This is a genomic window from Methylobacterium sp. 190mf, assembly GCF_900107945.1.
Lineage (GTDB): Bacteria > Pseudomonadota > Alphaproteobacteria > Rhizobiales > Beijerinckiaceae > Methylobacterium.
Genome location: NZ_FNVI01000006.1, coordinates 55,772 through 110,942 on the forward strand (window position 1 = coordinate 55,772; position 55,171 = coordinate 110,942).

Annotated in this window: 55 protein-coding genes and 1 tRNA gene (2 of these 56 cut by a window edge); 23 read left to right on the top strand and 33 right to left on the bottom strand. The window is 71.8% G+C overall.

Features of this window, described 5'->3' with window-relative positions:
- The 5 genes from C4T42_RS08770 to C4T42_RS08790 form a co-directional block, all read right to left on the bottom strand.
- Window positions 1-318, bottom strand: the 5' portion of a protein-coding gene (locus tag C4T42_RS08770; RefSeq protein ID WP_020093214.1) for a DUF1330 domain-containing protein. 27 nt of this gene lie to the left of the window's left edge; 318 of the gene's 345 nt are visible here — the first part of the coding sequence; its start codon is at window positions 316-318; its stop codon lies off the left edge, out of view.
- A gap of 63 nt (window positions 319-381) precedes the next feature.
- Window positions 382-1,074, bottom strand: a complete 693-nt coding sequence (gene pyrF, locus C4T42_RS08775; RefSeq protein ID WP_020093215.1) for an orotidine-5'-phosphate decarboxylase — start codon at window positions 1,072-1,074, stop codon at window positions 382-384.
- Between the two features lie 280 nt (window positions 1,075-1,354).
- Window positions 1,355-1,972 (bottom strand): uracil-DNA glycosylase family protein, encoded by a 618-nt coding sequence (locus tag C4T42_RS08780; RefSeq protein ID WP_020093216.1) that lies wholly within the window; start codon window positions 1,970-1,972, stop codon window positions 1,355-1,357.
- A gap of 137 nt (window positions 1,973-2,109) precedes the next feature.
- On the bottom strand, window positions 2,110-4,305 hold the full coding sequence (locus C4T42_RS08785; RefSeq protein ID WP_103984993.1) for a xanthine dehydrogenase family protein molybdopterin-binding subunit: 2,196 nt from the start codon (window positions 4,303-4,305) through the stop codon (window positions 2,110-2,112).
- A gap of 69 nt (window positions 4,306-4,374) precedes the next feature.
- Window positions 4,375-4,830, bottom strand: a complete 456-nt coding sequence (locus C4T42_RS08790; RefSeq protein WP_103984994.1) for a (2Fe-2S)-binding protein — start codon at window positions 4,828-4,830, stop codon at window positions 4,375-4,377.
- A gap of 285 nt (window positions 4,831-5,115) precedes the next feature.
- On the opposite strand from C4T42_RS08790, the gene C4T42_RS08795 reads away from it, so the two are divergent.
- Window positions 5,116-6,651 (top strand): ATP-binding protein, encoded by a 1,536-nt coding sequence (locus tag C4T42_RS08795; protein WP_103984995.1) that lies wholly within the window; start codon window positions 5,116-5,118, stop codon window positions 6,649-6,651.
- 27 nt (window positions 6,652-6,678) lie between these two features.
- Here C4T42_RS08795 and C4T42_RS08800 read toward each other — a convergent pair whose 3' ends face one another.
- Window positions 6,679-7,095 (bottom strand): EVE domain-containing protein, encoded by a 417-nt coding sequence (locus C4T42_RS08800; RefSeq protein ID WP_103984996.1) that lies wholly within the window; start codon window positions 7,093-7,095, stop codon window positions 6,679-6,681.
- Between the two features lie 224 nt (window positions 7,096-7,319).
- Between C4T42_RS08800 and C4T42_RS08805 the strand changes: the two genes are divergently transcribed.
- On the top strand, window positions 7,320-9,707 hold the full coding sequence (locus C4T42_RS08805) for an EAL domain-containing protein (RefSeq protein WP_103984997.1): 2,388 nt from the start codon (window positions 7,320-7,322) through the stop codon (window positions 9,705-9,707).
- Between the two features lie 25 nt (window positions 9,708-9,732).
- On the opposite strand, the gene C4T42_RS08810 is transcribed toward C4T42_RS08805, so the two are convergent.
- From C4T42_RS08810 to C4T42_RS08830, 5 genes are all read right to left on the bottom strand, one after another.
- The gene (locus C4T42_RS08810) at window positions 9,733-10,731 is read right to left on the bottom strand and encodes an NAD(P)H-dependent glycerol-3-phosphate dehydrogenase (RefSeq protein ID WP_042670844.1); all 999 of its coding nucleotides are present in this window, start codon (window positions 10,729-10,731) and stop codon (window positions 9,733-9,735) included.
- Window positions 10,728-11,585 carry a GNAT family N-acetyltransferase gene (locus C4T42_RS08815; RefSeq protein WP_103984998.1) on the bottom strand — a complete coding sequence of 286 codons (858 nt, stop codon included), beginning with the start codon at window positions 11,583-11,585 and terminating at the stop codon, window positions 10,728-10,730. Before C4T42_RS08815 ends, C4T42_RS08810 begins: the two co-directional genes overlap by 4 nt.
- Window positions 11,582-12,646 carry a tRNA (adenosine(37)-N6)-threonylcarbamoyltransferase complex transferase subunit TsaD gene (gene tsaD, locus C4T42_RS08820; protein WP_091978264.1) on the bottom strand — a complete coding sequence of 355 codons (1,065 nt, stop codon included), beginning with the start codon at window positions 12,644-12,646 and terminating at the stop codon, window positions 11,582-11,584. Before tsaD ends, C4T42_RS08815 begins: the two co-directional genes overlap by 4 nt.
- A gap of 134 nt (window positions 12,647-12,780) precedes the next feature.
- Window positions 12,781-12,990, bottom strand: a complete 210-nt coding sequence (locus C4T42_RS08825) for a molybdopterin-binding protein (protein ID WP_020093225.1) — start codon at window positions 12,988-12,990, stop codon at window positions 12,781-12,783.
- Between the two features lie 95 nt (window positions 12,991-13,085).
- Window positions 13,086-13,424, bottom strand: coding sequence for a DUF2293 domain-containing protein (locus C4T42_RS08830; protein ID WP_042670839.1), 339 nt, complete (start codon window positions 13,422-13,424; stop codon window positions 13,086-13,088).
- A gap of 102 nt (window positions 13,425-13,526) precedes the next feature.
- Here C4T42_RS08830 and C4T42_RS08835 point away from each other — a divergent pair, with 102 nt between their 5' ends.
- Complete coding sequence (locus C4T42_RS08835) at window positions 13,527-13,829, top strand: hypothetical protein (RefSeq protein WP_103984999.1); 303 nt, start codon at window positions 13,527-13,529, stop codon at window positions 13,827-13,829.
- Window positions 13,830-13,940: 111 nt separating this feature from the next.
- On the opposite strand, the gene rpsD is transcribed toward C4T42_RS08835, so the two are convergent.
- On the bottom strand, window positions 13,941-14,558 hold the full coding sequence (gene rpsD / locus C4T42_RS08840) for a 30S ribosomal protein S4 (RefSeq protein ID WP_010686187.1): 618 nt from the start codon (window positions 14,556-14,558) through the stop codon (window positions 13,941-13,943).
- A gap of 193 nt (window positions 14,559-14,751) precedes the next feature.
- On the opposite strand from rpsD, the gene C4T42_RS08845 reads away from it, so the two are divergent.
- Window positions 14,752-15,231: a GNAT family N-acetyltransferase gene (locus C4T42_RS08845; protein ID WP_020093228.1), complete on the top strand. Its 480-nt coding sequence runs from the start codon at window positions 14,752-14,754 to the stop codon at window positions 15,229-15,231.
- Between the two features lie 130 nt (window positions 15,232-15,361).
- Here the strand turns inward: C4T42_RS08845 and C4T42_RS08850 are convergent, their stop codons facing one another.
- Window positions 15,362-16,996: an alpha-D-glucose phosphate-specific phosphoglucomutase gene (locus C4T42_RS08850; protein WP_103985000.1), complete on the bottom strand. Its 1,635-nt coding sequence runs from the start codon at window positions 16,994-16,996 to the stop codon at window positions 15,362-15,364.
- A gap of 217 nt (window positions 16,997-17,213) precedes the next feature.
- Here C4T42_RS08850 and C4T42_RS08855 point away from each other — a divergent pair, with 217 nt between their 5' ends.
- A complete protein-coding gene (locus tag C4T42_RS08855) occupies window positions 17,214-18,326 on the top strand; it encodes an alpha/beta hydrolase (protein WP_049961816.1) in 1,113 nt (370 codons plus the stop codon).
- A gap of 56 nt (window positions 18,327-18,382) precedes the next feature.
- Here C4T42_RS08855 and scpA read toward each other — a convergent pair whose 3' ends face one another.
- From scpA to C4T42_RS08900, 9 genes are all read right to left on the bottom strand, one after another.
- On the bottom strand, window positions 18,383-20,548 hold the full coding sequence (scpA, locus tag C4T42_RS08860) for a methylmalonyl-CoA mutase (protein ID WP_020093231.1): 2,166 nt from the start codon (window positions 20,546-20,548) through the stop codon (window positions 18,383-18,385).
- Window positions 20,549-20,665: 117 nt separating this feature from the next.
- Window positions 20,666-21,385 (bottom strand): SURF1 family protein, encoded by a 720-nt coding sequence (locus C4T42_RS08865; protein WP_020093232.1) that lies wholly within the window; start codon window positions 21,383-21,385, stop codon window positions 20,666-20,668.
- A gap of 74 nt (window positions 21,386-21,459) precedes the next feature.
- Entirely contained in the window at window positions 21,460-21,855 is a 396-nt protein-coding gene (cyoD, locus tag C4T42_RS08870) for a cytochrome o ubiquinol oxidase subunit IV (RefSeq protein WP_020093233.1), read from the bottom strand.
- Window positions 21,852-22,484 carry a cytochrome o ubiquinol oxidase subunit III gene (gene cyoC, locus C4T42_RS08875; RefSeq protein ID WP_020093234.1) on the bottom strand — a complete coding sequence of 211 codons (633 nt, stop codon included), beginning with the start codon at window positions 22,482-22,484 and terminating at the stop codon, window positions 21,852-21,854. The genes cyoD and cyoC overlap by 4 nt, the downstream gene beginning before the upstream one ends.
- Before the next feature lie 4 nt (window positions 22,485-22,488).
- Window positions 22,489-24,489, bottom strand: coding sequence for a cytochrome o ubiquinol oxidase subunit I (cyoB, locus tag C4T42_RS08880; RefSeq protein ID WP_020093235.1), 2,001 nt, complete (start codon window positions 24,487-24,489; stop codon window positions 22,489-22,491).
- A 75-nt stretch (window positions 24,490-24,564) separates the two neighbouring features.
- On the bottom strand, window positions 24,565-25,797 hold the full coding sequence (gene cyoA, locus C4T42_RS08885) for a ubiquinol oxidase subunit II (RefSeq protein WP_020093236.1): 1,233 nt from the start codon (window positions 25,795-25,797) through the stop codon (window positions 24,565-24,567).
- 139 nt (window positions 25,798-25,936) lie between these two features.
- Window positions 25,937-27,268, bottom strand: coding sequence for an MFS transporter (locus C4T42_RS08890; RefSeq protein ID WP_103985001.1), 1,332 nt, complete (start codon window positions 27,266-27,268; stop codon window positions 25,937-25,939).
- 168 nt (window positions 27,269-27,436) lie between these two features.
- Window positions 27,437-29,623: a glycosyltransferase family 2 protein gene (locus C4T42_RS08895; RefSeq protein WP_103985002.1), complete on the bottom strand. Its 2,187-nt coding sequence runs from the start codon at window positions 29,621-29,623 to the stop codon at window positions 27,437-27,439.
- Complete coding sequence (locus C4T42_RS08900; RefSeq protein WP_103985003.1) at window positions 29,623-30,666, bottom strand: hypothetical protein; 1,044 nt, start codon at window positions 30,664-30,666, stop codon at window positions 29,623-29,625. The genes C4T42_RS08895 and C4T42_RS08900 overlap by 1 nt, the downstream gene beginning before the upstream one ends.
- 476 nt (window positions 30,667-31,142) lie before the next feature.
- Between C4T42_RS08900 and C4T42_RS08905 the strand changes: the two genes are divergently transcribed.
- Window positions 31,143-31,217, top strand: a tRNA-Val gene (locus C4T42_RS08905).
- 217 nt (window positions 31,218-31,434) lie between these two features.
- Here the strand turns inward: C4T42_RS08905 and C4T42_RS08910 are convergent.
- Window positions 31,435-31,653 carry a hypothetical protein gene (locus tag C4T42_RS08910; RefSeq protein ID WP_020093240.1) on the bottom strand — a complete coding sequence of 73 codons (219 nt, stop codon included), beginning with the start codon at window positions 31,651-31,653 and terminating at the stop codon, window positions 31,435-31,437.
- A 39-nt stretch (window positions 31,654-31,692) separates the two neighbouring features.
- On the bottom strand, window positions 31,693-32,022 hold the full coding sequence (locus C4T42_RS08915) for a hypothetical protein (RefSeq protein WP_020093241.1): 330 nt from the start codon (window positions 32,020-32,022) through the stop codon (window positions 31,693-31,695).
- 297 nt (window positions 32,023-32,319) lie between these two features.
- Between C4T42_RS08915 and C4T42_RS08920 the strand changes: the two genes are divergently transcribed.
- The 5 genes from C4T42_RS08920 (at window position 32,320) to C4T42_RS08935 (ending at window position 35,978) form a co-directional block, all read left to right on the top strand.
- A complete protein-coding gene (locus C4T42_RS08920) occupies window positions 32,320-32,823 on the top strand; it encodes a hypothetical protein (protein ID WP_020093242.1) in 504 nt (167 codons plus the stop codon).
- Window positions 32,820-33,317, top strand: coding sequence for a hypothetical protein (locus C4T42_RS08925; protein ID WP_020093243.1), 498 nt, complete (start codon window positions 32,820-32,822; stop codon window positions 33,315-33,317). The genes C4T42_RS08920 and C4T42_RS08925 overlap by 4 nt, the downstream gene beginning before the upstream one ends.
- A gap of 225 nt (window positions 33,318-33,542) precedes the next feature.
- Entirely contained in the window at window positions 33,543-33,680 is a 138-nt protein-coding gene (locus C4T42_RS31910; protein WP_020093244.1) for a hypothetical protein, read from the top strand.
- Between the two features lie 173 nt (window positions 33,681-33,853).
- A complete protein-coding gene (locus C4T42_RS08930) occupies window positions 33,854-34,633 on the top strand; it encodes an SDR family oxidoreductase (RefSeq protein WP_020093245.1) in 780 nt (259 codons plus the stop codon).
- Between the two features lie 61 nt (window positions 34,634-34,694).
- Complete coding sequence (locus tag C4T42_RS08935) at window positions 34,695-35,978, top strand: amidase (protein WP_103985004.1); 1,284 nt, start codon at window positions 34,695-34,697, stop codon at window positions 35,976-35,978.
- Window positions 35,979-36,002: 24 nt separating this feature from the next.
- Here C4T42_RS08935 and C4T42_RS08940 read toward each other — a convergent pair whose 3' ends face one another.
- Complete coding sequence (locus C4T42_RS08940; protein WP_081636480.1) at window positions 36,003-37,208, bottom strand: serine hydrolase; 1,206 nt, start codon at window positions 37,206-37,208, stop codon at window positions 36,003-36,005.
- 251 nt (window positions 37,209-37,459) lie between these two features.
- Here C4T42_RS08940 and C4T42_RS08945 point away from each other — a divergent pair, with 251 nt between their 5' ends.
- From C4T42_RS08945 to C4T42_RS08960, 4 genes are all read left to right on the top strand, one after another.
- A complete protein-coding gene (locus C4T42_RS08945) occupies window positions 37,460-37,792 on the top strand; it encodes a hypothetical protein (RefSeq protein ID WP_181049155.1) in 333 nt (110 codons plus the stop codon).
- 124 nt (window positions 37,793-37,916) lie between these two features.
- The gene (locus C4T42_RS08950) at window positions 37,917-38,171 is read left to right on the top strand and encodes a hypothetical protein (protein ID WP_042670699.1); all 255 of its coding nucleotides are present in this window, start codon (window positions 37,917-37,919) and stop codon (window positions 38,169-38,171) included.
- A 78-nt stretch (window positions 38,172-38,249) separates the two neighbouring features.
- On the top strand, window positions 38,250-38,852 hold the full coding sequence (locus C4T42_RS08955) for a nucleoside deaminase (RefSeq protein WP_103985005.1): 603 nt from the start codon (window positions 38,250-38,252) through the stop codon (window positions 38,850-38,852).
- 246 nt (window positions 38,853-39,098) lie between these two features.
- Window positions 39,099-39,902 carry a class II aldolase/adducin family protein gene (locus tag C4T42_RS08960; protein ID WP_103985006.1) on the top strand — a complete coding sequence of 268 codons (804 nt, stop codon included), beginning with the start codon at window positions 39,099-39,101 and terminating at the stop codon, window positions 39,900-39,902.
- A gap of 219 nt (window positions 39,903-40,121) precedes the next feature.
- Here C4T42_RS08960 and C4T42_RS08965 read toward each other — a convergent pair whose 3' ends face one another.
- Window positions 40,122-41,021, bottom strand: coding sequence for a LysR family transcriptional regulator (locus C4T42_RS08965; protein WP_042670683.1), 900 nt, complete (start codon window positions 41,019-41,021; stop codon window positions 40,122-40,124).
- A 142-nt stretch (window positions 41,022-41,163) separates the two neighbouring features.
- Here C4T42_RS08965 and C4T42_RS08970 point away from each other — a divergent pair, with 142 nt between their 5' ends.
- Entirely contained in the window at window positions 41,164-43,326 is a 2,163-nt protein-coding gene (locus tag C4T42_RS08970; protein WP_103985007.1) for a malate synthase G, read from the top strand.
- Window positions 43,327-43,507: 181 nt separating this feature from the next.
- Here C4T42_RS08970 and flhB read toward each other — a convergent pair whose 3' ends face one another.
- Window positions 43,508-44,569, bottom strand: a complete 1,062-nt coding sequence (gene flhB / locus C4T42_RS08975; RefSeq protein WP_091978276.1) for a flagellar biosynthesis protein FlhB — start codon at window positions 44,567-44,569, stop codon at window positions 43,508-43,510.
- A gap of 144 nt (window positions 44,570-44,713) precedes the next feature.
- On the opposite strand from flhB, the gene C4T42_RS08980 reads away from it, so the two are divergent.
- Window positions 44,714-45,259: a transglycosylase SLT domain-containing protein gene (locus C4T42_RS08980; RefSeq protein WP_042670687.1), complete on the top strand. Its 546-nt coding sequence runs from the start codon at window positions 44,714-44,716 to the stop codon at window positions 45,257-45,259.
- A 236-nt stretch (window positions 45,260-45,495) separates the two neighbouring features.
- Here the strand turns inward: C4T42_RS08980 and C4T42_RS08985 are convergent, their stop codons facing one another.
- Window positions 45,496-45,903 (bottom strand): hypothetical protein, encoded by a 408-nt coding sequence (locus C4T42_RS08985; RefSeq protein ID WP_042670689.1) that lies wholly within the window; start codon window positions 45,901-45,903, stop codon window positions 45,496-45,498.
- A gap of 198 nt (window positions 45,904-46,101) precedes the next feature.
- A complete protein-coding gene (locus C4T42_RS08990) occupies window positions 46,102-46,293 on the bottom strand; it encodes a hypothetical protein (protein ID WP_091677546.1) in 192 nt (63 codons plus the stop codon).
- A gap of 87 nt (window positions 46,294-46,380) precedes the next feature.
- Between C4T42_RS08990 and C4T42_RS08995 the strand changes: the two genes are divergently transcribed.
- Entirely contained in the window at window positions 46,381-46,653 is a 273-nt protein-coding gene (locus C4T42_RS08995; protein ID WP_020093263.1) for a hypothetical protein, read from the top strand.
- A gap of 55 nt (window positions 46,654-46,708) precedes the next feature.
- Here C4T42_RS08995 and C4T42_RS09000 read toward each other — a convergent pair whose 3' ends face one another.
- The gene (locus tag C4T42_RS09000) at window positions 46,709-47,335 is read right to left on the bottom strand and encodes a cell wall hydrolase (RefSeq protein WP_103985008.1); all 627 of its coding nucleotides are present in this window, start codon (window positions 47,333-47,335) and stop codon (window positions 46,709-46,711) included.
- Window positions 47,336-47,471: 136 nt separating this feature from the next.
- Window positions 47,472-47,798 carry a multidrug efflux SMR transporter gene (locus C4T42_RS09005; protein WP_020093265.1) on the bottom strand — a complete coding sequence of 109 codons (327 nt, stop codon included), beginning with the start codon at window positions 47,796-47,798 and terminating at the stop codon, window positions 47,472-47,474.
- A gap of 336 nt (window positions 47,799-48,134) precedes the next feature.
- On the opposite strand from C4T42_RS09005, the gene C4T42_RS09010 reads away from it, so the two are divergent.
- Window positions 48,135-49,364 (top strand): serine hydrolase, encoded by a 1,230-nt coding sequence (locus tag C4T42_RS09010; protein ID WP_103985009.1) that lies wholly within the window; start codon window positions 48,135-48,137, stop codon window positions 49,362-49,364.
- 49 nt (window positions 49,365-49,413) lie between these two features.
- Here the strand turns inward: C4T42_RS09010 and C4T42_RS09015 are convergent, their stop codons facing one another.
- Complete coding sequence (locus C4T42_RS09015; protein ID WP_056523253.1) at window positions 49,414-50,826, bottom strand: DUF4105 domain-containing protein; 1,413 nt, start codon at window positions 50,824-50,826, stop codon at window positions 49,414-49,416.
- A 632-nt stretch (window positions 50,827-51,458) separates the two neighbouring features.
- Between C4T42_RS09015 and C4T42_RS09020 the strand changes: the two genes are divergently transcribed.
- Window positions 51,459-51,887 carry a MucR family transcriptional regulator gene (locus C4T42_RS09020; protein WP_020093268.1) on the top strand — a complete coding sequence of 143 codons (429 nt, stop codon included), beginning with the start codon at window positions 51,459-51,461 and terminating at the stop codon, window positions 51,885-51,887.
- 219 nt (window positions 51,888-52,106) lie between these two features.
- Here C4T42_RS09020 and C4T42_RS09025 read toward each other — a convergent pair whose 3' ends face one another.
- Window positions 52,107-53,060, bottom strand: a complete 954-nt coding sequence (locus tag C4T42_RS09025; protein WP_244603190.1) for a PAS domain-containing protein — start codon at window positions 53,058-53,060, stop codon at window positions 52,107-52,109.
- A 63-nt stretch (window positions 53,061-53,123) separates the two neighbouring features.
- Between C4T42_RS09025 and C4T42_RS31465 the strand changes: the two genes are divergently transcribed.
- The 3 genes from C4T42_RS31465 to C4T42_RS09035 form a co-directional block, all read left to right on the top strand.
- The gene (locus C4T42_RS31465) at window positions 53,124-53,342 is read left to right on the top strand and encodes a hypothetical protein (RefSeq protein ID WP_128083362.1); all 219 of its coding nucleotides are present in this window, start codon (window positions 53,124-53,126) and stop codon (window positions 53,340-53,342) included.
- A 496-nt stretch (window positions 53,343-53,838) separates the two neighbouring features.
- Window positions 53,839-54,774, top strand: a complete 936-nt coding sequence (locus C4T42_RS09030; RefSeq protein ID WP_042672778.1) for a sugar kinase — start codon at window positions 53,839-53,841, stop codon at window positions 54,772-54,774.
- A gap of 109 nt (window positions 54,775-54,883) precedes the next feature.
- Window positions 54,884-55,171, top strand: the beginning of a protein-coding gene (locus C4T42_RS09035) for a DUF502 domain-containing protein (protein WP_042672775.1). 507 nt of this gene lie beyond the right edge of the window; only the first 288 of its 795 coding nucleotides appear in the window; the start codon lies at window positions 54,884-54,886; its stop codon lies beyond the right edge, outside the window.

Here is a 55,171-nt window from a genome sequence, read left to right on the forward strand (position 1 = left end):
CGCCGGCTCGGAGGCGCTGGGCTGCGGCCCGTCATAGCCCTCGATCACCAGGATCTCGGCCTCGACGCCGCCGCGCTGCTTGGCCTTGGCGGCCTGGTAGAGGTCGGAGTTCCAGCAGGCGAGGGCGTCGGCGTAGCTCGGGAACTCGATCACCACGTTGCGGGACCGGGCCGGGCCCATCACCGCCTCGTGGGCGCCGCCGCGCACGAGGAACCGGCCGCCGAACTTGGCGAAGGCCGCGCCGTTGGCCGCCACGTAGTCCTTGTAGGCCTCCGCGTCGCGGACATCGACCCGCGCGATCCAGTAGCCCTTGGTCATGCTGCGTCTCCTGCCCTGCGGAGCGAAGTGGGACCGCTCCGCCCGAAGGCAATCCCGCTCGGATCAGGCGAGGTCCGCCACGATCGCCCGCGCCACCGCGCGGGGGTCGGCGGCGCCGGTGATCGGGCGGCCGACCACCACGTGGTCGATCCCGGCCCGGCGGGCATCGCCCGGCGTCATGACCCGCTTCTGGTCGCCGGCCGCGGCGCCCGCCGGGCGGATGCCCGGGGTGACGATCAGCCGGTCCGGACCGACGACGTGCCGGACCGCGCCCGCCTCGGCGGCCGAGCAGACGAGGCCGTCGATGCCGATCTCGGCCGCCTGGGCGGCGCGCTTGGCGACGAGCTCCGCCACCGGCAGGCCGTAGCCGGCCTCCGCGGCGTCGGCGTCGTCGTAGGAGGTGAGCACCGTCACGGCGAGGATCCTGAGTCCCGCGCCCCGGCCGCGGACCGCCGCCCGCATGGTCTGCGGGTAGGCGTGGACGGTGAGGAAGGTGGCGCCGGAGCCCGAGGCCGAGCGCACGCCCTCCTCGACGGTGTTGCCGATGTCGTGGAGCTTCAGGTCGAGGAAGACCTTGAGCCCGCGGGCCGCCAGCCGCTCGGCCAGGGCGAGGCCTCCCGCGTATCCGAGCTGGTAGCCGATCTTGTAGAAGGTCGCGGCGTCGCCGATCCGGTCGATCAGCGCCTCGGCGGCCTGCACGCTCGGCAGGTCGAGGGCCACGATCAGGCGGTCGCGGGGGTCGGCAATCTCGGTCATCGGCGCGTCCTTCGGGGGTCGCGGCACGGATCACGCGCCGGCGATGCCTGTCAATGCGGGCGGGTCCGGGCGACGCCGTCCCCGACCTCCCGTGCGCGCCCCGCCTCGCGCGCCGTCCTTGCGAGCGCAGCGAAGCAATCCAGGGCGGCGCGCCGGTCTCGGATTTGATGTGTCGCTGGATTGCTTCGCTGCGCTCGCAAAGACGGGCGCGACCCTTCAGTCCCGAGGGATATGGGATGCGCATGTCGTCGCTGCCTGGACGAGGCCCCTCATCCCGCCATCACCCCGCCATCACCCGCGCCACCTCGGCGCGCAGCACCGGCAGCAGCTCCGCCTCGAACCAGGGCTCGCGCTTCAGCCAGCCGTTGTTGCGCCAGGACGGGTGGGGCAGGGGGAGCACCCGGGGGCGGCGCGGCTCGGCCAGGATCTCCCGCCAGCGCCGCACCGTCCCGGTGAGGCCGCCCTCCATCCGCCCGAGGTGCCAGCCCTGCGCGTACTGGCCGATCACCAGGATCAGCTCCAGATCCGGCAGGCCGGAGAAGAGTTCCGCCCGCCAGCGCTCGGCGCATTCCCGGCGGGGCGGCCGGTCGCCGCCCTTGGCGTCGAGGCCGGGGAAGCACGACCCCATCGGCACGATGGCCACCCGGGCGGGATCGTAGAACCGCGCCGCGTCGAGGCCGAGCCAGGCGCGCAGCCGCACGCCCGACGGGTCGGTGAAGGGCTGCCCGGTGCGGTGGGCGCGGGTGCCGGGGGCCTGGCTGGCGATGCAGAGGCGGGCCGTGGCCGAGCCCTGGACGATCGGCCGGGGCTCCTGGGGCAGGTGCGGCCCGTAGCGCGGCGTGTCGCGGCAGAGGCGGCAGGCGCGCAGGCGCGCGGCGGTGTCGTCGAAGGCGGGCATGGCCCGGAGATGGCGTCGCGGCGCGCGAAAAAGAAACGGCGCGGTGTCGCGCCGCGCCGTCGTCAGTCGGGTCTCTTGCCTTGGGGGGAAGGCCCACCCTTCCTACGCCGATCCGGGCCGGCGGAACGTGCGTTTCCTCACGCGCCCTTCACGCCGGAGAGGTCGAGCGGCAGCGAGCGCAGGCGCCGGCCGGTCGCGGCGAAGACCGCGTTGGCGATCGACGGCCCGAGCACGGGCACGCCCGGCTCACCGATCCCGGTGGGCGCCGCCTGGCTCGGCACGATGTGCACCTCCACCTTCGGCATCTCGCTCATCCGGGTCGGCTCGTAGGCGTCGAAATTGTGCTCCTGCACCTGCCCGTCCTTGAGGGTGATGCGGTTGCGCAGCACCGCCGACAGGGCGAAGCCCACCGCGCCCTCGACCTGCGCGCGGATCACGTCCGGGTTGACCGGAACGCCGACATCCACCGCCGCCACGATCCGGTTGACGCGGATCGCGGCGTCGTGCGCCGTGACGTCGGCCACCATGGCGACGTAGGAGCCGAAGGATTCGTGGACCGCCACCCCGAGGCCGCGGCCCTGGTCCTGCGGCTTGGCGCTCCAGCCGGCCTTCTCGGCGGCGAGCTTGAGCACGCCGGACAGCCGCGGCGCCTGGGTCAGGAGGGAGAGCCGGTAGGCGACCGGATCGACGTTGGCGGCGTGGGCCAGCTCGTCGATCATCACCTCCATCACGTGGGCCGTGTGGGTGTGGCCGACCGAGCGCCACCACAGGACCGGCACGCCCTCGCGGCCGTTATGGACGCCGAACCGGTAGGCCGGCAGCGCGTAGGCGGTGTCGGAGGCGCCCTCCACGGTGGTGGCGTCGATGCCGTTCTTGACGATCATCGCCTCGAAGGGCGAGCCGATAATGATCGACTTGCCGACCATCACGTGGTCCCAGCCGACCACCGCGCCCTTGCCGTCGATGCCGGCCCGGACCCTGTGCAGCACGGTCGGGCGGTAATAGCCGCCGGCCATGTCGTCCTCGCGGGTCCAGACGAGGTGGAGCGGGGCCTTCTCGCCGGACGCCTTGAAGACGGTGGCGGCTTCCGCGAGGTAGTCGGCGGTGGGCGTCGCCCGGCGCCCGAACGAGCCGCCGGCCCAGTTGCTGTGCAGCCGGACCCGGTCGGCCGTCACGCCGAGGATCGCCGCCATCGTGGCCTGCTCGACGGTCTGGAACTGGAAGCCCGCGTAGACGTCGTAGCCGCCGTCGGCCCCCTTCTCGATCGTGGCGTTCAGGGGCTCCATCGCCGCGTGGGCGAGGTAGGGGAAGGTGAACTCGGCCTCGACGACCTTGGCGGCGCCCTTGAGCGCCGCCTGCGGGTCGCCGCGCTCGGAGGCCGTCAGGCCGGGACCCTTGGCGCGCTCGCGGTACTCGGCCAGGATCGCGTCGGACGAGCGGGTCTCGGCGGTGCTGTCGTCCCAGGCGACGGTCAGCGCCTCGCGGCCCTTCATGGCCGACCACGTGTCGCGGGCGATCACCGCCACGCCGGTCGGCACCTGCACCACGTCGAGGACGCCCGCGACCTTCCGGGCGGCCGCGGCGTCGAAGCTCTTCACGGTGGCGCCGAAGCGCGGGGCCCGGGCGACGAGGGCCGTGACCTGGTTCGGGCGGCGGATGTCGAGGGAGTAGACCGCCGTGCCATTGGTCTTGGCGACGGAATCGAGGCGCGGCACCTTCTGGCCGATCAGCGTCCACTCGCTCGGGTCCTTGAGCCGCGGCTCGGACGGCACCGGCAGCGAGGCGGCCGAGGCCGCGAGCTCCCCGAACCGGGCCTGCCGGCCGGACGGAGCGTGGCGCACGAGACTGTCGGCGACCGTGATCTCGGAGACCGGCACCTTCCAGCGGAAGGCGGCCTCGGCCATCAGCATCTCGCGGGCGGCCGCGCCCGCCTTGCGCAGCTGGAACCAGGAATTGGCCACCGCGGTCGAGCCGCCGGTGCCCTGGATCGGGCCCATCAGGCTGTTGTTGTAGAGCGCCGCGTCGGCGGGCGCGAACTCGGTGCGGACGTGTCGCCAGTCGGCGCCGAGCTCGTCGGCCAGGATCGTGGCGAGCCCGGTCGTGTTCCCCTGGCCCATGTCGAGGTGCTTGATCACCACCGTGACGGTGTCGTCCGCGCCGATCCGCACGAAGGCGTTGGGCTGCGCCTTCACGTCGGCGAGGTTCGGGCCGGCGGCGGCGCGGGCGGGTTTCGGGTCGAGCCGGAACGCGACCACGAGGGCGCCGGCGCCCGCGAGCAGGCCGCGGCGGCTGGGGCGGACGGGGAGGGGGCTCGGTCGACGGGCGTTCAGCATGGCGGCGAGGCTCCGGTCGGGACCGCGGGGGAGGGCGGGGAAGGGCGGGAAGGTGGGCGCCGGGACGGATCAGGCGAGGCTGCGCGCGGCTTCGTGAATCGCCGCGCGGATGCGCTGATAGGTGCCGCAGCGGCAGATGTTGCCGTCCATGGCGCCGTCGATGTCGGCGTCGGTGGGCTTGGCGTTGCCCGAGAGCAGGCCGATCGCCGACATGATCTGGCCGGACTGGCAGTAGCCGCACTGGACCACGTCGAGCTTGCGCCACGCCGCCTGGACGGCCTCGGCCACCCGGCCCGACACGCCCTCGATGGTCGTCACCTGCGCGGTGCCGACATCGCCCAGGCGCGTCTGGCAGGCCCGGACCGGCTGGCCGTCGAGGTGGACCGTGCAGGCGCCGCACTGCGCGATGCCGCAGCCGTACTTGGTGCCGGTGGCGTCGAGCCGGTCGCGCAGCACCCAGAGCAGGGGCATGTCGGGATCGGCGTCGATCGCGTGCGCGACGCCGTTGACGGTGAGATTCGGCATGGTCGGCGACCCTCTACTCGACGCGCGTGTCCGGGCGCCCCGGATCGCGGCGTGCGACCGCGCTCGGGCCGGCGGGCCTCCACCCGAGACTAGCGGGCGCGGGCCCCGACACGATGTGCGGCACCGCACGTCGATCCGGCGGCACGACAGTCTCGATACAGCCCGCGATGCTTAAGATTGCAGGGATGTCGGCAGCCGCTTCTTAACATATCCGCCCCATCCTCACGGAGTGCTTCCCCGCCACCGCCGCCCGTCCGCGCATTCGAGCCGAGTTTGAAGACGCGCATGTCCGATCTCACCGTCGAGATGGTCCAGCGCGGTCGCGGCCCCTCGACGGAGGAGGCGGCGCGCCGCCGCGGGGTCGCCCGGGAAATCCGCTCGGCCCGGGAGAAGCTGACCTCGCGGACCGGCCTCGAACGGGCCTTCGACTACGAGCTGCTGCGCCACTACGCCCAGTACCGGGTCGGCGCGGGCATCCCGCTGGTGGGGTTCGCGGCGGCGCTGGCCGCGGCGTCGACCTTCTGGATCGCGCCGCCGGTGGCGGCGATCTGGGCGCTCGGCGTGGTCCTGATGATCTCGCTCAACACGACGTTGAGCCGGCGCTTCCTCCGCGCCGACCCGGCGACGATCCCGCTCGCCCGCTGGCGCCGCCGCTTCCTGATCGGCGAGGTGCTGCAGAGCCTGTCGTGGGCCGCCATGATCGGGCTGGGAACCACCGGCGGCTGGACCTTCGCGCTGTTCGGCCTCGTCATCGCCTCCGCGGTCACCACCATGCTGGCCGCGACGGTGCCGCTCGCCGCCGTCGCCGCCCTGGTGCCGCTGGCCCTCGCCACCGCCTCGCTCGCGGCCTTCTCCCGCGGAATGGACCTGCTGATGCTGGTGGTCATGGCCAGCGGCGCGCAGGTCTTCTTCCTCGGCCTGTCCCGCCGCCTCTACACCTCGACGGTGGGCGCCCTGCGCTCCCGCGCCGAGAAGGACGCGGTGTTCGGCGAGCTGGAGCAGGCCAAGGCCAATTCGGACGAGGCCCGCCGCCGGGCCGAGGAGGCCAACCTCGCCAAGTCGCGCTTCCTCGCCACGATGAGCCACGAGCTGCGCACACCGCTCAACGCCATCCTGGGCTTCTCGGAGGTGATGAAGAACGAGGTGTTCGGCACCCATACGGCGCCGTCCTACCGCGAGTACTCGCACGACATCCACGACAGCGGGATGCACCTCCTGAACCTGATCAACGAGATCCTCGACCTGTCGCGGATCGAGGCGGGGCGCTACGAGCTCAACGAGGAGCCGGTGCAGCTCGCCCACGTGGTCGAGGAGTGCCGCCACATGATGGGCCTGCGGGCCAAGGCGAAGAACCAAACCTTCCACGACCTCGTCGACGGCTCGCTGCCGCGGCTCTGGGCCGACGAGCGGGCTCTGCGCCAGATCGTCCTGAACCTCCTGTCGAACGCCGTGAAGTTCACGCCCCCGGGCGGCGAGATCTGGCTGAAGGTCGGCTGGACCGCCTCGGGCGGGCAGTACGTCTCGGTGAAGGACAGCGGCCCGGGCATCCCCGAGGACGAGCTCGGCACGGTCCTGTCCTCGTTCGGGCGCGGCTCGCTCGCGATCAAGACCGCCGAGCAGGGCTCCGGCCTCGGCCTTCCGATCGTGAAGGGCCTCGTGGAGCTGCACGGCGGGCAGTTCCAGCTGTCCTCCAAGCCCCGCGAGGGCACCGAGGTGGTGGTGACCCTGCCGGCCGCCCGGGTCATGGACACGCTGCCGCCGGTCGAGGTCGAGCCGGACTTCGTGGGCCCCGTGCGCGGCCCCCTCAACCGCGCCGCCTGAGCGGCCCGTCGGGCCGCGCGGCCCGGCTCAGCCGAGACCGCCGAGGGCGCAGACCCGCGCCCACTCGGCCTCGGTCACCGGCTGCACCGACAGCCGGGAATTGTTGACCAGCACCATGTCGGCGAGCGCCGCGTCGGCCTTGATCGCCTCGAGCGTGACCGGGCTCGGCAGCGCCCGCACGGCCCTGACGTCGACCATGCCGAAGCGGCCGGTCTCGTCGGTGTGGTCGGGATAGTAGGCGCGGATCACCGCCACGATGCCCACCACCGCCTTGCCCTCGTTCGAGTGGTAGAAGAAGCCCTCCTCGCCGACCTGCATGGCCATCAGCTGCTTCTTGGCGAGGTGGTTGCGCACGCCGTTCCAGTGCGTGCCGGCCTCCCCGGCCGCGACCTGCTGATTCCACGACCAGGTCGCGGGCTCGGATTTGAACAGCCAGTACGCCATCGCTGAAGTCCCAGTAGACCGCCCGGCCGGGCGGCGCGCCCCGCCATAGCCCAGCTTCGCCTCCCGGGAACAGGCCGGCCCGGCCCCGGCCGCGCGCGGGACCTGCGGTCAAGCAGAACCCGCGTAGAACGCCGCAGCTCTGCTATCGCAAGCCTGGGGCAAATATTAAATTTTGCATGCAAATAGCCGTATAGCGCGTCACGCACCAATTCCCGGTTGCATACATGATCTCAGTCATCGGTTGCTTTATCGGTGAACACAACCTGTGGCTGGCAGGCCTCGCGGCCCTGGTCTGCGCGCTGGCGAGCGGCACCGCGATCGAGCTTCTCACCCATGCCGGCCGGACCGGCGGCCGCGGCCGCTACGTCTGGGTCGCGGTGGCCGCCGCCGCCGGGGGATCGGGGATCTGGGCGACGCATTTCCTGGCGATGCTCGCCTTCGAGCCCGGGCTGCCGTCGGGCTACGGCGTCGGGCTGACGCTCCTCTCCTACGTGGACGCCGTCGCGATCACCGGGCTCGGCTTCGCCCTGGCCGCGTCCGGCCGGGCGGTCCAGGCGGGCCTCGGCGGCGCCGTGGTCGGCGGCGGCATCGCGACGATGCACTATACCGGCATGGCCGCCTATCAGGTGGCGGGGCACCTCGCCTGGACTCCCGCGCTGGTCGTGGTCTCGGTCGGCCTCGGGGCGGGGCTCGGCGCCGCCGCCCTGGTGGTCGGCCTGTCGGCCACCACCGTCCGGGGTCGGTACGGCGGCGCCGCGCTGCTGATCCTGGCGATCTGCGGCCACCACTTCGCCGGCATGGGCGCGGTGACCCTCCATCCCGACCCCACCGTGGCGATCCCCTCGGGCGCGCTCCGGAGCGGGTGGCTCGCCGCGGCCGTGGCGGTGGCGAGCTTCCTGATCCTGCTGCTCGCCGGCGCCGCCCTCGTGGTCGACTTGCGGGAGCGCCGCCGGGCCGATCTCGAGCGCGAGCGCCTGCGCAGCCTCGCCAACGCGGCCGTGGAGGGCCTCGTCGTCTGCCGCGGCGGCGAGATCGTCAGCGCCAACGAGGCCTTCGCCCGGCTCGCGGGCCTGGAGGCGGCCCTCCTGACGGGCCGAAACCTCAGCGCCTACCTGCCGGACCTCGTGCCCGGCTTGGGGACGGCCGACCAGCCCCTGGAGACCGAACTCGTCCCGGCGGCGGGCGCCCCCATTCCCGTCGAGGTGATCATGCGCCCGGTCGCCGAGTACGGGCGCCTGCCGCACCACGCCGTGGCGGTGCGCGACCTGCGTGCCCGGCGCCGGGCCGAGAGCGAGATCCACTACCTCGCCCACCACGACGCGCTCACCGGCCTCGCCAACCGCACGAGCTTCCACGCCCGGCTCGAGCGCGCGATGCGCGCCGCGGACGCCCAGGGCGGCCGGCTCGCGGTGCTGTGCCTGGACCTCGATCGCTTCAAGGAGGTCAACGACCTGTTCGGGCACGCCGCCGGCGACGCGATGCTGCGCGACCTCGCGCTGCGGGTCGGCGGTCTCCTCGATCCCGAGCAGCTGATGGCGCGGCTCGGCGGCGACGAGTTCGCCATCCTGACGCCGCAGGCGGAGGGACAGGCGGAGCGGCTGGCCGAGCGGATCCTCGCCACCCTGGCGGCGGTTCCGGCCGCCTCCGGCCCGGTGATCGCCACCAGCATCGGCATCGCGGTCTATCCCGACGACGCCGCGGACCTGCGCGCGCTCCTGAGCCACGCCGACGCCGCCCTCTACCGGGCCAAGAGCGAGGGACGCGGCACCTGCCGGCGCTACGACGCCAGCATGGGCGCCGAGATCCGCGACAGGCGCCAGCTCGAGCACGACCTCCGCCACGCGGTGGCGCGGGGCGAGCTGGAGCTCGTCTACCAGCCGCAGAGCCAGATCGAGTCCGGCACGGTCACGGGCTTCGAGGCGCTGCTGCGCTGGCACCATCCGGCCAGGGGCGGCATCTCGCCGGCCGTGTTCATCCCGATCGCCGAGGAAACCGGGGCGATCCTCGAGATCGGCGCCTGGGTGCTGCGGGAGGCCTGCCGGGCGGCGGCCGGCTGGCCGAACCCGCTGGCGATCGCCGTCAACGTCTCGGCGGTGCAGCTCCACAACCCGCACTTCGTCCCGTTCGTCCACGGGACCCTGTACGAATCCGGATTGCGGGCGCAGCGCCTGGAGATCGAGATCACCGAGACCGCGCTGATCCGGGATCCGGCCCGGGCGCTCCTCACCCTGCGCCAGCTCAAGGCCCTCGGCGTGCGGATCGCCATGGACGATTTCGGCACCGGCTACTCGTCGCTGTCGAACCTGCGCGCCTTCCCGTTCGACCGGATCAAGATCGACGGCTCGTTCATCAGGGCGGTCCACAGCAACCCGCAGGGGGCCGCGATCGTGCGCTCCGTCCTGGGGCTGGGGCGCGGCCTCGGGCTCGCCGTGGTGGCGGAGGGCGTGGAGACCGCCGAGGAGCTGTCCTTCCTGGCCGGCGAGCAGTGCCACCTCGCCCAGGGCTACCTGCTGGGTCGGCCGGCGCCGATCGCGCTCTTCGCGGCCCACACCCACGGCCAAGGACAAGGACAAGGACAAGGCCACGCTGTGCCGGCGGCCTCGGTGGCGTGACAGGGGTTGCGGGGCGGGGCCGGCGTCAGTCGGTCTCCCCGCGCAGCGGACGGGCCAGCAGGCCGGCGATCACGTCGTCGACGCTGGCGGTGCCCGCCACGATGGCGGCGACGGCCGCCGCCACCGGCATCTCGATGCCCCTGGCGGCGGCCAGCCCGGCCAGCGCCGCGGCCGTGAACGCCCCCTCGGCGAGCTTGCCGCCCGCGGCCTCGGCCGGGCTCGCCCCGGCGCCGAGGCGCTGGCCGAAGGCGAAGTTGCGCGATTGCGGCGAGGAGGCGGTGAGCACGAGGTCGCCGAGGCCGGAGAGCCCCATCAGCGTCTCGGGCCGGCCCCCGAAGGTGCGGGCGAAGCGCATCAGCTCGGCGAAGGCCCGGGCGATCAGCGCCGCCCGGGCGCTCTCGCCGAGCCCGCGCCCGGCCACGATCCCGCAGGCGATGGCGAGCACGTTCTTGCCGGCGCCGCCGATCTCGACGCCGCGCACGTCGTCGGTGTGGTAGAGGCGGAAGCTCGGTCCCGACAGCAGCGCGCTCAGGGCGGCGGCGCGGCCGGCATCGGCCGCCGCCAGGGTCACGGCCGTGGGCAGGCCGCGGGCGACGTCGATCGCGAAGCTCGGGCCGGACAGGACCGCCACGGGCGTTCCCGGCGGCAGGACCTGCTCGGCCACCGCGCTGAGGAAGCTGTCGCTGCCGCGCTCGATCCCCTTGGCGCAGAGGATGACCGGCCCGGCCGTCGCCAGGGGTCCGCGCAGGGATTCCAGCACGCCGCGCACGGTCTGGGCGGGCACGACCAGGAGCGTCGCCCGGGCACGGGCGAGGTCGGCGGCCTCGCCCGTCGCCCGGATCGCCGGGTGGAGCGGCACGCCCGGCAGGTAGCGCGGATTCTCCCGCTGGGCCTGCAGGGCGGCGGCGGCCCCCGCGTCGCGCAGCCAGAGGGTGACGGGATGGCCGGCCCCGGCGGCGGCGTTGGCCAGCGCCGTGCCCCAGGCCCCGCCGCCGACGACGTTGATCGGGGTCTCGGCGCTCATGCCGCTTCCTCCCTGTCGGCGCAGTCCAGCCGGTAGAGCACGTGGTCGCGCAGCGGCCCCTCCGGCACCGCCGGATGCGGGAATGTCCCGGCCGCGCGCATGCCGAGGCGCTCCATCACGGCGCGGGAGCGGCCGTTGCCGGCCGCCGTGAAGGCCACGACGCTGCGGATCCCGCAGCGCTCCGCGAGGTCGGCGCGGGCGAGCCGCGCGGCGCGCGTGGCGAGGCCGCGGCCCCAGGAGTCGCGCGCGAGGCGCCAGGCCAGCTCGACCGTCGAACCGGGCCGGTCGCCGCCCGGGAAGGGCAGGGGCCGCAGGATCCGCATCGCGCCGGCGAAGCCGACGAACCGGCCCGCGTGTTCCAGGGCCCAGGGGCCGAACCCGTCCGCCACGAAGCGGCGGTCGAGGAGGCCGGCCTCGGCCTCGCTCTCCGGCGCGGTCCGGGTCCGGGGACAGTGGGCCATCACCGCCGGATCGGCGTTGAGCGCCGCGAACGGCGCCGCGTCCTCCGGGCGCCAGCGGCGCAGGGTCAGGTCGCCGTCGCGGAGAGCCGCTGGCACCGGCGCCAGGGCGATCTTGCCGCGCCACGCGAGCGAGCGGCGGTTGAGGAGGGCGAGATCCGCGCGCCCCGCGAGCACCGCCTCGCCGAGCGCGATCGCCAGCTCCAGCTGCGCGAGGGGCATGGTGGCGTGGGCGGGCGGGCGGACATGGTCGCGCCAGGCACCGCCGCAGGCGTGGTCCAGGAGGATGCGGGCGAAGCAATGGTCGAGCCGCACCGGCCAGTCCGGCCGGGCGGCCCCGGGCAGGCGGCGCTCCACCAGGTCCCGCCAGTGGGCGCGCCGGTCCGCCGCGCTCATCCGGCCGGGACCGCCGCGCGGGCCGGGGCGGCCGCCAGCGGCCAGCGGGGCCGCGCCGGGGCGGTGAGGTCGTCCACCAGCCCGAGGCGCAGGCGCTCCAGCCCGGCCCAGGCGATCATCGCGCCGTTGTCGCCGCAGAGGGGCAGGGGCGGGGCCACGAAGCTCAGGCCCGCCTCGCCCGCGAGGGACGCGAGCGCCCGCCGGACGGCGCCGTTGGCCGCCACGCCCCCCGCCGCCACCAGGGCGGTCGGGCGTCCGGCGACGTCCGAGAAGGCGCGCAGGGCGACCCGGGCGCGGTCCACCACCACGTCGACCACGGCGGCCTGGAAGCTCGCGCAGAGATCGGCGACGTCGCGCTCGGCCAGCGGGGCGATCCGCTCGGCCTCGATCCGCACGGCGGTCTTGAGGCCCGAGAGGGAGAAGTCGGCCTCGCGGCGGCCGAGCATCGGCCGGGGCAGGGCGAAGCGCTCGGGATCGCCGGCCTCGGCCACGCGCTCGACCTCGGGGCCGCCGGGATAGCCGAGGCCCAGGAGCTTGGCGACCTTGTCGAAGGCCTCGCCGATGGCGTCGTCGACGGTGGAGCCGAGGCGCACGTAGTCGCCGACGCCGCGCACGGCGACGAGCTGGGTGTGGCCGCCCGAGACCAGGAGCAGCAGGTAGGGGAAGGCGATGCCGTCGGTGAGCCGCGCCGTGAGGGCGTGGGCCTCCAGGTGGTTGACGGCGAGCAGGGGCTTGCGGGTCACGAGCGCCAGGGTCTTGGCGGTGACGAGGCCGACCAGCACGCCGCCGATCAGCCCGGGCCCGGCCGCCACCGCGATGCCGTCGAGGTCCCGGAAGCCGGTCCCGGCCCGGTCGAGGGCGCGGGCGATCAGCCGGTCGAGCACCTCGACATGGGCGCGGGCGGCGATCTCCGGCACGACGCCACCGTAGGCCGCGTGCTCGGCGATCTGACTGAGCACCTCGTTGGCGCGGATCTGAGCGCCACCCTCCTCGTCGACCGACACCACCGCGGCGGCGGTCTCATCGCAGGTGGTCTCGATGCCGAGCACGGTCTTCTGCACGCGCGGAACTCCTTGGTCCGGGCTCATCCTATCCGGCGGCGGCGGCGGCGCGAAGGCGGCCGCTCCCCGCCCGGGCCCGGAGCGTGGTGAATGCGCGCCGCCCTCCGTCCAGGAGGGCGGCGCGCGAGCCGTCGTCAGTCGACGGCGACCATGACGTCGGAGGCCTTGATCACCGCGTAGGCGGGACCGCCGGCGACGAGCTTGAGGGCCTCGACGGCCTCGTTGGTGATCGAGGCGGTGACCACCTGGCCGGGGCTGATCTCGATCCTCACGTGGGAGGTGGTCGCCCCCTTCTCTACCGAGACGACCGTACCCTTGAGAACGTTGCGCGCGCTGATCTTCATGGTCTTCTGCCAATCTCCACGAGCGGCACCGGAACGGGCCGCAGGGCGGCCCCGGGCCGGTCTCCTACAGCATGGCGGAGCCCGGCGCGACCGCCTCAGCGCGGATCGGCTCCGGGCGCGCCGGGCTCGTCCTCGGGGACCGGCGCGGCGCCCCAGGCGGCGAGTGCGGCGTTGAGGTCTTCGAGGACGAAGTGCCGGGCGCTGTCCCGGTCGTAGCCTTCCGCGAGGAGTTCGTCGTAATCCGTGAAGACGTGGCGCGCGTAGGCCACGAGGGCGAGGCGGGCCGCCGTCTCGGGGGCGGCCCGACGGAGGCCGGGGCTCGCCAGCGCCCGGTCGAGGGCGGCCTCCGCCTCGAAATCCGGCAGGCGCGGCGCGAGGCGGGCCAGGGCCGCGGCGACGGCCTCCCGGCGGTTCAGGGGCGGACCGGCGCTCACCGGGGATCTGCCGTCGGCATGATTTTAAAGGTGTGATCGGGTAGGATCGCCGCCAGATGAGGCGGGGCCGGCACAGGATCCTCCGCCGGGGAGATCACGTCCATGGCAATTCTTCGTCCCGCGCTGCTTCTCGGCCTCATGCTCGGGGCGACGCCGGCGCTGGCCCAGAGCCCGGCTCCGGGCGCGGGCCCAGGCCCCGCCGCCCCGGCCGGCCCCATCGTGGGCGGCCGCCGGGTCACCCCCATGAGCCAGACCAAGCCGCCGGGCAACGCCGCGGCCACCGGACTGCCGCAGCCCGTGAGCCAGGCCGAGATGATCAAGGCTCAGAAGGCCGCCGAGGCCCGCTCGAAGGCCTGGGACAGCAAGATGCGGCACACGATGGGCTCGATCTGCCACGGCTGCTGAGGCCCGCGCCCCGTCCCGGGTGCCGGAGGCCGGCCTTCGGGACTGAGGTATCGAAACGCGAAGGGGCCGCCCGAACGGGCAGCCCCTCCATCGGTCGCCGGGGCGACAGGATCAGCGGGAGTAGAACTCGATGACGAGGTTCGGCTCCATCTGCACCGGGTAGGGCACCTCGGACAGGCTGGGGATGCGGGTGACGCGGGCGGTCATCTTGGCGTGGTCGGCCTCGATGTAGTCCGGCACGTCGCGCTCGGAGAGCTGGGTCGCCACGATGACGATCTCCAGCTGGCGGGACGACTCCTTGACCTCGATGAGGTCGCCGGCCTTCACCTGGTAGCTCGGGATGTTGACGCGGACGCCGTTCACCTTGACGTGCCCGTGGTTGACGAACTGGCGCGCGGCGAACGGGGTGGCGACGAACTTCGCCCGGTAGACCACGGCGTCGAGGCGGCGCTCGAGCAGGCCGACGAGGTTCTCGCCGGAATCGCCGCGCAGGCGGATCGCCTCGGCGTAGTAGCGGCGGAACTGCTTCTCGGTGATGTTGCCGTAGTAGCCCTTGAGCTTCTGCTTGGCGCGCAGCTGCGTGCCGAAGTCGCTCATCTTGCCCTTGCGGCGCTGGCCGTGCTGGCCGGGGCCGTACTCGCGGCGGTTGACGGGGCTCTTCGGGCGGCCCCAGATGTTCTGGCCCATGCGGCGGTCGAGCTTGTGCTTCGCCTGAATCCGCTTCGACATATCTTCCGCGTCCTCTCGTGACGAGAATGAGGAACGCGCCCTCCTTTTCCCGGCCCTTCGCGGTCCGGGACGACAGGGCGGGAAGATCCCGCCCACGGGTGCGCGTGAAAACGCGACGGGGCCCCGTGCGGAGCCCCATCGACGGGCGGGTCTTTAGGGGACGGACGCGCCGCGGTCAACCGTGAGAGGTCAGATGAACGAGTCAGTCGCGCTCCGGCGCGGTGCGCCCGCGGACGCGGACGCGATCCGGGCGCTGGTGGAGGCGGCCTACACGAAGTGGATCCCGGTGATCGGCCGCCTGCCGATCCCCATGCGGGCGGACTACGCGCAGGCTCTGCGGGACCACCGCTTCGACCTGCTGGTGGCCGGCCCGGATCTCGCCGGCCTGATCGAGACGCGGACCGAGGCCGATCACCTTCTGGTCGTCAACGTCGCGGTGCATCCGGCCTTCCAGGGCCGGGGCTTCGGCAGCCGGCTGATGGGACGCGCCGACGCCGTCGCGGGCGAGGCCGGGCTGACGCGACTGCGCCTCTACACCAACAAGAAGTACACGGCGAACCTGCGCCTCTACGGGGCACTCGGCTACCGGGTGGAGCGGGAGGAGCTCTACGACGGACCGGGCCGGACCCGCGACGACGACGTCACCGTGCACATGGTGAAGGACCTGGTTTGAGGAAATCGGCGCCGGCCCTGCCGCCATCGCGCGCGCAGCGAAGCGACCCGGAGTCGCGCGCCGCCGTCGAGCGTGGCGCCTCTGGGTCGCTTCGCTCCCCGCGCAGAGACGGGACGTCTCCCGGCTCCCCTCAGGTCACCACGCTCGGCTCAGGCCTTCCGGTGCGCGGCGCGATCTCGGCGATCGCGCGGGCTGCGGCGGCCACCGGGGCCAGCACCTCGGCCACGGCCAAGTCGAGCCGGTCCGGCGCGTTCTCGTAGCGCTCCAGGTAGACCCGCAGCGTCGCCCCGGCGGTGCCGGTGCCCGAGAGCCGGAACACCGCCCGCGCGTCCTCGGCGAAGCCGATCCGGATGCCCTGGCGCTCGGTGAGCGAGCCGTCGACCGGGTCGCGGTAGGCGAACTCGTCGGCCGTCGACACCGTGAGGTCGCCGATCCGCGTGCCCGGCAGCCCGGCGAGCTTCTCGCGGAGCGCGTCCATCAAGCCGTTGGCGGCGTCGGAATCGACCTCCTCGTAATCGTGGCGGGCGTAGTAGTCGCGCCCGTAAGCGCGCCAATGCGCCCGCACCAGCGCGTCGGCGCGCTCGCCGGTGGCGGCCAGGATGTTGAGCCAGAGCAGCACCGCCCAGAGCCCGTCCTTCTCGCGCACGTGGTTCGAGCCGGTGCCGGCGCTCTCCTCGCCGCACAGGGTGATGAGGCCCGCATCCAGCAGGTTTCCGAAGAACTTCCAGCCGGTGGGTGTCTCGTAGGCCTCGATGCCGAGGGCGGCGGCGACCCGGTCGGCGGCGCGGCTCGTGGGCATGGACCGCGCGACACCGGCGAGCCCACCGGCGTAGCCCGGCGCCCGGTGGGCGTGGGCGGCGAGCAGGGCGAGGCTGTCGCTCGGCGTCACGAACAGGCCCGGCGCGACGATCATGTTGCGGTCGCCGTCGCCGTCCGAGGCCGCGCCGAAATCCGGCGCGTCCGGGCCCTGCATCAGGTCGAACAGGTCGTGGCAGTGGACCGGGTTCGGGTCCGGGTGGTGGCCGCCGAAATCCTCTTTCGGAGTCGCGTTCACCACGGTGCCTGCGGGGGCGCCGAGCATCCCTTCGAGGATCGCCGTCGCGTACGGCCCCGTCACCGCGCTCATGGCGTCGAAGCGCATGCGGAAGCCGGAGGCGAACAGCCGCGACACCGCGTCGAAGTCGATCAGCGTGCGCATCAGCTCGGCGTAATCGGCCACCGGGTCGATCACCGTGACCGTCATGGCGCCGAGGCGGGTGTCGCCGAGCGTGTCGAGGTCGAGGTCCGGGGCCTCGACGACGCGGTACTCGGTCAGCGCCTTGGCCCGCGCGAAGATCGCGTCGGTGACGGTTTCCGGCGCCGGGCCGCCGTTAGCGGCGTTGAACTTGATGCCGAAATCGCCCTCCGGGCCGCCCGGGTTGTGGCTCGCCGAGAGGACGATGCCGCCGAGCGCCTTGGCCTTCCGGATCACGCAGGAGGCGGCCGGCGTCGAGAGAAGGCCGCCCTGCCCGACCAGGACCCGGCCGAAGCCGTTTCCGGCGGCCAGCCGCAGCGTCTTCTGCACCACCTCGCGGTTGAGGAACCGGCCGTCCCCGCCGAGCACCAGGGTGGCGCCCGCCCTGTCGGGCAGGGTGTCGAAGATCGCCTGGACGAAGTTCTCGACGTAGTTCGGCTGCCGGAACACCGGCACCTTCTTGCGCAGGCCGGAGGTGCCCGGCTTCTGGTCGGGGAAGGGCGTGGTCGCGACGGTCGTCGGGGTCGTCATAAGCGGGCGTCTCCCGGGCTCTCCCGCCTCAATGCCCGCGCGGAGGCGCGGCGTCACCAGCCCCGGCGACAGGGGCGGGCTTTTATCACGCGGTTTCGCCGGATCGGGCGACGGAACCCGCCGCCTGTCCGCCGCCGGCCGCCCCGGAGCGTTGCGCCCGCCGGCACCCGCCGGTTCAATCGCCCGAGCCGCCGGACAAGGCGGACCGGAGGAAACCATGGCGGACAGACCGATGCGGACAGATCCGAACGGGGCACGACCGGGCCGGGGCCTGGCCCGGCGCGAGCTGGTCGGGGCGCTCGCCGCCGGGGCGGCGGTCGCGGCCGCGGCGGCCCCTGCCGTCGCGGCTCCCGCGGCCCGGCTGGCCACGGAAGAGTTCCGCCTCCCCTGGAGCGAGCCGGGCGTCGACATCTACGTGCGCAACAAGCGCCCGGCCGGCACCGACACGTTCCCGGGCGACCGGATCCTGCTCTACGTGCACGGCTCGACCTACCCGTCCTCTACGGCCTTCGACCTGCCGCTCGGCGGGATGTCGGCCATGGACTACCTCGCGGGCCTCGGCTTCGACGTCTACTGCGTGGACCTGCCGGGCTACGGCCTGTCGGGGCGCCCGGCCGCCATGGACGCGCCGCCGGACGACAACCCGCCGCTGATGCGCACGCCCGACGCCGCCAAGGTGGTGGGGCAGGTCGTCGACTTCATCAAGAAGCGGCGCGGCGTCGAGAAGATCGACCTGATGGGCTGGTCCTGGGGGACCTCCACCATGGGGCTCTACACCAGCACCCACAACGACAGCGTCAACCGCCTCGTCCTCTACGCGCCGCAATGGCTCGCGCGCACGCCGGGCCTGATCGGCGGCGGTGGCAAGGTCGGGGCCTACCGCACCGTCAGCCGGGACAGCGCCCGGGCCCGCTGGCTGACCGGGGTGCCCGAGGACAAGAAGGCCGACCTGATCCCGGCGGGCTGGTTCGACCAGTGGGCCGACGCGACCTTCGCGACCGACGCGGACGGGGCGAAGCGGTCGCCGCCGGTCCTGCGCGCGCCGAACGGCACGGTCGCCGACAAGGACGCCTACTGGGCGGCCGGCAAGCCGCTCTACGACCCGGGCGAGATCCGCGTGCCGGTGCTGATCATCCACGCCGAGTGGGACGCCGACCTGCCGAGCTACCAGGCCCAGGAATACTTCGCCAAGCTCACCCACGCCCCCTACAAGCGCTTCGTCGAGCTGGGGGAGGGCACCCACACGGTGATGATGGAGAAGAACCGCATGCAGTTCCTCCACGCCGTCGGGGCGTTCCTCACGGAGGCGGACCCGCAGGCGCTGAACTGAGGCGCCTCGGCAATGAGGTCCGCGGCGGCCAGCTTGGCCGCCGCGGGAGGCGCGTCCTACTCCGCCGCCTGCCGGGCCGCGTAGCCCAGCCGCTCGTTCAGCGCGCGGATCAGCTTGGCTGCCGCCTCGGCGATCACCGTGCCGGGCGGGAAGATCGCCGCCGCGCCGGCCGCCGTCAGCGCCTCGTAGTCGCCCGGCGGGATGACGCCGCCGATGGCGATCATCACGTCGTCGCGGCCCTGCTCGGTGAGCGCCGCCTTCAGCTCCGGCACCAGCGTCAGGTGGCCGGCCGCCAGCGACGAGACGCCGACGATGTGGACGTCGTTCTCCACCGCCTGCCGGGCGGCCTCCGCCGGCGTGGCGAAGAGCGGCCCGATATCCACGTCGAAGCCGAGATCCGCGAAGGCCGAGGCGATCACCTTCTGGCCGCGGTCGTGACCGTCCTGGCCCATCTTGGCGACCAGGATGCGCGGCCGGCGGCCGTCGTTCTCCTCGAACGCCTCGACCAGCGCCCGGACTTCCTCGACCACTGGCGACATGCCCCCCACCTCACGCTTGTAGACGCCGGAGATCGAGCGGATCTCGGCGCGGTGCCGGCCCCAGGCCTTCTCCAGGGCCTCGGAAATCTCACCCACCGTCGCCTTGGCGCGGGCGGCCTCGACGGCGAGTTCGAGCAGGTTGCCGGCACCGTCGGCGGCCTTCGTGAGCGCCTCGAGCCGGGCCGTCACGGCGGCCTCGTCGCGCTCGTCGCGCAGGCGCTTGAGCTTGTCGATCTGGAGCCGGCGGACATTGCCGTTGTCGACCCGCAGCAGCTCGATCGCCATCTCGTCGTCGGCGCGGAACTTGTTGATGCCCACGATGGTCTGCCGGCCGGAATCGATCCGCGCCTGGGCGCGGGCGGCGGCCTCCTCGATGCGGAGCTTCGGGATGCCGGCCTCGATCGCCTTGGCCATGCCACCGAGCCCGTCGACCTCGCGGATGTGCTCCCAGGCGCGGGCGACCATGTCGGCGGTGAGCTTCTCCACGTAGTAGGAGCCGCCCCAAGGATCGACGATCCGGGTGGTGCCGCTCTCCTGCTGCAGGAACAACTGGGTGTTGCGGGCGATCCGGGCCGAGAAGTCGGTGGGCAGCGCCAGCGCCTCGTCCAGCGCGTTGGTGTGGAGCGACTGCGTGCCGCCCTGCGTCGCCGCCATCGCCTCGATGTTGGTGCGGGTGACGTTGTTGAACACGTCCTGGGCGGTGAGCGACCAGCCCGACGTCTGCGAGTGGGTGCGCAGGGCGAGCGACTTCTCCGACTTCGGATCGAACCCCTTCACGAGCTTCGCCCAGATCAGGCGCGCGGCCCGCATCTTGGCGACCTCCATGAAGAAGTTGGTCGAGATCGCCCAGAAGAACGACAGGCGCGGGGCGAACTGGTCGATGGTCAGCCCGGCCGCCAGCCCGGCCTTGATGTACTCGACGCCGTCGGCGAGCGTGTAGGCGAGCTCCAGGTCGTTCGTGGCGCCCGCCTCCTGCATGTGGTAGCCGGAGATCGAGATCGAATTGAACTTCGGCATGTTCTTCGACGTGTAGGCGAAGATATCGGAGATGATCCGCATCGATCCCTTGGGGGGATAGATGTAGGTGTTACGGACCATGAACTCCTTGAGGATGTCGTTCTGGATCGTGCCCGCGAGCTTCTGCGGCGGCACGCCCTGCTCCTCGGCGGCGACGATGTAAAGGGCGAGGATCGGCAGCACCGCGCCGTTCATCGTCATCGACACAGTCATCTCGTCCAGCGGGATGCCGGAGAACAGTGTGCGCATGTCGTAGATCGAGTCGATCGCCACGCCCGCCATGCCGACATCGCCCGAGACGCGGGGATGGTCGGAATCGTAGCCGCGGTGGGTGGCGAGATCGAAGGCGACCGACAGGCCCTTCTGCCCGGCCGCGAGGTTGCGGCGGTAGAAGGCGTTCGAATCCTCGGCCGTGGAGAAGCCGGCATATTGCCGGATCGTCCAGGGCTGGGTGACGTACATGGTCGGGTAGGGGCCGCGCAGGAACGGCGCGATCCCCGGATAGGTGTCGAGGAACTCGATGCCCTCCCGGTCCTCCGGCCCGTAGCGGCCCTTCACCGGGATGCCCTCCGGCGTCATCCAGGGCTCGCCGAGCGCCGGGGCCGACACCGCGAGCGATTCGCCTGAGAACGGGACTTCGGCGAAGTTCGGGATGCGGGAGGTCATGGCGTTGACTCGTTGTGGCGTTTGTCACGCCATTATAGGGACCCGCTCGGAGCGGGCTACTCCCCTATCGGTCAAGCCTCGCGCGGAGGCCGCGCGGCGCCGGCGCCCCGGCAGGCCTCAGCGGACCTCGACGTCCCGGTCCCCCGGGCCGCGCCGCAGCAGGTAGATCACGGCGCCGGCGAGCATCAGCGCCATCCCGTACCACGTGATCGCGTAGACGAGGTGGTTGTTGGGGAAGGCGATCACCGTGAGGCCGCCCACCGGCAGGCCGCCCGGATTGGGTGTCGCGTCCGCGTCCACGAAGTAGGGGGCGACGTCGGTCAGGTCCCGGGCGGCGGCGATCGCTGCCACGTCGCGGGAATACCAGCGGCCGTCCTTCGGATCGTTGGCGCGCAGGAACGCCCCCCCGGGCTCGGTCAGCCGCAGGAGGCCGGTCACCGCGGTCTCGCCGGCGACCTGCCCGGCCGCCCGGGTCGCCGGGTCCCGACGGTCGCCGGGCACGAAGCCGCGATTGACCAGCACGACGGTCCCGTCCGGCCGCCGCAGGGGCGTCAGCACCCAGAAGCCGCCGCCCAGCTCGGTGACGGCCTGAACCAGGGTCTCGCGATCGTGCAGGAAGGTGCCGGAGAGCCGGACATGCCGGTAGGCGTCGTCGGGGCCGACGCGCGGCCACGCGGCGGCGCCGGGCGCCGGCACGGGCGGCGCGTGGACCCGGGCATCGACCCGGGCGATCAGGTCGAGCTTCCAGGCCCGCCGCTCCACCTGCCAGGTCCCGAGCCCCAGCAGCACCAGGAAGACGAGGCCCGCGCCGGCGCCGAACACGGCGCGCCGCAGCAACGAGAGCGGGGCCGGGGAGGGGCCCGGATCGGACCCCCCTCCCGACCCCGCGGGTCTCGAAACCGAACGCGCGCTCAGCGGGCGTTCTTCATGACGTCGTGGGCATCCATCGGCATCATGTTGTGGTTGAGGTGGTACATGACCCACACCGAGCCGGCGAGCATGATCACCACCAGCGTGATGGTGAAGATCAGTGCCATGAAGGTCCAGCCGCCCTCCGACTTCGTGCTCATGTGCAGGAAGTAGATGACGTGCACGACCATCTGGACGCCGCCGAGCGCCAGGATCACCAGGGTGGTGACGAGGCTGTTGTCGAGCACGTTGCCCATCACCAGCCAGAACGGGATCACCGTCAGGATCACCGACAGGACGAAGCCCGTCATGTAGCTCTGGAAGGTGCCGTGCCCGCCCTCGCTGTGGGCGTCGTGGTGGCCGTGCCCGGCGGCGGCGTTGTGAACGTCGGCGCTCATTCGAGCACTCCCATCAGGTAGACGACGGTGAAGACGCCGATCCAGATCAGGTCGAGGAAGTGCCAGAACATCGACAGGCACATCAGCCGGCGCTTGTTCTCGACGATCAGGCCGCGCTTGCTCACCTGCACCATCAGCACGACGAGCCACAGGATGCCCATCGAGACGTGCAGGCCGTGCGTCCCGACCAGGGTGTAGAACGAGGACAGGAACGCGCTGCGCCAGGGCGGCGCGCCCTCGTGGAACAGGTGAACGAACTCGCGGATCTCCAGGGCCACGAAGGCGACGCCGAACAGGCCGGTGATGGCGAGCCAGATCTGCGTCTGCTTCACCCGGTCCCGGTCCATCTCCAGCATGGCGAAGCCGTAGGTGATGGACGAGAACAGCAGCATGGCGGTGTTCACCGCGATGCCCGGCAGGTCGAACAGCTCCTTCGGGGTGGGGCCGGCCGCGTAGCTGCGCCCGAGCACCCCGTAGGTCGCGAACAGGGTCGCGAAGATGAGGCAATCGCTCATCAGGTAGAGCCAGAACCCGAGCATGGTCGAGCCCTCGGAATGATGGCCCTCCTCGTCGGTCTGGTAGAAGACCGGCGCCGCGGCGCCGGGGGGTGCAGTCTCCGCGTGCATCATCGGATCACGCCATCTCCAGTTCGCGCGTCCGCTGACCTTCCGTCCGACTGACGACGTCGGCGGGAATGTAGTAGTCGCGATTGTAATTAAAGGTGTGGGCGATCGCCACGACGAAGATCGCCACGAAGCTGAGGATCGCCAGCCACCAGACGTACCAGACCATGGCGATGCCGAAGGTGAAGTTCAGCGCCGCCAGGATCGCGCCGGCCGCGGTGTTCTTGGGCATGTGGATCGGCCGGTAGCCCTTGAGCGGGCGGTCGAAGCCGCGGTTCTTCATGTCCCACCACGCGTCGGAATCGTGGACCACCGGCGTGAAGGCGAAGTTGTAGTCCGGCGGCGGCGAGGAGGTGGACCATTCCAGCGTCCGGCCGCCCCACGGGTCGCCGCTGAGGTCGCGCAGCTTGTCGCGGTTCCGGATCGAGACCACGAACATGATGATCTGCGAGGCGATGCCGCAGGCGATCAGCGCCGCGCCGAAGGCCGCGATCACGAACCAGATCTGCAGCGACGGGTCGTCGAAGTGCTGCATGCGCCGGGTCACGCCCATCAGGCCGAGCACGTAGAGCGGCATGAAGGCGACGTAGAACCCGGTCACCCAGAACACGAGGGCCATCTTCCCCCAGAACTCGTCGAGCTTGAAGCCGAAGGCCTTGGGAAACCAGAAGGTCACGCCGGCGAACATGCCGAACAGCACGCCGCCGATGATCACGTTGTGGAAGTGCGCGATCAGGAACAGCGAGTTGTGCAGGACGAAGTCCGCCGGGGGCACAGCGAGCAGGACGCCGGTCATGCCGCCGATCACGAAGGTGACGATGAACGCCACCACCCACAGCATCGGCACCTCGAACCGGATCCGGCCGCGGTACATCGTGAACATCCAGTTGAAGATCTTCGCGCCCGTCGGGATCGAGATGATCATGGTCGTGATCCCGAAGAACGAGTTCACGTCCGCGCCCGAGCCCATCGTGAAGAAGTGGTGCAGCCACACGAGGTAGGCGAGGATGGTGATCACCACCAGCGCGTAGACCATCGAGGTGTAGCCGAACAGGCGCTTGCCGCAGAAGGTCGAGGTGATCTCCGAGAACACGCCGAAAGCCGGCAGGATCAGGATGTAGACCTCCGGGTGACCCCAGATCCAGATCAGGTTGAAGTACAGCATGGCGTTGCCGCCGAGGTCGTTCGTGAAGAAGTGCGTGCCGACGTAGCGGTCGAGCGACAGCATCGCGAGAACGGCCGTGAGGATCGGGAAGGCGGCCACGATCAGGATGTTGGTGCACAGCGACGACCAGACGAAGATCGGCAGCTTCATCATGGTCATGCCGGGCGCCCGCATCTTCACGATGGTGGCGATCAGGTTGATCCCTGAGAGCAGCGTCCCGATGCCGGCGATCTGCAGGGCCCAGATGTAGTAGTCGACGCCCACGCCCGGGCTCATCGCCGCCCCGGAGAGGGGCGGGTAGGCCAGCCAGGTGGCGCGGGAGAACTCGCCGACGAAGAGCGAGACCATCACCAGCATGCCGCCGGCGACCGTCATCCAGAAACTGAAATTGTTCAGGAACGGGAAGGCGACGTCGCGGGCGCCGATCTGCAGCGGCACGGCGAAGTTCATGAGCCCCGTGACGAACGGCATCGCCACGAAGAAGATCATGATCATACCGTGGGCGGTGAAGATCTGGTCGTAGTGGTGCGGCGGCAGGAAGCCCTGCTGGTCGCCGAACGCGACCGCCTGCTGCGAGCGCATCAGGATCGCGTCGGCGAAGCCGCGCAGCAGCATGATGCCCGCGAAGATGCAGTACATGATGCCGATCTTCTTGTGGTCGATCGACGTGATCCAGTCACGCCACATCGGCCCCCAGAAGCGGTAGTAGGTGATGACGCCGAGCACGGTGAGGCCGACGACGGCCACGCCGGCGAACGTCCCCTGCAGGATCGGCTCGTGATAGGGGATCTGCTCGATCGTGAATCGCCCGACGAGCAGCTGCTGTAGGTCCAGGTTTGCGAACATGGGATCGGCCCGTTCAGTGGGTTCGACGGCGACCGCCGGTTGTGTGTGTGGAGTCCGCTGTCAGCACGCGCGGCCTCACTGGTTCAGCTGCTTCGGGGCGATCTGGATGCCCCCGCTCCGACCCCCGCCGGAGCCCTGGCCCGTGGCGTCGGGCGGCGTCGTCTGGCCCCGGACGTCCGGGTTGCCCATGTCGGGTCGCGGCTGCATGCCCTGCGGCTGCGTCTGGCCGTGCGGCGCCGTTCCGGAGGCCGGCGCCGTCGCGCCCGGCCCCTCGACGCCGCGCTCGGCGAGCCGGTTGTCGTACCGGAGACGCGCGTAGTTCTCCGCGGCCTCCGTGCCGGTGGCGCCGCCCTGCGCGTCGATCTTCGCCATCTCTCCGACGCACATCTGGTCGGGCCGGGGGCACATGCCGATGATCCGGTCGTACAGGCCCTTCATGTAGGACTTGTAGAACCGCGCCGGCTCGGCCTCGCTCGGCTCCTCCAGCTTCAGGTAGGCCTCCTGGGTCAGCTCGCCGCCCTCGGCCTTGGCCTTGGCGATCCACTGGTCGAACTTGTCGGTGGTCAGGCCGTGGAACTTGAAGAACATGTTGGAGAAGCCGGCGCCGCTGTAATGCGCCGAGCGGCCCTCGTAGGCGCCCTCGCGGTTGATCACCGCGTGGAGCTGGGTCTGCATGCCCGGCATCGCGTAGACCATGCCGGCGAGCGTAGGCACGTAGAACGTGTTCATCACGTCGGTGGCGGTGATCTTGAAGCGGATCGGCCGGTCCACCGGCGCGGCCAGCTCGTTGACCGTGGCGATCCCGTATTGCGGGTAGAGGAAGAGCCACTTCCAATCCATGGCCACGGCCTCGACCTCGAGCGGCACCGTCCCGGCCGGGACGTCGCGCTTCGGGTCGATCTTGCTGAGCGGCCGGAACGGATCGAGGGTGTGGGTCCCGATCCACGTGAGGGCGCCCAGGGCGATGATGATCATCAGCGGCGCCGTCCAGATCAGCACCTCGAGCTGCGTCGAGTGGTGCCATTCGGGATCGTAGACCGCGTCCTGGTTGCTGGCGCGGTAGCGCCACGCGAAGATCAGCGTGAAGGCGATCACCGGGACGATGATCAGGAGCATCAGCCCGGTCGCCGCCAGCACGAGGTTGCGCTGCTGCTCGGCGACGTAGCCGGCCGGGTGCAGGACCACGAAGTTGCAGCCGCCGAGCAGGGTCAGGAGCGGCAGGGCGAGGAGCGGCAGGAGGCGCCGAGCGCGACCGCCTCGGCGGGTCGCGGTGTCGGTCCTGTCCGGTCGATGGATCGTGGATGTCACAGCACGCGTCTCGTCATCCCAGGCCGCTGCCGCGGCACTTCTGCCATGCCGCTGCCGCGGCGCTTCTGCCGTACCGCGCGAGGCGGCGTTCCAGTCAGCTCACGGGCGGGCCGGGCGGCCTGCGCCGCCGGCCGCCGACTCACATCTGGCGCAGTTCCGACCGGTCGGTGAACAGGGCCACGAGGCTGCAGACCGCGCCGGAGAGGAGGTAGACGCCGATCATCGCCAGGCCGTAGCGCTGCGACAGGAACAGGGCCACCAGGGGCGCGAAACCGGCCCCGATCAGCCACGCGAAGTCGGAGGTCAGCGCCGCGCCGGTGTAGCGGTAGCGGTTGCCGAGGCGGGCGCTCACCGCTCCCGCGGTCTGGCCGTAGGCGAGGCCGAGCAGCATGAAGCCGATCGTGACGTAGATGGTCTGGCCGATGGCGCTCTCGCCGAACAGGAGCGGCGCGATGATGCTGCCGACGGCGAAGAAGCCGATCAGCGAGCTGCTCATGATCAGGCAGTTGCGGCGGCCGATCTGGTCGGCGATCAGCCCCGAGGCCGCCACCGCGCCGGCGCACACGATCGCGCCGGAGAACTGCACGATCAGGAACTCGCCCGGCGAGCGGGTCGTGCTGTTCAGCGCGAGCCACGCGATCGGGAAGATCGTCACGAGGTGGAACAGCGCGAAGGCGGCGAGCGGCACGAAGGCGCCGCGGACCACGTCGCCGGCGTGGTGGCGGAACAGCTCCAGGGCCGGGACCGGGCGCAGCCGGTCGAGGTCCATCATCCGGGCGAACTCGTCGGTGGCGACGAGGCGCAGCCGGGCGAACAGCGCGACCACGTTGATGGTGAAGGCGCAGTAGAACGGGAAGCGCCAGCCCCAGTCGATGAAATCGGCCTCGTCGAGATTGACGATGAAGAACGCGAACAGGGCGCTCGCCACCATGAAGCCCAAAGGCGCGCCGACCTGCGGGATCATCGCGTACCAGCCGCGGCGCTCCCGCGGGGCGTTCATGGCGAGCAGCGAGGCGAGGCCGTCCCAGGCGCCGCCGAGGGCGAGGCCCTGCAGGATCCGCAGGCCGGCCAGGATGTATACCGCCGAGATGCCGATGCTGTCGTAGCGCGGCAGGAAGCTCACCGCCGCCGTCGACCCGCCGAGCAGGAACAGGGCCGTGGTCAGCTTGACGCTGCGGCCGTGGCGCCGGTCGATCGCCATGAACAGCACGGTGCCGAGCGGCCGGGCGATGAAGGCGAGGGCGAAGATCGAGAAGGCGTAGAGGGTGCCCTTCAGCGGGTCGACGAAGGGGAAATACACCTTCGGGAAGACCAGCACGCAGGCGATGCCGAACACGAAGAAGTCGAAGTATTCGGACGCGCGTCCGATCACCACGCCGATAGCGATCTCGTTGGGGTGGACCTTGTGGTCTCCCATCGCCTGCTGGGCGTCGCGCTCCAGGCCCGCGACCGTAGGGGTGTTCGCACTCATCTCTGATTGTCGCCCTCGCCGCGCGCCCGTGGGGACGCCTTGGCCGGAACTGCCTCTTGCGGCATGTCCAGAGGTACCGCAACCGGCTCCGGACGCAAGTTTACCCACTGACGCATGCATAGCACCGCGCGGCCGCGACCACCGGTGTCGCCACCGGGTGAGGACCGCTCACACGCGGTAATGGGCGGAATTCCGTGACAGGTTGATGTTGTAATAGGGGTCGGCACGCAGCTCCGGGCCCCAGCGGTCGAGCATGGTCAGCACCTCGCCCTCGAAGCGCTTCTGCTTCTCCGGCGTGTCCTCGGCCCCGCGGCTCTTCGACTCGTGATGAATCAATTTCGCGAAGGGGGTCCAGACGATCCGGTAGCCGGACCGGCGGATCTTCAGGCAGAGGTCGACGTCGTTGAAGGCGACCTTCAGGGCCTGCGCGTCGAAGCCGCCGACCTCCGCGAACACGTCCGCCCGCATGGCCAGGCACGCGCCGGTGACCGCCGAGACCTCGTGGGCGATGACCATGCGGCAGAAATAGCCCGGATCCGCGTCCGCGACGCCGAGATGGCTGTGGCCGGCCACGCCCCCGATCCCGAGGACGATGCCGCCGTGCTGGATCGTGTGGTCCGGGTAGAGGAGCTTGGCCCCGACGGCCCCGATCTCCGGCCGCACGGCGTGGCGGACCAGCTCGGCCAGCCAGCCGGGCTCGAGCACCTCGATGTCGTTGTTGAGGAACAGGAGCACCGCGCCGGTGGCCGCGGCGGCGCCGCGATTCGACAGATCCGAGAAATTGAACGCCCCCGGCACCGGCACGACGCGCACCCGCGGATCGTCCCGGTAGCGGGCGAACAGGGCGGCGGTCTCCGGCTCGCGGCTGTCGTTGTCGACGATGATCACCTCGATGTCGGGGTAGTCGGTCGCGCCGAGCAGTCCGTCGAGGGTCACCGACAGGATCTCGGCCCGGTCGCGGGTCGGGATGATCGCGGAGACCCGCGGCGGCGACGCCGGCAGCGGCCGGACCAGGCGGTTGAAGCCGCCGGGACCGCGCTCCGCGCGGCCGCCCCAGGGCGCCACGACCTCCTCCAGGGCGCGCAGGCGCGCGGCCTCCGCCCGGGCGAGCGCCCGGTCCGAGAAGGTCCCGGAGCCCTGCGCGGCGCGCCAGTGATAGAGCACCCGCGGGATGTGGCGGATGCGGGCGGGGTCGAGCCCGTCGGTCAGCCGCAGCAGCAGGTCGTGGTCCTGACTGCCCTCGAAGCCGGGGCGCAGGCCGCCGACGGCGCGCAGCGCCTCGGTGCGCACGACCGTGAGGTGGTTGATGTAGTTCTGGGCGTAGAGCAGCTCGCGGTCGAAGCAGGACTTGAAGTGCGGGTCGAATCGCCGGCCGCGCCCGTCGATCTTGTCCTCATCGCTGTAGATCAGCACGAGGCCCGGGTCGCGGCGCAGCGCCCGGGCGACCTCGTAGAGGGCGTCCTCGGTGAGCGCGTCGTCGTGGTCCATGAAGGCGCAGACCGCCCCCCGGGCCATGCCCAGCGCGTCGTTGGTCGCCCGGGCGATGTGGCCGTTCTCCATCCGGGCGAGGACGCGGATGCGCGGGTCGGCCTCGGCCGCCCGGCTCAGGATCCGCGGGATCTCGGGGCGCGTGGAGGCGTCGTCCACGGCGCACAGTTCCCAGTGGGGGTAGAGCTGCGCCCGCAGCGAGGCCAGGGCCGCGCGCAGCACCTTCGGGTCCGGATCGTGGACCGGCATCAGCACGGAGATCAGGGGCGGATCGGTCCAGGCGGCGATCTCGGCGGCGATCCCGTCCCGCTCCGCGCGGCGCAGGGTGTGGGTCCCGAGCCAGGCCTCGTAGCCGCTCACGCGCCGGTGGCGCAGCGCCCGGCCGAGGAAGCCCCGCGCGCGCACCTTCTTGCCGAGGATCCGCCAGGTGAAGGCCTGCACGGTCAGGCCGGGATCGCGCAGGAGCCCGCGGGCGGCCAGGACCGGCCGGGCGAGGCGGCGCACGGCGATCCGGCGCAGCCGGACCGGGACGCGCCCGGCCGGGTCGGCGACGCGCAGCTCGACGACGTCCTCGGGCAGGCAGCCGATCCACGCGAAGGCGCCGCCGCCCCGGGCCTCCTGCGGCAGCAGCGTGCCCGCCCGTCCGTCGGGACCGACGAAGCTGATGTCGGGGAGGGTGTCGCGGGCCTCGGCCGGGTCGTTGGACAGGATGATCTCGACCCAGCGGCCCGCGAGATCCGGCAGCGCGACGCGCAGCCCGTCGGAGCCCGCCCGCGCCGGGAGGGCGCGCCGCTTGCCCCAGAGCCCCGTGACCTGCGCCGTCGGGAGGCGGAATTCGGGCACCGCCGGCCCGGTCGAACGCACCATCAACTCCAGCTCTTGTCGACCGAGGCCTTCACGGCATCCGACATGGCCACGTCGAACACGATCATGTCCTCGACCGCCTTGACGCTCTTCAGGCGCTCGGCCAGCGCCAGCGTCTCGGCCGGCACCGGCGGCAGCGCCGGGATCGGCGCGCCGATCCCGAGGCGGTCGAACAGCGTCGACGCGAAGGCGGGGAACCGGGTCTTGTGGCCGACGATCCCGACCCGGGCGAGAATCTCGATCGCCGCGATCGAGTTGCCCGGATGCAGCCGGTCGTCCGGCATGCGGGTCCCGAGCTGGCGGGTCAGGGGGTTGTAGAGCAGCCGGTAGGCGGGCTCGGGCAGCATCCGGAAGAAGCGCTTGAGGCTCTTCACGTCGGAGAAGTCGTACCCGTCCGCGAAGGCGGCGGCCTCGGCCAGCGGCCCCAGGCGCCAGCTGCGCGCCGGATCGGCCGCATCCGTGGCCCGGGCCTTCAGCCAGCGCATTCGGGCCGCCATCTCGATCTGCGGTTCCTGGAGCAGGATGGCCGTGACCATCAGGTCCGGCGTCATGAAGTTCTCGTAGCGCGGGATGGTCACGGCGCCCGACAGGAAGGCCGACGGGGCGGCCGGGCCGGCCAGGACGCAGCTCAGGATCTCGTCCGGCAGCTTGTGGATGCCGAAGTAGCAGTGCTGGAAATACGGGAAGAGCGCCGTCTGGAGGACGGTCTCGGGCTCGATGCCGGTGTTGATCAGCATGGTCCGCAGCCGGATCTGACCCTCGACCGGCATGCGGCGGTAGACCAGCACGTTGGTGTCGGCATCGTAGAGTTCGAGCCGCGGGATCTCGGACAGGCCCGGCACCTCGGCCTCGCTGACCACGAAGGTGCATTGCCCGGTGGCGTGCCAGCCGTTGCGCTTGAACGCCTCGTCGATGACGCTGGCCGGGACCTCGGCCACGCGTCGGCCGTCGACCGCGACCACGACCCGGCTGATGGCGAGGGGATTGTCCGGCACGATCCAGCCGCGGATCGAGTCGCCCTGATCGTGGTCGATGAAGTAGCGCATGTCCTGAAGCGTGAGGCGGCGGCATGCCGGCGCCGAGTGTCCGCCATGTGTCGCGGCGCGGCCGGATGCCGAGCGGCAGGGCCATAGCGCATTTTCCCGTCGGCGTGCACCATGGCGCGTTCGGCCCGGAGACGGATCCCGGCGGGTTGCCCCCGCCGGCTCGTTCTCCCCGTCTCTAAGCCATTGACGCAAAATGCGCTATCCACGCGCGGCGCGGGGCGATCGGGTCGGCGCGCGCCGCGGCCGGACCATTGAGGGACGCGATCGATCGGCCTGGTCACGCAGGTTCCGCTTGCGCCCTCGCCGGGCAGCCGCTATAGGCCCCGCCCACCGGAGCCCGAACGGCGCCGGCCCGGACGCGCAGCTCGGCGGGAGAGCACTACCTTGACACGGTAGTCGGCACTCTCATAAATTACTGAGCAGTCTGGACTATTTCGATGGCTTGCAGGTTCGTCGAACCTGATCGCGGTCGATACGGAGACGTAGCACAGCGGTAGTGCATTCCCTTGACATGGGAAAGGTCACAGGTTCGATCCCTGTCGTCTCCACCATTCGACGCCGTGACTCCCGGCCCGTCTCCAGATTGAACGCCCCAGACTGACGTCACGGCAGGATCGCCCACCGAGAGGGGTTCTCCGAACCCGTCGCGGCCTCCGGAATCGCGCCTGCCCGCTCCTCCCTCACGGCGTCGCTCGTGCCTCCTCTCGCGTGGCGAGACGGCGAGGCTCGAGCAGAACCGATGCCCGACCCGTCGGCGGGACCGGGATCCTACGGGATCGCGGCGCGGGCGAGGGCCGCGCGGCGCAGCCGACAGGCGGCCTCCGTGACACGGCGCGAGCGGTCCCGTCCCGCGTCCGGCCGCGCGCGGTCGCAGGTCTTCGCGACCGCGTCCAGCACGGCCGAGGCCGCCGCCATGAGGGCCAGCGTCGTCGCCGAACCGACCGAGACTAGGAAGAAGATCGTTGCGATGACTTGCGGAGCGGTCATGACGCACCTCCTCGGGTGCTTCGCGGTGATGCGGGAGACTTATGGCCGGTGCGGCGGGAACAGCGTGCGGCCGAGCACGGGCCGCGTCGCGTCGGGCGCACCGCCCGCGGGCTCCGGACGGGGGGAGAACCTCAGCTCGATCGTCCGGCCCTCGCGCGCGACGACCTCGCAGGCTTGGTTCAGCAGCAGGGCGATCGAGACGAGCCGGACGGCCTGCGGTGGCACCGCCTCCGGCTGGACCTCGATCCGCGCCCCGGATGTCCTGAGCTCCCAGATCAGGCAGTCACAGCATTCCTGCGGGTGCCCGAAGAAGATCTGTCCGGTCTTGAAGGCCGGCCTCCAGGCCTCTTCCATGCGGTTCCCGGCCATCGCGATCTCCTACAGAACAACCATTTCAGCCCGTACCGATGAGCTGAATACGCGGTCATTCCGGGCGCGAATTCCGTATCAAACAGCACATCCGGCGAGCGCGCCGGCAATCCTGCCGCCGGCTTCGATCCGGCGATCCGGGGCCCGGCGCGAGGCCCGCCCGGCCGTGGCCGACGCGCGCGGATCGGCCGCCGTCATCAATTGTCCAATACCCGATCGCCCGTCGTTTAATCCTTCGTTAACCATTCTAAACAGCTTAGTCGGATCAGAATCGCGTACACAGGGAGCAGGGGATCCGTGAGCGAGCTGCAGAGGCTTCTGAGCGATCCTCGGTTCCGGCCCGCAGACAAGGCCAAGCGCGGCGCCGCGTCCGAACCCGACCTCGGCAACGTCCTGCGCGCCGTCGCGTCGCTGCACGCGCGGGCCGAGTCCCCGACACCGCCGGCCGCGCCGCGGGACTGGGACGCGCTGATCCACCGGGTGCAGACCGCCGCCCGCCAAGCGCGCGTGATCGAGGCCCAGGCGCGCGAGCGGGAGGCGCGGATCGAGCAGGTGCTGGATCAGGTCCGCGAGGAGGTCCACGCCTCCAACGAGCGCGCCCGGATGGCCGAGATGCAGGCGCGCGAGGCCCAGCTGCGCGCCGAGGCGCAGGTCGTCGCCGCCGAGGAGCGCGCCAAGGCGGCCGAGGCCCGCGCCCGCGCCGCCGAGGATCGGGCCCGGCAGGCCGAGGACTGGCTGGACCGTGTCCAGCAGGCGATCCTGTCCGAGTTCTCGGACCTCACCGAGCAGGCCGCGGCATGAGTGCCGCCCGCGCGTGGGCCGAGCCGACGGTGCCCCATCCCCTGTCCGACCCGGCCCTGCCGCGCGACGGCCACGCCGACCCGATCGACCGGGTCGTGGCGCTGTTCTCCGGCGCCGCGGCCGCATCCCCCGCGCCCGCCTCCCCGGCGGCCGAGGATGACTGGTCGACCTCCCTGACCGCCGTGCGCGGCGCCGCGGCGCGGGTCCGCGCCCTGCAGGCGAGCGCCCGCGACTCCGTCCGGGAGGCTCAGAGTTCCGTGCGGGCGGCCGAGACGGCGCTCCGCGCGGCCGAGGAGCGGGCCCGCCACGCCGAGGCGCTCCTGCAGGCGGCGCTCGCCCGGGCCGAGCGGGCCGAGGCGCAGGCCCGCGCGTCGGACGAGCGGGCCGAACGGGCGGAGGCCCAGCGGGCCGAGGCGCGGGCGTGGCTGCGCCGGATGCACGAGTGCATGGTCAACGAGTTCGGCGCCCTGTCCGGAGCGGCGGATCAGCCCTGAGCCGGCGCGCACCGGCCGGGATCGCGCGGACCCGCGATGCGTCGGCCTCGGCCGAGCGTCCGACGCCGCCATCACGCGCGATGGCCGCCGCGACGCGGGCCGGCCGCGCAGATTTCCCTCAGGTTCCCGCAATTACGAGCACTCGCCTTAAGTCGTCGAAAACAATTCTCAGGATATGGAATTCTGATCTCGTCGCCTCGACACCGTCCGCCTGGCAGGATCGCCGTGACCCTCAGCCTCGTCCTCAGCACGTCCCTCCCGCTCCTCACCGGGGCGGTGGCCCTGCTGTGGGCGGGCTTCGTCGCTCCGGAGCGGGAGGAGCGTCCGGACGTGCCCGGCGCCCGCGACCTGCGCACGTGGTGAGCGCCGGATCCCGGTTCCGGCCGTGAGGCGCCCGCCGCCGAACCGGCCCTCCGGAGGCGGAGAGACCCCGAGAGGCCCCGCGCCCCGTCCCGGGCCGCTTCCGGAGACGGCACCCGGCGCGCTATGACGCGCCGGACGCCCTCGCGGCGAGGGCCGGCTCACGGAGGCTTCCCATGGATCTCGGCTTGAGCGGACGCCGGGCGCTCGTCTGCGCGGCGAGCAAGGGACTGGGCAAGGGCTGCGCCCTGGCGCTCGCCCGGGAGGGCGTCGCGGTGACGATCACGGCCCGCACCGCGGAGACGCTGGAGCGGACCGCGGACGAGATCCGCGCCGCGACGGGCGTCACCGTCACCGCCGTCGCGGGCGACATCGCCACCGAGGCCGGCCGGGCGGCCGCGCTCGCCGCCTGCCCCGAGCCCGACATCCTGGTCAACAATGCCGGCGGCCCGCCCCCCGGCGATTTCCGCGAGTGGGACCGCGACGCCTGGATCCGGGCGCTCGACGCCAACATGCTGGCGCCGATCGCGCTCATCAAGGCGACGGTCGACGGGATGATCGACCGCGGGTTCGGCCGGATCGTCAACATCACCTCCGGCGCCGTGAAGGCGCCGATCGAGCATCTCGGCCTGTCGAACGGCGCCCGCTCGGGGCTGACGGGCTTCGTGGCCGGCCTGGCGCGCAAGACCGTGCGGCACGGCGTGACGATCAACAACCTGCTGCCCGGCCCCTTCGACACCGACCGGATCCGCGGCAACGCCGCCGCGGGGGCCGCCAAGGCCGGCACCTCCGTTGAGGCGTTCCTGGAGGCGCGGGCCCGCGACAACCCCGCCGGCCGCTTCGGCCACCCCGACGAGTTCGGCGCCGCCTGCGCGTTCCTGTGCAGCCAGCAGGCGGGCTTCATCACCGGGCAGAACCTGCTGATGGATGGCGGCGCCTATCCCGGCACGTTCTGACGCGGACCGGCCCGACCGGCCCTCCGCTTGCAGGGCCGGATCAGATCATGCGGTGAGGACCATGAGCGTACGCGAGACCCTCGAGGCCCGGCTGGCCCGGATCGCCGCGGGGGACCCGGCGGTCTTCACCCGCCTCTACCCGGAGCAGGCCCGCGCGGCGGCGGACGCCGCCGATGCGCGCCGCCGGGACGGGATCTCCCTCGGCCCCCTCGACGGCGCGATGGTCTCGATCAAGGACCTGTTCGACGTGGCGGGCGAGACGACGCGCGCCGGCTCGGTCCTCTTGGCCGACGCGGCGCCGGCGCGGTCCGACGCCCCGGTGGTCGCCCGCCTGCGCCGCGCCGGCGCGGTGATCCTGGGCAAGACCAACATGTCCGAGTTCGCCTTCTCGGGGCTCGGCCTCAACCCGCATTACGGCACCCCCGGCAACGCCGCCGATCCGGCGCGCATCCCGGGGGGCTCGTCCTCCGGCGCCGGGGTCTCGGTGGGGCAGGGGACGAGCGACATCGCGATCGGGTCCGACACGGGCGGCTCCGTTCGGATCCCGGCCTCGCTGAACGGCGTCGTCGGCTTCAAGCCGACCGCGAGCCGCGTGCCGCTGGAGGGGGCGTTCCCGCTGTCCTACGCCCTCGATTCCCTGGGGCCGCTCGCCCGGACGGTCGCGGATTGCGCGGCCGCCGACGCCGTGATGGCGGGCGAGGAGCCCGCGCCGCTGGAGGCGCTCGCCGTCGCCGGCCTGCGCATCGGCGTGCCGCGGGGCCTGCTGTTCACCGAGACGGAGGCGCCGGTCGCCGAGGCCTTCGAGCGGGTGCTGTCCCGCCTGTCCCGGGCCGGCGCCCGGATCGCCGATCACCCGATCGACGACCACCTCGCCGCCATGGACGCGGCGCTCCCGGACGGCTCCCTCGCGGCGATCGAGGCCACGGCGATCCACGCCGACTGGCTGGACAGCGCGGCCGGCCGCTACGACCCGCGGGTGCATCGCCGCATCGTGGCCGGCCGGAATGCGACGGCCGCGGGCTACATCCGGACGATGCGCCGGCGGGCCGCGCTGATCGCCGCCTTCGACCGGCACCTCGCCCCGCTCGACGTGCTGGCGCTTCCGGCGACCGCCGCGACGGCGCCGCTCACCGCCCCGCTGGCGGCGGACGACGCGGCCTTCCTGGCGGCCAATCGCCTGATGCTGCGCAACACCGCCTTCGGCAACTTCTTCGATCTCACCGGCCTGTCCCTGCCGATGCCGGGCCTGCCCCGGCCGGCGGGCCTGATGCTGCTGGCCCGGCACGGACAGGACCGCCGGCTCCTGGCGATCGGGGCCGGGATCGAGGCCGCGCTGGCGGGGTGAGCGCCCCGCGCGGCCCGGGCCCGCTCAGCGGATCTGGCGGGACAGCGCCACGCCGAGGCGCTCCGCGCCGATCTTCGGCTGGCCGCCGGCCACGAAGACGACGAGATCCTTGCCCGGATTGACGACGACCACGCTGTTGAAGCCGTCGGTCCCCCCGACCTTCAGGAAGACCGGCCGCTGGCCCGCGTCCGGGTCGCCGATCTCCTCGATCCAGGCCATGCCCTGCCGGAAGGTCTGTCCCTCCGGCTGGTAGAGCGGCGTCATCGCCTCGCGCAGCGCCCGGGTGAGCGCTGGCGGCACGGGCGCGCCGTTCACCGCCTCGTGCCCGAGCGCCGCCTCGCCGAAGGCGAGCATGTCGGTGGCGGTCGAGCGGAGCGCTCCCGCGGCGTACCACGCGAAGACCGGCCAGGGCATGACCGGCTGGCCCTCCATCCCGTAGCCCTGCGCGAGACGCGCGCGGTCGGCCGGCTTCACGGTGACCGCCGTGCTGGTCATCCCGAGCGGCCCGGTGATCCGCTCGTGCACGAGGCTCTCCCACGGCGCGCCGAGACGTTCGGAGAGAACGTAGCCGAGCAGGCCGATGCCGGCATTCGAGTACCGGTAGGGGGCGGGCAGGGCGCAGCCGCCCGCCTCGGATCCCTCCGGGCTCCAGCGCGACACCCAGGCCAGGAACGCTTCCGGCGGGTAGGTCCGGACGCTGCGCTCCGCCAGGGCACGCGGCAGGTCGCCCGGCAGCGTCGGCATCCCCGAGGTGAAGTCGGCGAGCTGCAGCGGCGTGATCTGGGCCGTGCAGGGCCGGAGCCGCAGGTTCGGCAACAGCTCCTGCAGCGGCGTGTCGGGACGCAGGCGGCCCGCATCGACGGCCTCGGCGAACAGTGCGGTCGTGAACACCTTGGTGATCGAGCCGATCTCCACGATCGTGTCGGACCGGTAGGGCGCGCCGCCGGCCCCGTTGAACCCGAAGTAGCTGCGCCGCCCCCGGTGGCTCACGCCCACGATCAGGCCCGGGATCGCCCCGCGCGCGACCCAGGCGCCGGCCAAGCGCTCGACGACCGGCCGCAGCGCGTCCACCTCCGCGCCGGCCGCGAGGTCGGCCGGGCGCCCGGCCCCCTCACCGAAGCCGTCCTGCGCGCCGCCGGGACCGGCGGCGAGCGCGAGGACGAGGGCGGCGAGGCCGGCCGTCACGATGGGTCGAGACCGTCCGCCGGCCCGACGATCCGTGCTGTTCATGGTCCTCCTCCCGATCCGTCACCGGCGCGCCGGGTGCGTCAGATTGGAACGGATGCATTGACGAACACTGAATACAGAACGGAAATCGCGCGGCTCATAAATGATGATGCGTAGTTGATACAGGTATTGACTGAATGCGGGCCATTGACATTAATCTTAGCTCGCAAGCAGCATGATGCACGATCCGGACGCGGACAGCGCGCCGGTCGCGGGAGGATCACGCCGTGCATTTCATGCGGATGATGGGGCTCGTGGCCCTTGTGTTGAGCGGCCTGGGCCTGGCGGGCCCGGCGTCGGCGGCCCCGCTCTCACCGGCGCCGCTGGCCGGCGACGCGAGCGGGCTGACCCGGGTCGGCTACTGGTGCGGGCCCGGATTCCACCTCAACCCGTGGGGCCGGTGCGTCCCGAACGCCCGCCGGTTCTACGGCCCGGGCCCTGCCTTCTACGGAGCCCGCTACTACGGAGGCCGGCGCTTCTACCGGACCTACAACTATCGCTGGCATCGCAACTATCGCTGGCACCGCAACTATCATTGGCATCGCAACTATCATTGGCATCGCAGCTACCACTGGCGTCGCCGCTGACGAACGCGCCGGCGGCGCTCCGGACGGTCTCGCCCGGAGCGCCGCCGGCCCCACATACCGCTTCCCAGATCCGCGGCCGGCCGGACAGCGGCCGCCGCGGCGCCGTATTCGGAGACCTGTGACGATGCGCCTCCCGCTGATTGCCTTCGCGACCGCGATTGCCCTGACCACGGGGGCGGCGGCGCAATCCGTGCCGGAGCCACCCATCCAGAGCCCGCAGGACGCCGCCTGCCGCGAGCAGGCGCGGGCCCAGATCTTCAGCTACCCCAACCCGAACAACCTCAGCCTCTACGACCTCGGTTCGCAGATCTGGCACCTGTGCATGGCGTCCTATCACGGCCGCGGCCCCAACCCCGGCCGCACCGATCAGCGCTTCTAGGCAGCGCTTCTAGGACGGCCCCGGGCCGCGGTCGCGGCCGCCGGGACGGCCCCTCGAGACAGCTCAGCGGAACCGATCATGACGAGCAAGCTCCGCGGCACCGGGCCGCACGGCCACGCACTGCCCGTCGCGCCCGATGCGGGCCGGCGCGCGTTCCTCGGGGCCGCGGCGCTCGGCGTGGCGCTGTCGACGGGCGCGCGCCCCGCGTCGGCGACCACCGCCGCGCCGGCCACGGCCGCGGACGAGACCTTCATGCGGGCGGCCATCGCCGAGGCGCGCCGCGCCGACTTCCCGTTCGGCGCCGTCATCGTCGCGGAGGGCGAGATCCGCGCCCGGGGCCTGAATCTCGGGAAGCAGCAGCGCGATCCCACGGCGCACGGCGAGATGGTGGCGATCCGCCGCTTCCTCGCGGAGCACGGGCCGGAGGCGCTGCGGGGGACGACCCTCTACACGTCCGGCGAACCCTGCGCGATGTGCATGGGCGCGATCGTCTGGTGCGGGATCTCGCGCGTCGTCTTCGCCGCCTCGCTGCAGCAGCTCGCCACGAAGATCGACCAGATCATGATCACCTGCACGGAGGTCGCGGACCGGTCGGCGTTCCGCCCGATCGCGATCACGGGCGGCGTCCTGGCGGAGGAGGCGCTCGCGCTCTTTCCGCCCGGCGATCGCCCGTCCAAGTAAGGGACTGGAAGACGGCTCGGGCGACCGCCCGCGCGGCCCGGCAATCCGGTGGAACGCGGCCGTCGCTCCCCCGGAGGTCCCGCCGCATCCCACCGGATTGCCGGGCCGCCCGCCCTGGTGCACCCTGCCGGCGATTCCCGGACCTCGCCCCGAGCCCCCGCCTCGGGCGCCCGGGGATCGCGGGACCGCCTGCGCCGGGCGGCGATCCCGGAGGGCCGACAGGGCCGACCGGCAGGGAGCCGTCGCATGAGCGCAGCCACACCGTCGACCGTCGCGGACCGGGATACGGACCTCGCCGATCGCGCCGCGATCCGCGCGATGCGCGTCGACCTCGCGGCCGCCTACCGGCTGATCCATCGGCTGGGCCTCGACGACAGCATCTACACCCACATCTCGGCGCGGCTGCCGGGCGCCGGGCACCGGTTCCTGATCAACCCCTACGGGATGCGCTTCGAGGAGGTGTCGCCGGAGAACCTCGTCACCGTCGACATCGACGGGAAGGTGCTCGAGGATCCGATGGGGCTCGGCATCAACCCGGCCGGGTTCACGATCCACAGCGCCATCCACGCCGCGCGCCACGACGCGATCTGCGTGCTGCACACCCACACGGTCGCGGGCGTGGCGGTCTCCTGCCAGGAGGAGGGGCTCCTGCCCCTGAACCAGTGGTCGATGCAGTTCACGGGGCGCGTCGCCTACCACGCCTACGAGGGCATCGCCCTCGACCTCGACGAGCGGGAGCGGCTGGTGGCCGATCTCGGCGACAAGCCCGTGATGGTGCTGCGCAACCACGGCCTGCTGACCTGCGGCCGCACGGTCGGCGAGGCGTTCCGGCTGATGCACAACCTGGAGCGCTCGTGCCGGGCGCAGCTGGCGATCCAGGCGGCGGGCGCGCCGGTGATCCGGCCCTCCTCCGCCGTCGCCACCAAGACCGCCGGGCAGTACGCCGCCGGCTACGACCGCGTCGTGGTCCAGGGGGCGCCCGACAACGAGTGGGCGGCGTTCAAGCGGATGCTGGCGCGGACGGATCCGGATTTCTTCGCGAACGGCTGAGGGCGGCACGGCCGCCGGCTGAGCCGTTCGGTCGATGCGCCGCTCTCCGTCATCGCGAGCGCGGCGAAGCGACCCAGGGCAGCGCGACGTCCGACCTCGTCACGCCGACCGGACTGCTTCGCTCCACCCGCAACGACGGCGGTACCGCGATCGGCGACGGCGTGAGACGTCGAGCGGGCGTCTCCCGCTCAGCAGGAGCGAGACGCCGCAGCACGGGCCTCACCCGTCTGCCCAGGCCCCGCTCGACCGGTAGGTCTGCTTGAGGAACGCGATGAAGGCCCGGGTCTTGGCCGGCACGAAGGCCCGGCTCGGGTAGACCGCGAAGATGCCGGCCGAGGCCGCCGCCGCGTAGGCCGGCAGCACCACCTCCAGCAGGCCGTCGCGCAGCTCCGCGTGCACGTCCCAGGTGGAGCGCAGCGCGATCCCGAGGCCGCCGATCACGGCCTCGCGCACCACCTCGTTGGAATGGGTGCGCAGCGGCCCCGACGCGCCGACCGTGCAGGGGCCCTCCGGCCCGACCAGCCGCCAGGGATTCTGGTTCTCGGTGGCGAGGCAGACATGGCCGCGCAGGTCGTCGAGGCTCCGCGGCCGCCCGGCCGCGTCGAGGTAGCTCGGCCGCGCGCAGAGGACCCGCTGCACCGGCGCGAGGCGCACCGCCGTCAGCCCGGAACTCTCCAGCGCGCCGACCCGGATCGCGAGGTCGTAGCCGCGCTCGACGATCGACTCGAAATCGTCGCTCAACTCCAAGTTGAGCACGATGCCGGGATGGAGGGCGAAGAAGGCCCGCAGGTGCGGGACGATGTGCAGGCGCCCGAAGGAGCTCGGCGCCGTGACCCGGAGCGTCCCCCGCGCCCGCGTCGCCGTCTGCGACACGAGGCTCTCGGCCTCCGCGATGGCGTCGACGATCGGCGCGATCCGCTCGAAGAAGGCCGCCCCGACATCCGTGGGCGCCACCCGCCGCGTGGTGCGATGCAGCAGGCGCACGGCGAGCCGTTCCTCCAGCCTCTTCAGCCGCTTCGACACCACCGCGACCGACAGGCCGAGCTCCGAGCCGGCCTGGGTGAGGCTGCCGGTGCGGACCACCCGGGCGAAGATCTCCAAGTCGCTCTGGTCGTGCATTGTCAACGCTGCGGAAAAAATCAAATCCCTTTTGCCGCCTTTCTCGCGGATGCCAAGCGATCTATCGAGGAGACATCAAAAAATTTTCACGGCGCGTTCGATTTTTTCTGACGCGCGTCGCCACGCATCCCCGAGGATCGCCATGTCGAAGCTCGTCGTCGCCGAGGATCTCCGCACCTTCGTCTCCGAGGAAGCGCTGCCCGGGACCGGTCTCTCGGCCGACCAGTTCTGGTCGGGCTTCGCCGCGATCGTCCGCGATCTCGCACCGCACAACCGGGCGCTGCTCGACCGGCGCGACGGCCTCCAGGCCGACATCGACTCCTGGCACCGCGACCATCGCGGAGCGCCGCACGATCCGGCGGCTTACGCGGACTACCTGACGCGGATCGGCTACCTGCAGCCGGAGCCCGAGACCGTGCGGGTGACCACCGAGAACGTGGACGCGGAGATCGCCGCCATCGCCGGGCCGCAGCTCGTGGTGCCGATCTCCAACGCCCGCTACGCGCTGAACGCCGCCAATGCCCGCTGGGGCAGCCTCTACGACGCCCTCTACGGCACCGACGCGATCCCGCAGGACGGCGAGCTCGCGCCCGGCGCCGGGTTCAACCCGGCCCGCGGCGCCGCGGTGGTGGCCAGGACCAAGGCGTTCCTCGACGCGACCGCGCCGCTGAGCGTCGGCTCCTGGGCGGATGCCGTGGGCTTCTCGGTGACGGACGGCCGCCTGGCCGCCGATCTCGGCGCCGGTCGCAGCGCCGGCCTGACCGGATCGTCCGCCTTCGCGGGCTACACCGGCGACGCCGCGGCGCCGACCGCGCTCCTGCTGCGCCACAACGGCCTGCACATCGAGGTCGTCATCGACCGCGCGAGCCCGATCGGCCGCACCGACCCGGCCGGCATCGCCGACGTGGTGCTGGAGGCCGCCCTCTCGACCATCATGGACATGGAGGATTCGGTGGCGGCCGTGGACTCGGCCGACAAGGTCGCGGTCTACCGGAGCTGGCTCGGCCTGATGCGCGGTGATCTGACCGCCACCCTGTCCAAGGGCGGCCGCACGGTCGAGCGGCGGCTCGCCGAGGACCGGACCTTCACGGCCCCCGATGGCGGGCGCCTGACCCTGCCGGGACGGTCGCTGATGCTGGTCCGGCATGTCGGCCACCACATGTACACCGACGCCGTGACCCTCGACGGCGCCGAGATCCCGGAGACGATCCTCGACGCGGCCGTCACCGCGCTGATCGCCCTGCACGACCTGAAGGGCACCGGTCCGCTCCGCAACAGCCGGACCGGCTCGGTCTACATGGTCAAGCCCAAGCTGCACGGTCCCGACGAGGTCGCCTTCGCGGTGGCGCTGTTCGGGCGGGTCGAGGCGCTGGTCGGCCTCGCGCCGCGGACGCTCAAGATCGGCGTCATGGACGAGGAGCGGCGCACGACGCTGAACCTCAAGGCGGCGATCGCCGCGGCGTCGGACCGGCTGTTCTTCATCAACACCGGCTTCCTCGACCGGACCGGCGACGAGATCCACACCTCGCTGGAGGCTGGCCCCGTGGTCCGCAAGGACGCCATGAAGGCGACCGCCTGGATCCAGGCCTACGAGGACGGCAACGTCGATGCCGGCCTCGCCTGCGGCCTGCCCGGCCACGCGCAGATCGGCAAGGGCATGTGGGCCGCCCCCGACCGGATGGCGGCGATGCTCGACGCCAAGGGCGCCCACCCGGAGGCGGGCGCCAACACCGCCTGGGTGCCGTCGCCGACCGCCGCGACGCTCCACGCGCTCCACTACCATCAGGTGGATGTCCGCGCCCGCCAGGCGGCGCTCGCCGGCCGGGCGCCCGCGACCCGCGCCGCCATGCTGACCCTGCCCCTCGCCGAGGGCGCGTTCGCGCCGGAGGCGGTGCGGGAGGAGCTCGACAACAATTGCCAGGGGATCCTGGGCTACGTGGTCCGCTGGGTCGACCAGGGCGTCGGCTGCTCCAAGGTGCCGGACATCCACGAGGTCGGGCTGATGGAGGACCGCGCCACCCTGCGGATCTCCAGCCAGCACATCGCCAACTGGCTGCGCCACGGGATCGTGGATCGCGACGAGGTCGCCGCGGCCCTGCGGCGCATGGCCGAGGTCGTCGATCGCCAGAACGCCAGCGACCGGGCCTACCGGCCGATGGCCCCCGGCTTCGACGGGCCGGCCTTCCGCGCCGCCGAGGCCCTGGTCTTCGAGGGCGCCGGCCAGCCGAACGGCTACACCGAGTTCGTGCTGCACCGGTTCCGCCGGGAGGCGAAGCGCCTGGACGCCCGCGTTCGGGCGGCCTGAGGCCGCTCCCGGATCCCGGACGCGCAGCGCCCCGAGATCGCCCCGGGCCGGCCGACGGCCTGTGCGGCCCGAAACGCCGCGCCGCGGATCTGCCAGGGTCCGCGGCCTCTGCCGGTCGGGACGGGCCGACCGGTCAACGCCGCTGCCACGCCGCTGCCACGCCTCGGCCACGCCGCGCCGGTCAGCGGCGCTTGCGCGTCATCACGTAGACCAGCAGGTTCGCCACCGCCCGGTAGAATTCCGCCGGGATCGCCTGGTTGACCTCGACATGGTCGTACATCGCCCGGGTGAGCGCCTTGTCGACGACGACCTCGATCCGGTGCTTCTCGGCGATCTCGCGGATGCGGAGGGCGATCAGGTCCGCGCCCTTGGCCAGAACCGTCGGGGCGTCGTTCTCGCTCTGGTCGTAGCGCAGCGCGATCGCGTAGTGCGTCGGGTTCGCCAGGATCATGGTGGCGCGGGGCACCGCCGCCATCATCTGCTTGCGCAGCCGGTCCTGCGCCAGCGAGCGCATCTTCGCCTTCACGAGCGGGTCGCCCTCGAGCTGCTTGAACTCGTCCTTCACCTCCTGCCGCGACATCCGCAGGTCGCGCTGCCAGCGCACGCGGGTCCAGACCAGGTCGCCGGCGACCAGCGCGATCGTCGCGACGCTCACGGCCGAGACGAGGCGCACCGAGAGGGTCAGCAGGAATTCGGGCAACCCGACTGGATCCACGAACATGACATTGACGATCTCGTGGCGATCCGCGTGCAGGACCATGTAGGACATGCCGCCGATCGCGAAGAACTTGAACAGATTTTTCCCGAACTCGACGAACCCCTGCAGACTGAAGAGCCGATTCCAGCCGGCGACGGGGGAGATGCGGGACCATTTCGGCTGGATCCGATCGAACACCACGCGCGGCGCGTTCTGGAAGATCGAGGCGGCGATGCCGGCCACGAGCAGGATGACCAGGACCGGCAGCAGGAAGCGGCCCATCTCCAGGGCGAGGGCGTGGACGAGGCGCATCGCGTCGTGGCTCGTCTCCACGCTGAAGTTGCGCGGCTGCTCCAAGATCAGCGCGAGCCTCTGCACCAGCGGCAGCCCCTGATCCCGCGCCACGAAGACCAGGAAGATCAGCAGTCCCAGGATGGAGGCGAAGACGGGCGCTTCCCGCGAGAACGGCGTGTTTCCTTCCGCGATCGCGTCGCTGATCTTCTTCTCGCTCGCCGCCTCGGTCTTGCTCTCCCTGTCCTCAGACATCGCGGCGCCCCGAACTCGGGCCGCCGACGGCACCGCCCCGGTCGGCCCGGCGGGACGCGTCCGCCGGAGCGGCGCCCCGGAGCCGTCCCCGACCGGGGACGGAGCTAGCGGAAGTAGGTCTCAGGCGCGACGGGGAGCGGACAGATGAGACGGTACGTCCTCGCGACGGCGGCGTTTATCTGTAGCGCCGCCCCGGTCGCCGGGACCGTGTGCGAGGCCGAGATGGGCCGTGCCGCGGCCCGTTACGGCGTGCCCCTCGGCGTGCTCTACGCGGTCGGCCTCACGGAGACGGGTAAGCGCGGCTCGCTCCAGCCCTACGCCATGAACATCGAAGGGGCGGCCTATTTCGCGACCGGGCCCCAGGACGTGCTGGCCCACTTCGCCGCGGCGCGCCGCCGGGGCGCGCGCCTGATCGATCTCGGCTGCATGCAGATCAACCACCACTATCACGGCGAAAAGTTCGCCTCGGTCGAGGCCATGATCGACCCGCGCGCGAACGTGGACTACGCGACGCAATTTCTCCGGGATCTGAAGCGGCGGGAGGGCAGCTGGACGATGGCCGTGGCGCGCTATCATGCCGGCCCGCACAACAACGCGGCGCAGAAGATCTACATCTGCCGGGTCGTGGCCAACATGGTCGCCACGGGCTTCGGCCAGTGGACGCCGGCCGCGGCCCATTTCTGCCGGTGATCGTCCCGGCCGGGGCGGAAGAATGCGGACCGGGCCCGGTCAGGGAACCAACCGAAGGACCGGGCCCTTTCGGCAGAGGCCCCGTCACCGGCCCGGAGGAGCCGCATGACCGACGCCCCAGACCCGCCGGAAGGACCGCCCGGGAAAACGGCGCTGCTGGTGGTCCTCACCCTCACGGCCGTTGCCGCCGCCGCGTACGTCCTGATCCACATGGACTAGGTTGCCCGGCGACGCCCCTACAGGGTCCGACAATTCCCGTAGCTGACCTTGACGTCGTTGCGCTCCTCGGGATTGAGCTGCGCCTCGACGAAATTCATCTTGTTGAGGTCGATCAGAAGGAAGTAGACGCCGTTCTGACACTTGATCGCGTTGCGCGGCGTGCGCTCGTTCAGCCGCGGCGAGGCCGTCTGGCACTCGTAATAGTCGGAGCGCCCGGCCGAGATCACGGTCAGCAGGCCGCCGCTGGAGACCAGCGAGAATGTCCGGGCCTTCTGGGATTGCGGTTTGGCGCCTTCGGGTGCGGCGACATCGAGACTGGTCGACGCCTCCACCGTACACGTCATCGGACGGCGCAGCTGGGGGACCGCGGGCGTGATGCTCAGCAGGAGGAGCGCACCAGCGAGCGCTACCCGTTCGGCGATCATCGGCGAGGGATCCGTGATTCGTGGGTAGTTTCTACCCAGAAGCTAGACCGTTATCCATCCTTGTAAATGCCGCCTGCTCGGATCGATGGGCCGATCAACAGATTTGCCGCCCGCTCCATTGCATCGCGCCAAGGATTACGGGCCAGGCCGGTTCTTCCGCCGGGACCCGATCCGACCGGAATGCCGGCGGAGCGCGCTCTAATCCTCCAGGGCGTCCGGATTGTCGTTGGCGGCCGGATCGGGATCGCGCCGCGCCGCGATCTCCGTACCGATCTCCATGAGCAGCAATCGGGACAGGAGCTGCATCGTCGCCGTGCCGTGCGCGGCCACGAGTTGATGGGCCAGGATCGTCGCCTCCACCATGCGGTCAAAACCGTCGTCGTCGGACATGGCGGTGCAGTAACCTGGTTGAATGCCGAGCATACAACTTAAAGGTAAGGATCCGGTTCGACCGCCCGCGCAGAAACAGGATTTCCCATGATCCCGACCGTCCAGGCCGACGCGCTCCTGGGGAGACTGGCCGAGGCCCTGGGGAGCCCGGTCGAGATCTTCTTCGCCGAATGCGCGCCGGCGACCGGGCGCACATCCGGGGACGCGTCGCCGGATTGCGACGCGCTGCCGACGCTGGAGCTGCTCCGTCTGTGGGAATCGCTGCGGGAGCCGGTGCGCCGGGAGCGGGTGCTGGCCGCCGCCCGGCAGGAGGCCCGAACCCTGCGGGCGAGCCGCGCGGAGGACGCGGCGGCCGGCTGACCGGAGCTCACCGCGCGCAGATCCGGGACGCGGCTGTCGGATCGGGCCGCCTTGATCAGGGGCCCGCGGCGGGCGGCGCGGGTACGGCCGCGAAGGTCAGGGCCGTCGCGGGCAGGGCGGGCGTGGCCGGCCTGTCCTGCTGAGCCGGCTTCTCCAGCTTCTCCAGCTTGGCCGTGCGCCTGTCGCGCTTCTCGTAGAAGGCGTTGCCGCCGGCGACGGCCACGTAGTGCATGTTCGTGTAGGGGAAGCGGTGGCCCGCGGTGTGGAAGAACATCGCCTTCCCGACCTTCGGGTGCCGCTCGCCGGCCAGGACGGCGTCGGCGGCGTCGGCGACCTTCTGCAGGTCCTTCTCCTGCATCGGCTTGGTGAGGACGCCCGGCGCGAACTGGCCCGGCTGCCCGACCACCGCGCAGATGCCGCCTGGGAAGATCGCGTTCTCGAGCCGGTTCATCACGACCGTGCCGACGGCGACCAGCCCGTCGCTGTCGCTCCTGTTCGACTCGAAGTACATGGCGCGGCCCAGACAATCGCGCTCGGCGTCGCTGACGACCATCGGCGGCTTGCGGTCGGGGATCGATCCCGTCGTGAGCACCGGCGACGCGGTGTTGCAGGCCCCCAGGCCGCCGGCCGCCGCCAGAACGATCAGTGCAGGACCGACCTTCGTCCTCTCGCTACCCCGCATGCATCCGCGCTCCGTGCTCCTCCAGCCTGACCAGCCGGGCGGTGTTCCGCTCCGACCGGACGAAGGCCAAGCTTGACGGCATGTTCGCGGCGAGGATGTGGCGAGGCTGTCCCGTTTCGGGACCGGACCGGGAGCCTCAGTGCTGGCCCTGACCCGCGGCCAGGACGGTCACGCCCAGGGCGATCACCCCGATGCCCACCAGCATCGTCGGGTTGAGCGCCTCGCCGTACAGCCACGCGCCGCCGAGCGCCGCGCCGATCATGCCGATCCCCGACCAGATCGCGTAGACCACGCCGATCGGCAGCATGTCCATGCTGGTCGACATCAGCCACAGGGCGGTGCCGTAACCGAGCGCCACGATCACCGTCGGCCCCGGGCGGGTGAGGCCGTCGGCGGCCTTCAGCGCCAGGGTGGCGGTCACCTCCGCGCCGATGGCGAGCCCGAGGATCAGGTACGGATTCATGGCACGGCGGACTTTCGGGCTGCGCGGGCTGGGTGAGTCGGGCGGTCGAGGCGTGTAGAAACAGGTTCGAATCGGACGCCCGCGCGGACGGGGCGGCGCTGGGCCGGCCCGGATCCGCGTCGAAACGGCCGCGGACGTCGGCGGCCGCCGGACACAAGGCCACAGATCCGTGAACATTTCCGAACCGGCGGCTCGCCGCTTCGCGGGCGACGGACCGGCCCGGCGCCGGGGCCGATTGGGGCTTTCGTTAAGGCCTGCTGATCATGGTGACCGCGCGCCGTCCCGCCCCGGGGCCGGCCGCGCGACAGCGACGATCCAGAGCGACACAGATCCAGCATGACCGCGTCCTTGGCGATCCCGGATTCTCCGGCCCGCGCGCGCCGGGGCCGCCGCTGGGGCGCGATCGCCGCGGCGGGCGGCGCCGCGATCGCGGGCTGCGCCTGGACCGCGGCCGCGCTGATCAACGTCCCCGATCCCGTCACCCTGACGGCGCTCGCGGTCATCGAGCCGTCGTCGGTGGGCACGTGGTTCCCGAGCCGGATCGTCCAGGCCCCGGCCCGGGCGAGCGACCTGCCGGCGCGGCCGCGCCCGATCCTCGACCGCGTCCCCTGGAAGGGGAAGACGGTCCCGCTGATGACGGTGCTGGAGGCGACCCACACCAACGCGTTCCTGGTGCTGCAGGACGGCATCCTGATCCACGAGTGGCAGCGCGCGGGCACAGGACCGGAGACACTGTTCCCCTCGTGGTCGGTGGCGAAGTCCATCGTCTCGCTGCTGGTCGGCGCCGCGGTGGCGCGGGGTCAGCTCGCCGAGACCGACCGGGTCTCCACCCTCCTGCCCGAGCTGCGGAACGGCGCGGTCTTCGGCCAGATCACCGTGCGCAACCTCCTCGACATGGCGAGCGGCATCGCCGTGCCGGAGAACTACGACCCCCGGCATCCCCTGACCGGCACCGCCGGCATGTACCTGACGCGCGATCTCACGGCGTTCGTGCGCGACAACGCCCACCTGGCGTTCAAGCCCGGCACCAAGGGCCGCTACCGCAGCATCGACACCGAGCTGCTCGGCCTGATCCTCGCCCGGGTCGAGGGCAAGCCGCTGGCCGACATCCTCTCGGAGCGGATCTGGAAGCCGATGGGCGCCCAGGCCGACGCCACCTGGAACCTCGACCGGCCCGGCGGCATCGAGAAGGCGTTCTGCTGCATCAACGCGACGGCCCGCGACTTCGCCCGCCTCGGCCTTCTGGTGGCCGACCAGGGCCGGTCGGGCGATCACCGCATCATCCCGGGCCGCTGGATCGAGCGGATCATGACGCCGGCCCGGCGCGACGTCGACGGCTGGCAGTACTCGGCCCAGTGGTGGCACGCCCCGGGCGGCGAGGACGACGACATCTCGGCGATCGGCGTCTACGGCCAGTACATCTACGTGAACCGCGCGACCGGCACGGTGATCGTGAAGCTCAGCGACCACGGCGCCGAGCAGGACGAGGTCGACACGCTGGCGGTGATGCAGGCCATCGCGGGCGACCTCGCTGCCGGTCGCCCCGCCGCCCGCAAGGACCCCTGAGCGGGCGACCGCGGTCCCGAGTCCCGATCGGGCCGGGATCAGGCCGGGATCAGGCTTCTGTCGGGCCGGCTCCCGGCACGGAGGGCTGCCGGGCGATCGGGCTCAGGGGCGCGAGGTCCCGCGCCCGCCAGTTGCGCAGGAGCCGCCAGCCGACCCGCTTCCAGGCGATCGACGGCACCGGCGAGGCCGGATCCACGAGGGCGCTCAGCGCCCGCGTGTAATCGAGCACGAGGCCCGGGGTCCAGGTCATGGACCGCGCCCCGTTGCGCAGGAAGGCCGCCGCCCAGAACTCCGGCGTGGTCAGCGCCGCCGCGAGCCGCCGCCAGGGATGCCCGCCGCGGCTGAACGCGCCCTCCACGGCGATGTCCAGCGCCCGCGCCACCGTGGTGGAGCAGTTGCGGCTGATGAAGTTGTAGGTGGTGTCGCGGCTGTACTGCGCCCAGAACGCCCGCAGCCGGGCGGCGTCGATGCCGTTCAGCGTCACCGCCACCGTCGCGGGGCACCAGTCCGCCACCTCCGCGGCGTGCGAGGGCAGGAAGCGCCCGGGCACGTCGTTCTCCGGGCCCGCGCGCAGGCTCGAGCGCAGGTTGGCGGGGGAGCGGTCGATCTCCACCGCGGGGTAGTGGCTGACGTAGAGGTCGTCGCCCTGCTGCAGGGCCGCGTGGCCGGTGGAGAAGCGCCCGGCCTTGTCGACGGAGGCGACGTAGCGCCGGATCAGCCGCTGGCCGGCGGGGGTGGTCGCCTGCCCGGTGGGCGTCCAGACATAGACCGTCAGGCTGCCGGGCTCGTCGCCGCCGACCGACACCGCCGGCTCGGCGGTGCCCAGGCGCCGGGTGCGCAGCCCGACCAGCGCGAGGTTGGCGCCGTTCAGGATCAGGAACATGCCGATGCAGTAGCCGACCGTGCCGGCGTACCAGGTCGGCCAGGGCTGGAGATGGAACAGGCCGAAGGCGATGCTGAGGCCGCCGAGGGCGACCGACATCCGCCAGCCAGCGAATTTCAGCAGGCCGGCGATCGTGATCCGGACGAGGCCGTCGACCACGAAGGCGACGCCGAAGATCATGGCGAGCAGGAAGGTGCTGTGCTTCGTGGCCATCATGATCAGCACGGCCATGACCGACAGCAGCGCGCCCTTGGCGAGGCGCAGGCGGCGCGCGGCGCCGATCGCGGACGCGCCGACGAGGAGGGAACTCACGCCCTCGGCCAGGAGGATCAGGCCGAACCACCGGTCCGGGACGTGGAGCGCACCGTCGAGGGAATCGATCACCACCAGGAGGCCGAGCGACGACCACAGCAGGCCGGTGGCGGCGATGAGGTGCCAGTGACGGCGGACCGCGGCCCGGCCGACGAGCAGCATCCAGAGGGGCGGCATCCGGCCGCCGACCGCGTCCGCGGCGCCCGGTCCGGGCGCTTCGAGCGCGGAGAGCGCGCGCGGGATAGTGGTCGCACAGGGTCCGGACATAGGGGTCGCCCTCGATAGCGCGCGTCGACGGGCCTCTCGCACGGATGCCGCCGTGCCGTCACGGCCGGAACGAGGCTCCCGACGTGCGAGCGTTTCGCGACGCGCCCGGCGCACGATCCACGCCTTGCCTGAGAACTTTGTTAATCGCGGCCCGGTCGCGGCGCCAGCGCCCGCGGAGAGGCCGTGGAGAAGCGCCACGGCCCCCGGGATCCCGTCGCGCGCCGCCCGACCGATGGTCAGCAGGGACGCGGGCCGCGGTCCGATTGACCCGTAACCGGGCGGCATCCGCGATCCGTCCCTGTCTCCGCCGCTGATTCGCGCCCCTGCAGCCCGTCATCGCGCGGCCGTTCGCAGTCATCGCGGACAGCCTCACGGACCGGAGGCCGAAACTGCGCACTGTTTGCGAGACGCCGCAGGCCTGGCAACCTCATGTTGCCTCGCAAGAACAGAAAGTGTTCAAAGAACATCCTAAGATAAAGTATAGACAAAATAGACAGTTTTTGTATAGTTACGCGCCAATCTTGGCACACTCGAAGCAATTCGGCGCATGCTTGGGCGGTAAAATCTGATCCTAGCCTCAGCTTTATCGATGCGCCGGTTTTCATGCCTCGAATTTTGGTACTGGGGGATTCATGAACACCATCGATCTGAACGAAAAGACCTCGGACCTGAACACAGACCTGATCAAGTGCACGGCATCACTGGTCGCGGCCTACGTGTCTCGGAATGCGGTGGGCGTGGGCGACCTGCCGGTTCTGATCGACCAGGTGCACACGGCCATATCGGTGCTGCAGGGCGGCGGCTCGGGATCCGGTCCCGGCTGGACCGGCCCGACGGCGGCGCAGATCGAGGCTTCGATCCAGCAGGACGGCCTGATCAGCTTCATCGACGGCCGGTCCTACAAGACCCTGAAGCGTCACCTCACGGCGCACGGCCTCACGCCGGAGCGTTACCGGGCGAAGTACGGCCTGCCGGCCGACTACCCGATGGTGGCCCCGGGCTACGCCGCCAAGCGCTCGGAGATCGCCAAGGCGATCCAGCTCGGACACAAGGCGGCCTGAGGCGGCCAGGCCCGCACCGCCCTGGATCGGCGGCCCCGTCCGGGCCGCCGCGGGACACGGGCGCGGGGATGCCTGACGGCGGATCGCCCGATCCGCCCGTCCCGGTCTCCGCGCTGGGGTCGGGGGGCCCCCGGGGGGCCAGCGCGGAGACCGACCCCGATGACCCGGTGGGGCGGGGCAGGGCAGATCCCGCGAGCGCCCGTCGGCCGCGCGGGCCGCTCAGACCCGGGCGACCGCCAGGGTCCCGTCATCGATGGGGACGAACCGGACGCCCGCCCGGCGCAGCGCCTCGACCGCGTGCAGGCGGGACCGGCTTCCCCGATGCTCGCTGTCCTCTTCCAGACGCCGCACGGTGGAATGCGACAGGCCGCTCGCCTGAGCGAGCTCCATCATCGACCAGTCGAGGAGCGCCCGCGCGGCCCGCAGGTGGTGGCCGCTCACGGAATGCTCCAGCCCCTCGTGCAGGCCGCCGGGGGGCGGGGCGTGGTTGCGGACGGGGTATTTGAGCCCGCAGCGCCCCAGATAGGTCCCGTCCGGATCCCAGACGGGCATCGTGAGGATCCGGAAGTGCCAGAGCTCGCCGTTGGCGAGGCGCTCGTGGGCGCCCCCCTGGAAGAACGCCCGCCGCTCGATCTGCTCCAGGGCCGCTGCCCGGAAGCCCGCGCGCTCCTCGGGAACGATCAGGATATACGGCTCGGCGCAGATCTCCTCTAGCGGGAGCCCGTGGACCTGGGCGACGGCGAACGGGATGTCCCGGACGCGGTCGAGCCCCATCGAGAAGGTCGTGATGTGCTCCGTGAGGTAGAGCGCGCTCTGCCGGCGGCGCTCTTCCTGCCGCAGGCGCGCCAGCTGTTCGCGGTCGCTCACGTCGAGCGCCGTGCCGCTGAGGGCGACGGGCCGCCCCTCCGCCGAGACGCGCACCTCCATCGTCAGCGAGAGCGTGCGCACCGTGCCGTTCGTCCGGATCACCCGGACGATGACCTCGCGGGGCACGTGCCCCTGCCGGATGTCCGCCAGCGTCGGCATGAGAGGCCGGTCCTCGGGATGGATCAGGCTCAGCAACAGGTCGTAGCGCGCCTTCGCGGCGTTCGGAACGAGCCCGAGCAGCCGGTAGAACCCGGGCGACCAGACCTGCTCCTCGCCCGCGAAGATCCAGCTCCAGGCCCCACTCACGCCCCGACTTTCCGTGAGAGTCAGGAACTCTCCCGACGAGAAAGTCAGAGCGCTTAAAGCAGTATGGAACATCTCAGCACCGTTCGAACCGTATCACCGTTCCCGCCGTTCGGCCACGAGAATTTTTTCGGCACAACACTTCACCATTCATCCGGAATTTCTTCAGATCCGGCACGTATCTCCATCGAGATGGCGCCCGCGATCGACAAACATCTTGCATCGACATTCCAGCCCGAGGCGGTTTGTTCCCGATCGAACGGATTCGTTCCTGCCGCGCTGTGAACGGAGGTTTCCGGGATCCTCGACCGCATCCCGCCCCTCAGTGCGTTCGGCACACACCGTCACGACAGCAACGCGACCGGATCTCGCTCGACAATGACCCCTGTCGCGAAGGAACTTCTCTGACCTTCGGTGTTTAAGAATGGTGATTTTCCGCTCCGGCATTGAATCGAACTTCAGAAAAGCGCGACGTCGAGGTTCTATGACGAGTCATGCACGCATATTACAGATTTTATTGTGAATTATACTAATTGTATATGATTCATAATCGGTCATGGTGCGTATATTACAATACGTTTGCCAAATTATCGATATGCAAATCCCACGAAATCGAGCGACTGGCGCGCTGATCCTTGGATCGTCGAGGCTCCTCAGACGGGCGCGCGACGGGGCCACGCGAGCGCGGCCGTCGCGGCGAGGTCGGGACCGGGACCGGTGGCGATTGACAGGCCGGGCCGTACAATGCGGGGACACGGGGTCGCGCACCGGGAGGAACCGCATGAGGGTCGCCTGCATCGGCGAGTGCATGGTCGAACTGTCCGAACGCCCGGACGGGAATCTGGTCCGGGGCTTCGGCGGCGACACGCTGAACACCGCGCTCTACCTCGCGCGCCTCGGCGTCGCGGTGGACTACGTGACCGCGCTGGGCGACGACATCTGGAGCGACGAGATGGCGGCGGCCTGGGGCCGCGAGGGCATCGGCCTCGACCGGGTCCGGCGCCTGCAGGGCCGGATGCCGGGCCTCTACATCATCCGCACGGATGCCGACGGCGAGCGCAGCTTCCACTACTGGCGCGACCGGGCCGCGGCCCGGGACCTCTTCACCGAGCCGGGCGCCGCCGAGACGGAGGCGGAGCTGGAGCGCTACGACCTCGTCTACCTGTCCGGCATCAGCCTCTCGCTCTACGGCGAGACCGGGCGCGCCGCCCTGTTCGAGACGCTGTCGCGCCTGCGGGAGCGGGGCGGGCAGGTCGCCTTCGACACCAATTACCGTCCCCGCGGCTGGCCCGACCGGGACGAGGCCTGGGCGGCCTTCCGCGCGGCCCTGGACCTGGCCGACGTGATCTTCGCCTCGGCCGAGGATCTGGACTGGCTGTTCGGCGCGGCGGGCGAGGACGAGGTGCTGCGCCACCGCGGCCGGGCCGAGATCGTGCTCAAGACCTCGGACGGATCCGGCCCCGTCGCCCGGGTGCTGCACGGCCGGGCCGACACCGCCGTGCCGGCCGGGCGGGCCGCGCGGGTCGTCGACACGACGGCGGCGGGCGACAGTTTCGCGGCGGGCTACCTCGCGGCGCGCATCGCCGGGCTGGCACCGGAAGCCGCCGCCGCCGAGGCGCACCGCCTGGCCGGGGCGGTGATCGGGCATCGCGGCGCCGTGATTCCCCGGGACGCGATGCCGGTCCCCGCCGCCCGACCGCCGGGTGCGGACGCCTGAGGGAGGCGGGGCCGCCCTTGAGGCGGACAAGCGCAACCGCTACCTCTCTGCCAGCGGGGGACGGCCCCGCAGCGTCATCGCCGCGCGTGGTGCGGCCGAGAGGGCACCCGTGGCGCCGATTCCCCCGCCGATCCAGGTTCCCGAGCCCGACGCCGCGGCGGGCGGCGGCACCCCGAAGACGCGGGTCAGCGCGCGCGGCCGGCTGCGCACCTATTTCCTCACCGGCATCATCGTCGCCGGCCCGCTCGCCATCACGGCCTACATCACGTGGTGGTTCATCGCGCTGATCGATTCGTTCGTGAAGCCGCTGGTCCCGGCGAGCTACCTGCCGGACCACTACCTGCCGTTCTCGATCCCGGGCCTCGGCCTCGTGATCGCGTTCCTGGCGGTGACCCTG

Coding starts and splice junctions, on each gene's coding strand:
- pyrF (WP_020093215.1), bottom strand. CDS start 1,074: ATGACCGAGATTGCCGACCCCCGCGACCGCCTGATCGTGGCCCTCGAC.
- C4T42_RS08780 (WP_020093216.1), bottom strand. CDS start 1,972: ATGCCCGCCTTCGACGACACCGCCGCGCGCCTGCGCGCCTGCCGCCTC.
- C4T42_RS08785 (WP_103984993.1), bottom strand. CDS start 4,305: ATGCTGAACGCCCGTCGACCGAGCCCCCTCCCCGTCCGCCCCAGCCGC.
- C4T42_RS08790 (WP_103984994.1), bottom strand. CDS start 4,830: ATGCCGAATCTCACCGTCAACGGCGTCGCGCACGCGATCGACGCCGAT.
- C4T42_RS08795 (WP_103984995.1), top strand. CDS start 5,116: ATGTCCGATCTCACCGTCGAGATGGTCCAGCGCGGTCGCGGCCCCTCG.
- C4T42_RS08800 (WP_103984996.1), bottom strand. CDS start 7,095: ATGGCGTACTGGCTGTTCAAATCCGAGCCCGCGACCTGGTCGTGGAAT.
- C4T42_RS08805 (WP_103984997.1), top strand. CDS start 7,320: ATGATCTCAGTCATCGGTTGCTTTATCGGTGAACACAACCTGTGGCTG.
- C4T42_RS08810 (WP_042670844.1), bottom strand. CDS start 10,731: ATGAGCGCCGAGACCCCGATCAACGTCGTCGGCGGCGGGGCCTGGGGC.
- C4T42_RS08815 (WP_103984998.1), bottom strand. CDS start 11,585: ATGAGCGCGGCGGACCGGCGCGCCCACTGGCGGGACCTGGTGGAGCGC.
- C4T42_RS08825 (WP_020093225.1), bottom strand. CDS start 12,990: ATGAAGATCAGCGCGCGCAACGTTCTCAAGGGTACGGTCGTCTCGGTA.
- C4T42_RS08835 (WP_103984999.1), top strand. CDS start 13,527: ATGGCAATTCTTCGTCCCGCGCTGCTTCTCGGCCTCATGCTCGGGGCG.
- rpsD (WP_010686187.1), bottom strand. CDS start 14,558: ATGTCGAAGCGGATTCAGGCGAAGCACAAGCTCGACCGCCGCATGGGC.
- C4T42_RS08845 (WP_020093228.1), top strand. CDS start 14,752: ATGAACGAGTCAGTCGCGCTCCGGCGCGGTGCGCCCGCGGACGCGGAC.
- C4T42_RS08850 (WP_103985000.1), bottom strand. CDS start 16,996: ATGACGACCCCGACGACCGTCGCGACCACGCCCTTCCCCGACCAGAAG.
- C4T42_RS08855 (WP_049961816.1), top strand. CDS start 17,214: ATGGCGGACAGACCGATGCGGACAGATCCGAACGGGGCACGACCGGGC.
- scpA (WP_020093231.1), bottom strand. CDS start 20,548: ATGACCTCCCGCATCCCGAACTTCGCCGAAGTCCCGTTCTCAGGCGAA.
- cyoD (WP_020093233.1), bottom strand. CDS start 21,855: ATGAGCGCCGACGTTCACAACGCCGCCGCCGGGCACGGCCACCACGAC.
- cyoC (WP_020093234.1), bottom strand. CDS start 22,484: ATGATGCACGCGGAGACTGCACCCCCCGGCGCCGCGGCGCCGGTCTTC.
- cyoB (WP_020093235.1), bottom strand. CDS start 24,489: ATGTTCGCAAACCTGGACCTACAGCAGCTGCTCGTCGGGCGATTCACG.
- C4T42_RS08890 (WP_103985001.1), bottom strand. CDS start 27,268: ATGAGTGCGAACACCCCTACGGTCGCGGGCCTGGAGCGCGACGCCCAG.
- C4T42_RS08895 (WP_103985002.1), bottom strand. CDS start 29,623: ATGGTGCGTTCGACCGGGCCGGCGGTGCCCGAATTCCGCCTCCCGACG.
- C4T42_RS08900 (WP_103985003.1), bottom strand. CDS start 30,666: ATGCGCTACTTCATCGACCACGATCAGGGCGACTCGATCCGCGGCTGG.
- C4T42_RS08910 (WP_020093240.1), bottom strand. CDS start 31,653: ATGACCGCTCCGCAAGTCATCGCAACGATCTTCTTCCTAGTCTCGGTC.
- C4T42_RS08915 (WP_020093241.1), bottom strand. CDS start 32,022: ATGGCCGGGAACCGCATGGAAGAGGCCTGGAGGCCGGCCTTCAAGACC.
- C4T42_RS08925 (WP_020093243.1), top strand. CDS start 32,820: ATGAGTGCCGCCCGCGCGTGGGCCGAGCCGACGGTGCCCCATCCCCTG.
- C4T42_RS08930 (WP_020093245.1), top strand. CDS start 33,854: ATGGATCTCGGCTTGAGCGGACGCCGGGCGCTCGTCTGCGCGGCGAGC.
- C4T42_RS08935 (WP_103985004.1), top strand. CDS start 34,695: ATGAGCGTACGCGAGACCCTCGAGGCCCGGCTGGCCCGGATCGCCGCG.
- C4T42_RS08940 (WP_081636480.1), bottom strand. CDS start 37,208: ATGAACAGCACGGATCGTCGGGCCGGCGGACGGTCTCGACCCATCGTG.
- C4T42_RS08950 (WP_042670699.1), top strand. CDS start 37,917: ATGCGCCTCCCGCTGATTGCCTTCGCGACCGCGATTGCCCTGACCACG.
- C4T42_RS08955 (WP_103985005.1), top strand. CDS start 38,250: ATGACGAGCAAGCTCCGCGGCACCGGGCCGCACGGCCACGCACTGCCC.
- C4T42_RS08960 (WP_103985006.1), top strand. CDS start 39,099: ATGAGCGCAGCCACACCGTCGACCGTCGCGGACCGGGATACGGACCTC.
- C4T42_RS08965 (WP_042670683.1), bottom strand. CDS start 41,021: ATGCACGACCAGAGCGACTTGGAGATCTTCGCCCGGGTGGTCCGCACC.
- C4T42_RS08970 (WP_103985007.1), top strand. CDS start 41,164: ATGTCGAAGCTCGTCGTCGCCGAGGATCTCCGCACCTTCGTCTCCGAG.
- flhB (WP_091978276.1), bottom strand. CDS start 44,569: ATGTCTGAGGACAGGGAGAGCAAGACCGAGGCGGCGAGCGAGAAGAAG.
- C4T42_RS08980 (WP_042670687.1), top strand. CDS start 44,714: ATGAGACGGTACGTCCTCGCGACGGCGGCGTTTATCTGTAGCGCCGCC.
- C4T42_RS08985 (WP_042670689.1), bottom strand. CDS start 45,903: ATGATCGCCGAACGGGTAGCGCTCGCTGGTGCGCTCCTCCTGCTGAGC.
- C4T42_RS08990 (WP_091677546.1), bottom strand. CDS start 46,293: ATGTCCGACGACGACGGTTTTGACCGCATGGTGGAGGCGACGATCCTG.
- C4T42_RS08995 (WP_020093263.1), top strand. CDS start 46,381: ATGATCCCGACCGTCCAGGCCGACGCGCTCCTGGGGAGACTGGCCGAG.
- C4T42_RS09000 (WP_103985008.1), bottom strand. CDS start 47,335: ATGCGGGGTAGCGAGAGGACGAAGGTCGGTCCTGCACTGATCGTTCTG.
- C4T42_RS09005 (WP_020093265.1), bottom strand. CDS start 47,798: ATGAATCCGTACCTGATCCTCGGGCTCGCCATCGGCGCGGAGGTGACC.
- C4T42_RS09010 (WP_103985009.1), top strand. CDS start 48,135: ATGACCGCGTCCTTGGCGATCCCGGATTCTCCGGCCCGCGCGCGCCGG.
- C4T42_RS09015 (WP_056523253.1), bottom strand. CDS start 50,826: ATGTCCGGACCCTGTGCGACCACTATCCCGCGCGCGCTCTCCGCGCTC.
- C4T42_RS09020 (WP_020093268.1), top strand. CDS start 51,459: ATGAACACCATCGATCTGAACGAAAAGACCTCGGACCTGAACACAGAC.
- C4T42_RS31465 (WP_128083362.1), top strand. CDS start 53,124: ATGGAACATCTCAGCACCGTTCGAACCGTATCACCGTTCCCGCCGTTC.
- C4T42_RS09030 (WP_042672778.1), top strand. CDS start 53,839: ATGAGGGTCGCCTGCATCGGCGAGTGCATGGTCGAACTGTCCGAACGC.